This is a genomic window from Streptomyces sp. NPDC091272 (genome assembly GCF_044757485.1).
Taxonomy (GTDB): domain Bacteria; phylum Actinomycetota; class Actinomycetes; order Streptomycetales; family Streptomycetaceae; genus Streptomyces.
Genome location: NZ_JBIVVC010000008.1, coordinates 1 through 56,568 on the forward strand (window position 1 = coordinate 1; position 56,568 = coordinate 56,568).

The 56,568-nt window shown below is 70.7% G+C and carries 53 protein-coding genes and 1 riboswitch (1 of these 54 only partly in view); of the genes, 37 read left to right on the top strand and 16 right to left on the bottom strand.

The window, feature by feature from the left end; genetic code table 11:
* Window positions 1-234: 234 nt before the first annotated feature.
* From ACIQM4_RS22190 to ACIQM4_RS22235, 10 genes are all read left to right on the top strand, one after another.
* Entirely contained in the window at window positions 235-843 is a 609-nt protein-coding gene (locus tag ACIQM4_RS22190) for a CDP-alcohol phosphatidyltransferase family protein (protein WP_401594216.1), read from the top strand.
* Window positions 844-959: 116 nt separating this feature from the next.
* A complete protein-coding gene (locus ACIQM4_RS22195; RefSeq protein WP_401594219.1) occupies window positions 960-3,455 on the top strand; it encodes a sugar phosphate nucleotidyltransferase in 2,496 nt (831 codons plus the stop codon).
* A 97-nt stretch (window positions 3,456-3,552) separates the two neighbouring features.
* On the top strand, window positions 3,553-4,479 hold the full coding sequence (locus tag ACIQM4_RS22200; RefSeq protein WP_401594223.1) for a DUF881 domain-containing protein: 927 nt from the start codon (window positions 3,553-3,555) through the stop codon (window positions 4,477-4,479).
* Complete coding sequence (locus ACIQM4_RS22205; protein ID WP_040019805.1) at window positions 4,476-4,808, top strand: small basic family protein; 333 nt, start codon at window positions 4,476-4,478, stop codon at window positions 4,806-4,808. The genes ACIQM4_RS22200 and ACIQM4_RS22205 overlap by 4 nt, the downstream gene beginning before the upstream one ends.
* Window positions 4,809-4,813: 5 nt before the next feature.
* The gene (locus ACIQM4_RS22210) at window positions 4,814-5,653 is read left to right on the top strand and encodes a DUF881 domain-containing protein (RefSeq protein ID WP_401594226.1); all 840 of its coding nucleotides are present in this window, start codon (window positions 4,814-4,816) and stop codon (window positions 5,651-5,653) included.
* Window positions 5,654-5,801: 148 nt separating this feature from the next.
* Window positions 5,802-6,671, top strand: coding sequence for an FHA domain-containing protein (locus ACIQM4_RS22215; protein WP_401595003.1), 870 nt, complete (start codon window positions 5,802-5,804; stop codon window positions 6,669-6,671).
* An 18-nt stretch (window positions 6,672-6,689) separates the two neighbouring features.
* On the top strand, window positions 6,690-7,433 hold the full coding sequence (locus ACIQM4_RS22220; RefSeq protein WP_401594229.1) for a MerR family transcriptional regulator: 744 nt from the start codon (window positions 6,690-6,692) through the stop codon (window positions 7,431-7,433).
* 65 nt (window positions 7,434-7,498) lie between these two features.
* Window positions 7,499-7,972 (top strand): bifunctional nuclease family protein, encoded by a 474-nt coding sequence (locus ACIQM4_RS22225; RefSeq protein ID WP_185033262.1) that lies wholly within the window; start codon window positions 7,499-7,501, stop codon window positions 7,970-7,972.
* Window positions 7,973-8,189: 217 nt separating this feature from the next.
* Complete coding sequence (locus ACIQM4_RS22230; RefSeq protein WP_401594233.1) at window positions 8,190-8,798, top strand: MerR family transcriptional regulator; 609 nt, start codon at window positions 8,190-8,192, stop codon at window positions 8,796-8,798.
* 43 nt (window positions 8,799-8,841) lie between these two features.
* Window positions 8,842-10,485, top strand: a complete 1,644-nt coding sequence (locus ACIQM4_RS22235; protein WP_401594236.1) for a DNA polymerase IV — start codon at window positions 8,842-8,844, stop codon at window positions 10,483-10,485.
* Window positions 10,486-10,990: 505 nt separating this feature from the next.
* On the opposite strand, the gene ACIQM4_RS22240 is transcribed toward ACIQM4_RS22235, so the two are convergent.
* Window positions 10,991-11,380, bottom strand: a complete 390-nt coding sequence (locus ACIQM4_RS22240; RefSeq protein WP_401594239.1) for a PRC-barrel domain-containing protein — start codon at window positions 11,378-11,380, stop codon at window positions 10,991-10,993.
* A 127-nt stretch (window positions 11,381-11,507) separates the two neighbouring features.
* Window positions 11,508-11,605, top strand: a riboswitch (glycine riboswitch).
* A 198-nt stretch (window positions 11,606-11,803) separates the two neighbouring features.
* Here ACIQM4_RS22240 and gcvP point away from each other — a divergent pair.
* Entirely contained in the window at window positions 11,804-14,692 is a 2,889-nt protein-coding gene (gene gcvP, locus ACIQM4_RS22245; protein WP_401594242.1) for an aminomethyl-transferring glycine dehydrogenase, read from the top strand.
* Between the two features lie 72 nt (window positions 14,693-14,764).
* Here the strand turns inward: gcvP and ACIQM4_RS22250 are convergent, their stop codons facing one another.
* Together ACIQM4_RS22250 and ACIQM4_RS22255 are read right to left on the bottom strand one after the other, a co-directional pair.
* Window positions 14,765-14,962, bottom strand: coding sequence for a DUF5999 family protein (locus ACIQM4_RS22250; RefSeq protein ID WP_401595006.1), 198 nt, complete (start codon window positions 14,960-14,962; stop codon window positions 14,765-14,767).
* Window positions 14,963-15,283: 321 nt separating this feature from the next.
* The gene (locus tag ACIQM4_RS22255; protein WP_401594245.1) at window positions 15,284-15,880 is read right to left on the bottom strand and encodes a hypothetical protein; all 597 of its coding nucleotides are present in this window, start codon (window positions 15,878-15,880) and stop codon (window positions 15,284-15,286) included.
* Between the two features lie 508 nt (window positions 15,881-16,388).
* Here ACIQM4_RS22255 and ACIQM4_RS22260 point away from each other — a divergent pair.
* On the top strand, window positions 16,389-17,897 hold the full coding sequence (locus ACIQM4_RS22260) for a glutamate--cysteine ligase (protein WP_401594248.1): 1,509 nt from the start codon (window positions 16,389-16,391) through the stop codon (window positions 17,895-17,897).
* Window positions 17,898-18,110: 213 nt separating this feature from the next.
* Window positions 18,111-18,911 carry a CPBP family intramembrane glutamic endopeptidase gene (locus ACIQM4_RS22265; RefSeq protein WP_401594250.1) on the top strand — a complete coding sequence of 267 codons (801 nt, stop codon included), beginning with the start codon at window positions 18,111-18,113 and terminating at the stop codon, window positions 18,909-18,911.
* A gap of 21 nt (window positions 18,912-18,932) precedes the next feature.
* On the opposite strand, the gene ACIQM4_RS22270 is transcribed toward ACIQM4_RS22265, so the two are convergent.
* Window positions 18,933-19,769 carry a PhzF family phenazine biosynthesis protein gene (locus ACIQM4_RS22270; protein ID WP_401594252.1) on the bottom strand — a complete coding sequence of 279 codons (837 nt, stop codon included), beginning with the start codon at window positions 19,767-19,769 and terminating at the stop codon, window positions 18,933-18,935.
* A 190-nt stretch (window positions 19,770-19,959) separates the two neighbouring features.
* On the opposite strand from ACIQM4_RS22270, the gene ACIQM4_RS22275 reads away from it, so the two are divergent.
* Entirely contained in the window at window positions 19,960-20,199 is a 240-nt protein-coding gene (locus tag ACIQM4_RS22275) for a hypothetical protein (protein ID WP_401594255.1), read from the top strand.
* 730 nt (window positions 20,200-20,929) lie between these two features.
* A complete protein-coding gene (locus ACIQM4_RS22280; protein WP_401594258.1) occupies window positions 20,930-22,405 on the top strand; it encodes a SulP family inorganic anion transporter in 1,476 nt (491 codons plus the stop codon).
* Between the two features lie 23 nt (window positions 22,406-22,428).
* On the opposite strand, the gene ACIQM4_RS22285 is transcribed toward ACIQM4_RS22280, so the two are convergent.
* Window positions 22,429-22,860, bottom strand: a complete 432-nt coding sequence (locus ACIQM4_RS22285) for an SRPBCC family protein (protein WP_401594260.1) — start codon at window positions 22,858-22,860, stop codon at window positions 22,429-22,431.
* A 259-nt stretch (window positions 22,861-23,119) separates the two neighbouring features.
* Between ACIQM4_RS22285 and ACIQM4_RS22290 the strand changes: the two genes are divergently transcribed.
* The 3 genes from ACIQM4_RS22290 (at window position 23,120) to ACIQM4_RS22300 (ending at window position 26,144) form a co-directional block, all read left to right on the top strand.
* Window positions 23,120-23,719, top strand: a complete 600-nt coding sequence (locus ACIQM4_RS22290) for a Clp protease N-terminal domain-containing protein (protein ID WP_401594263.1) — start codon at window positions 23,120-23,122, stop codon at window positions 23,717-23,719.
* A 173-nt stretch (window positions 23,720-23,892) separates the two neighbouring features.
* Window positions 23,893-24,945: an EamA family transporter gene (locus ACIQM4_RS22295; RefSeq protein WP_401594265.1), complete on the top strand. Its 1,053-nt coding sequence runs from the start codon at window positions 23,893-23,895 to the stop codon at window positions 24,943-24,945.
* 200 nt (window positions 24,946-25,145) lie between these two features.
* Window positions 25,146-26,144 carry a DMT family transporter gene (locus ACIQM4_RS22300; protein WP_401594268.1) on the top strand — a complete coding sequence of 333 codons (999 nt, stop codon included), beginning with the start codon at window positions 25,146-25,148 and terminating at the stop codon, window positions 26,142-26,144.
* A gap of 12 nt (window positions 26,145-26,156) precedes the next feature.
* On the opposite strand, the gene ACIQM4_RS22305 is transcribed toward ACIQM4_RS22300, so the two are convergent.
* Entirely contained in the window at window positions 26,157-26,870 is a 714-nt protein-coding gene (locus ACIQM4_RS22305; RefSeq protein ID WP_401594271.1) for a pyridoxamine 5'-phosphate oxidase family protein, read from the bottom strand.
* A gap of 37 nt (window positions 26,871-26,907) precedes the next feature.
* On the opposite strand from ACIQM4_RS22305, the gene ACIQM4_RS22310 reads away from it, so the two are divergent.
* A complete protein-coding gene (locus tag ACIQM4_RS22310; RefSeq protein ID WP_401594273.1) occupies window positions 26,908-28,245 on the top strand; it encodes an aminotransferase class I/II-fold pyridoxal phosphate-dependent enzyme in 1,338 nt (445 codons plus the stop codon).
* A 275-nt stretch (window positions 28,246-28,520) separates the two neighbouring features.
* Here ACIQM4_RS22310 and ACIQM4_RS22315 read toward each other — a convergent pair whose 3' ends face one another.
* Window positions 28,521-28,997, bottom strand: a complete 477-nt coding sequence (locus tag ACIQM4_RS22315; RefSeq protein WP_401594276.1) for a pyridoxamine 5'-phosphate oxidase family protein — start codon at window positions 28,995-28,997, stop codon at window positions 28,521-28,523.
* Window positions 28,998-29,085: 88 nt separating this feature from the next.
* Between ACIQM4_RS22315 and ACIQM4_RS22320 the strand changes: the two genes are divergently transcribed.
* Entirely contained in the window at window positions 29,086-29,739 is a 654-nt protein-coding gene (locus ACIQM4_RS22320; protein ID WP_401594279.1) for a cysteine hydrolase, read from the top strand.
* A gap of 83 nt (window positions 29,740-29,822) precedes the next feature.
* Here ACIQM4_RS22320 and ACIQM4_RS22325 read toward each other — a convergent pair whose 3' ends face one another.
* On the bottom strand, window positions 29,823-31,415 hold the full coding sequence (locus tag ACIQM4_RS22325; RefSeq protein WP_401594282.1) for a bifunctional phosphatase PAP2/diacylglycerol kinase family protein: 1,593 nt from the start codon (window positions 31,413-31,415) through the stop codon (window positions 29,823-29,825).
* Between the two features lie 347 nt (window positions 31,416-31,762).
* Between ACIQM4_RS22325 and ACIQM4_RS22330 the strand changes: the two genes are divergently transcribed.
* Entirely contained in the window at window positions 31,763-32,476 is a 714-nt protein-coding gene (locus ACIQM4_RS22330) for an HdeD family acid-resistance protein (protein ID WP_401594284.1), read from the top strand.
* A 158-nt stretch (window positions 32,477-32,634) separates the two neighbouring features.
* Here the strand turns inward: ACIQM4_RS22330 and ACIQM4_RS22335 are convergent, their stop codons facing one another.
* Window positions 32,635-34,881 (bottom strand): MMPL family transporter, encoded by a 2,247-nt coding sequence (locus ACIQM4_RS22335; protein WP_401594287.1) that lies wholly within the window; start codon window positions 34,879-34,881, stop codon window positions 32,635-32,637.
* A 218-nt stretch (window positions 34,882-35,099) separates the two neighbouring features.
* Window positions 35,100-35,648, bottom strand: coding sequence for a TetR/AcrR family transcriptional regulator (locus ACIQM4_RS22340; RefSeq protein ID WP_401594290.1), 549 nt, complete (start codon window positions 35,646-35,648; stop codon window positions 35,100-35,102).
* Window positions 35,649-35,793: 145 nt separating this feature from the next.
* Between ACIQM4_RS22340 and ACIQM4_RS22345 the strand changes: the two genes are divergently transcribed.
* Entirely contained in the window at window positions 35,794-36,588 is a 795-nt protein-coding gene (locus ACIQM4_RS22345; protein WP_401595008.1) for an SDR family NAD(P)-dependent oxidoreductase, read from the top strand.
* A 152-nt stretch (window positions 36,589-36,740) separates the two neighbouring features.
* Here the strand turns inward: ACIQM4_RS22345 and ACIQM4_RS22350 are convergent, their stop codons facing one another.
* The gene (locus ACIQM4_RS22350; RefSeq protein WP_401594293.1) at window positions 36,741-37,988 is read right to left on the bottom strand and encodes a glycoside hydrolase family 64 protein; all 1,248 of its coding nucleotides are present in this window, start codon (window positions 37,986-37,988) and stop codon (window positions 36,741-36,743) included.
* 467 nt (window positions 37,989-38,455) lie between these two features.
* Entirely contained in the window at window positions 38,456-39,214 is a 759-nt protein-coding gene (locus ACIQM4_RS22355; RefSeq protein WP_401594296.1) for a GntR family transcriptional regulator, read from the bottom strand.
* Between the two features lie 241 nt (window positions 39,215-39,455).
* On the opposite strand from ACIQM4_RS22355, the gene ACIQM4_RS22360 reads away from it, so the two are divergent.
* The 6 genes from ACIQM4_RS22360 (at window position 39,456) to ACIQM4_RS22385 (ending at window position 45,022) form a co-directional block, all read left to right on the top strand.
* Window positions 39,456-40,853, top strand: a complete 1,398-nt coding sequence (locus ACIQM4_RS22360) for a PTS transporter subunit EIIC (protein WP_401594299.1) — start codon at window positions 39,456-39,458, stop codon at window positions 40,851-40,853.
* A gap of 87 nt (window positions 40,854-40,940) precedes the next feature.
* Complete coding sequence (locus ACIQM4_RS22365) at window positions 40,941-41,996, top strand: SIS domain-containing protein (RefSeq protein ID WP_401594302.1); 1,056 nt, start codon at window positions 40,941-40,943, stop codon at window positions 41,994-41,996.
* A gap of 10 nt (window positions 41,997-42,006) precedes the next feature.
* The gene (locus ACIQM4_RS22370; RefSeq protein ID WP_401595011.1) at window positions 42,007-42,189 is read left to right on the top strand and encodes a hypothetical protein; all 183 of its coding nucleotides are present in this window, start codon (window positions 42,007-42,009) and stop codon (window positions 42,187-42,189) included.
* Window positions 42,190-42,620: 431 nt separating this feature from the next.
* Window positions 42,621-43,430 (top strand): ABC transporter ATP-binding protein, encoded by an 810-nt coding sequence (locus ACIQM4_RS22375; RefSeq protein WP_401595013.1) that lies wholly within the window; start codon window positions 42,621-42,623, stop codon window positions 43,428-43,430.
* On the top strand, window positions 43,427-44,188 hold the full coding sequence (locus ACIQM4_RS22380) for an ABC transporter permease (RefSeq protein WP_401594305.1): 762 nt from the start codon (window positions 43,427-43,429) through the stop codon (window positions 44,186-44,188). The genes ACIQM4_RS22375 and ACIQM4_RS22380 overlap by 4 nt, the downstream gene beginning before the upstream one ends.
* A 15-nt stretch (window positions 44,189-44,203) precedes the next feature.
* Entirely contained in the window at window positions 44,204-45,022 is an 819-nt protein-coding gene (locus ACIQM4_RS22385) for a MerR family transcriptional regulator (protein ID WP_401594308.1), read from the top strand.
* A gap of 271 nt (window positions 45,023-45,293) precedes the next feature.
* Here ACIQM4_RS22385 and ACIQM4_RS22390 read toward each other — a convergent pair whose 3' ends face one another.
* Window positions 45,294-45,935: a class I SAM-dependent methyltransferase gene (locus tag ACIQM4_RS22390; protein WP_401594311.1), complete on the bottom strand. Its 642-nt coding sequence runs from the start codon at window positions 45,933-45,935 to the stop codon at window positions 45,294-45,296.
* Between the two features lie 170 nt (window positions 45,936-46,105).
* Between ACIQM4_RS22390 and ACIQM4_RS22395 the strand changes: the two genes are divergently transcribed.
* From ACIQM4_RS22395 to ACIQM4_RS22425, 7 genes are all read left to right on the top strand, one after another.
* Entirely contained in the window at window positions 46,106-46,972 is an 867-nt protein-coding gene (locus ACIQM4_RS22395; RefSeq protein ID WP_401594314.1) for a HipA family kinase, read from the top strand.
* Between the two features lie 41 nt (window positions 46,973-47,013).
* Window positions 47,014-47,394 carry a DUF3037 domain-containing protein gene (locus ACIQM4_RS22400; protein WP_401595016.1) on the top strand — a complete coding sequence of 127 codons (381 nt, stop codon included), beginning with the start codon at window positions 47,014-47,016 and terminating at the stop codon, window positions 47,392-47,394.
* A gap of 234 nt (window positions 47,395-47,628) precedes the next feature.
* Window positions 47,629-48,390 carry a 3-oxoacyl-ACP reductase FabG gene (fabG, locus tag ACIQM4_RS22405; protein WP_401594317.1) on the top strand — a complete coding sequence of 254 codons (762 nt, stop codon included), beginning with the start codon at window positions 47,629-47,631 and terminating at the stop codon, window positions 48,388-48,390.
* A gap of 37 nt (window positions 48,391-48,427) precedes the next feature.
* Window positions 48,428-49,189 carry an SDR family oxidoreductase gene (locus ACIQM4_RS22410; RefSeq protein WP_401594320.1) on the top strand — a complete coding sequence of 254 codons (762 nt, stop codon included), beginning with the start codon at window positions 48,428-48,430 and terminating at the stop codon, window positions 49,187-49,189.
* Window positions 49,190-49,398: 209 nt separating this feature from the next.
* Window positions 49,399-50,988 carry an ABC transporter substrate-binding protein gene (locus tag ACIQM4_RS22415; protein ID WP_401594323.1) on the top strand — a complete coding sequence of 530 codons (1,590 nt, stop codon included), beginning with the start codon at window positions 49,399-49,401 and terminating at the stop codon, window positions 50,986-50,988.
* 123 nt (window positions 50,989-51,111) lie between these two features.
* Window positions 51,112-51,795 carry a uracil-DNA glycosylase gene (locus tag ACIQM4_RS22420; protein WP_401594326.1) on the top strand — a complete coding sequence of 228 codons (684 nt, stop codon included), beginning with the start codon at window positions 51,112-51,114 and terminating at the stop codon, window positions 51,793-51,795.
* Window positions 51,796-51,887: 92 nt separating this feature from the next.
* Window positions 51,888-52,382, top strand: a complete 495-nt coding sequence (locus tag ACIQM4_RS22425) for a hypothetical protein (protein WP_401594329.1) — start codon at window positions 51,888-51,890, stop codon at window positions 52,380-52,382.
* A 146-nt stretch (window positions 52,383-52,528) separates the two neighbouring features.
* Here the strand turns inward: ACIQM4_RS22425 and ACIQM4_RS22430 are convergent, their stop codons facing one another.
* Complete coding sequence (locus tag ACIQM4_RS22430; RefSeq protein ID WP_401594332.1) at window positions 52,529-53,170, bottom strand: TetR/AcrR family transcriptional regulator; 642 nt, start codon at window positions 53,168-53,170, stop codon at window positions 52,529-52,531.
* 141 nt (window positions 53,171-53,311) lie between these two features.
* Between ACIQM4_RS22430 and ACIQM4_RS22435 the strand changes: the two genes are divergently transcribed.
* Complete coding sequence (locus tag ACIQM4_RS22435; protein ID WP_401594335.1) at window positions 53,312-54,217, top strand: Gfo/Idh/MocA family protein; 906 nt, start codon at window positions 53,312-53,314, stop codon at window positions 54,215-54,217.
* Here ACIQM4_RS22435 and lnt read toward each other — a convergent pair.
* Window positions 54,102-55,730, bottom strand: a complete 1,629-nt coding sequence (gene lnt / locus ACIQM4_RS22440; RefSeq protein ID WP_401594338.1) for an apolipoprotein N-acyltransferase — start codon at window positions 55,728-55,730, stop codon at window positions 54,102-54,104. The two genes, ACIQM4_RS22435 and lnt, sit on opposite strands and share 116 nt — an antisense overlap.
* A 164-nt stretch (window positions 55,731-55,894) precedes the next feature.
* Complete coding sequence (locus ACIQM4_RS22445; RefSeq protein ID WP_401594341.1) at window positions 55,895-56,371, bottom strand: nuclear transport factor 2 family protein; 477 nt, start codon at window positions 56,369-56,371, stop codon at window positions 55,895-55,897.
* A gap of 141 nt (window positions 56,372-56,512) precedes the next feature.
* On the opposite strand from ACIQM4_RS22445, the gene ACIQM4_RS22450 reads away from it, so the two are divergent.
* Window positions 56,513-56,568 carry the start of a S8 family peptidase gene (locus tag ACIQM4_RS22450; protein ID WP_401594344.1) on the top strand. Its footprint extends 910 nt past the window's final position, so the window shows 56 of its 966 coding nt (coding positions 1-56); it begins with the start codon at window positions 56,513-56,515; the stop codon falls past the right edge of the window.

Here is a 56,568-nt window from a genome sequence, read left to right on the forward strand (position 1 = left end):
GCTAAGCCTTTCCGCGCCGATGGTACTGCAGGGGGGACCCTGTGGGAGAGTAGGACGCCGCCGAACAATTATTGTGAGAGTGCCCCGTACCGGGAAACCGGTACGGGGCATTTTTGCGTTTACGAGGCATGTGCACCCCTGTGTGGCCGTGCACCCCCTGTGCGGCCGTCGGGGTTGGCTTGAGGGTAGGGTCAGGTAGCAAATCGTTGGCACGTTCCCACAGGAGGCTCCCGGGTGGAGGTCCAGGAGACTCGCGTTCAGACGGACCGAGTCCTCACCATCCCCAACATTCTGAGCATGGCTCGCCTCGTCGGTGTGCCCTTGTTCCTGTGGCTGATCCTTCGCCCGGTGTTCGGTGGGCCCAACAGCGACGGCTGGGCATTGCTGGTGCTGATGCTCAGCGGCATCAGCGACTACCTCGACGGCAAGCTGGCGCGTAAGTGGAACCAGATCAGCAAGCTCGGTCGGCTGCTCGACCCGGCCGCCGACCGGCTCTACATTCTGTCCACGCTGGTGGGGCTGACCTGGCGGGAGATTCTGCCCTGGTGGGTCACAGCGGCCCTTTTGGCGCGCGAGCTCATGCTCCTGGTGATGGTGGGCATCCTCCGCCGGCACGGCTATCCGCCGCCCCAGGTGAACTTTCTGGGCAAGGCGGCCACGTTCAATCTGATGTACGCCTTCCCGTTGCTGCTGCTCAGCGCTCTGGACGGGTGGCCGGGGACACTCGGTGCTATTTTCGGATGGGCGTTCGCCGGATGGGGTACAACCCTGTATTGGTGGGCAGGGATTCTGTACGTGGTACAGGTCCGTCGGCTCGTCAAGACGGACGCCACAACCGATTGAGTCTGTCGAAGTGGCGCAGTGCGGCGCCGGCCCTTCCGGACCTCTGATGTCCGTGCAAGGGCCTCGGGCGGGCGCAGTCGGCTGAGATTTTCTCTTCAAAGGAGGACGCTTCCGACATGAAGGCCGTCGTGATGGCCGGTGGTGAAGGTACACGCCTTCGCCCCATGACCTCGAGCATGCCCAAGCCGCTCCTGCCGGTGGCCAACCGGCCGATCATGGAGCACGTGCTGCGGTTGCTCAAGCGGCATGGGCTCAATGAGACCGTCGTAACCGTGCAGTTTCTGGCCTCGCTCGTCAAGAACTACTTCGGCGACGGGGAAGAGCTCGGAATGGAGCTCACCTATGCCAACGAGGAGAAGCCACTCGGCACCGCGGGCAGTGTGAAGAACGCCGAAGAGGCGCTGAAGGACGATGCCTTCGTCGTCATCTCGGGTGATGCCCTCACCGACTTCGACCTCACCGATCTCATCCGCTTCCACAAGGAGAAGGGCGCACTGGTCACGGTGTGCCTGACCCGGGTACCGAATCCGCTGGAATTCGGCATCACCATCGTGGACGAGGAAGGGAAGGTCGAGCGGTTCCTGGAGAAGCCCACCTGGGGCCAGGTCTTCTCCGACACCGTGAACACGGGCATCTACGTCATGGAGCCCGAGGTCTTCGACTACGTCGACGCCGACGTGTCCGTCGACTGGTCCGGTGACGTCTTTCCTCAGCTGATGAAGGAAGGGAAGCCCGTCTACGGATACATCGCAGAGGGCTACTGGGAGGATGTCGGCACGCACGAGAGCTATGTGAAGGCTCAGGCGGACGTGCTGGAGGGCAAGGTCGACGTCGAACTCGACGGTTTCGAGATCTCTCCCGGCGTCTGGGTCGCCGAAGGAGCCGAGGTCCACCCGGACGCCGTGCTACGAGGCCCCCTCTACATCGGTGACTACGCCAAGGTCGAGGCCGGGGCGGAGATCCGCGAACACAGCGTCATCGGGTCCAACGTCGTGGTGAAGAGCGGTGCCTTCCTGCACCGGGCCGTCGTCCACGACAACGTCTACATCGGGCAGCACAGCAACCTCCGTGGCTGTGTGATCGGCAAGAACACCGACATCATGCGGGCGGCCCGGATCGAGGACGGGGCGGTCATCGGTGACGAGTGCCTGGTCGGCGAAGAATCGATCATTCAGGGCAATGTGCGGGTCTACCCGTTCAAGACCATCGAGGCCGGTGCCTTCGTCAACACCTCGGTGATCTGGGAGTCCAGGGGCCAGGCGCACCTCTTCGGTGCGCGCGGCGTCTCCGGAATCCTGAACGTGGAGATCACACCGGAGCTCGCGGTACGGCTCGCCGGGGCGTACGCGACGACCCTGAAGAAGGGGTCCACGGTCACCACGGCGCGCGACCACTCCCGTGGCGCGCGAGCCCTCAAGAGGGCGGTCATTTCGGCCCTGCAGGCGAGCGCCATCGACGTACGGGATCTGGAGAACGTTCCACTGCCGGTGGCACGTCAGCAGACCGCGCGGGGCAGCGCCGGCGGGATCATGATCCGTACGTCTCCGGGTGTGCCGGACTCGGTCGACATCATGTTCTTCGACGAGCGCGGCGCGGACCTGTCGCAGGGCGGACAGCGCAAGCTCGACCGGGTGTACGCGCGTCAGGAGTACCGGCGGGCGTTCCCCGGAGAGATCGGCGACCTGCACTTCCCGGCGAGCGTCTTCGACTCGTACACCGGGTCGCTGCTGCGGAACCTGGACACGACAGGGATCGCGGACTCGGGACTGAAGGTCGTCGTCGACGCGTCGAACGGCAGTGCCGGGCTCGTACTGCCCAGCCTGCTGGGCCGGCTCGGGGTCGACGCGCTGACCATCAACCCCGGACTCGACGAGGCGAGGCCCACCGAGACCAGTGACTCGCGACGGGCCGGACTCGTCCGGCTCGGAGAGATCGTCGCTTCCGCGCGGGCGGACTTCGGGGTCAGGTTCGACCCCGTCGGCGAGCGGCTCTCGCTGGTGGACGAGCGGGGACGGATCATCGAGGACGACCGCGCGCTCCTGGTGATGCTCGACCTCGTGGCCGCCGACCGGCGCAGCGGGCGGGTGGCGCTGCCGGTCACGACGACCCGGGTGGCCGAGCAGGTGGCCGCGTACCACGGGACCCAGGTGGAGTGGACGACCACGTCGCCCGACGACCTGACCAGGGTGGGGCGCGAGGACGAGACCATCTTCGGCGGGGACGGGCGCGGCGGATTCATCGTGCCGGAGTTCAGCAGTGTCTTCGACGGCGCGGCGGCCTTCGTACGGTTGATCGGCCTGGTGGCGAGGACGCAGTTGACGCTGAGCCAGATCGACGCGCGGATCCCGCGGGCACACGTGCTGCGGCGTGACCTTGCCACGCCGTGGGCGGTCAAGGGGCTCGTGATGCGCCGGGTCGTCGAGGCGGCGGGCGACCGGTCGGTGGACACCACCGACGGTGTACGGGTCGTCGAGGCGGACGGACGTTGGGTGATGGTGCTGCCCGACCCGGCCGAGGCCGTCACGCACCTGTGGGCCGAAGGGCCGGACGACGACTCCGCCCAGGCGCTCCTGGACGAGTGGGCGGCGATCGTCGACAGCGCGGGTCGCTGAGGTCTGACCGGGGCCCCGGACACCGTCTCGCGACGGAGTCCGGGGCCCCGGTGGGGCCATTCGGTGGTAGGGGCCCCGACATGCGACGATGTGCGGCATGTCGCAGCAGCCCCCCGTTCGGAGTACCCCCTCCCCACCGCGACGTCCCGACGCCTCCATGTCGCTGCTGACGAACGTGATGGAGCACAGCCTCGACGACGGATACGCGGAGGCTGCGGCCCGTCAGAAGGCCGACGGGACCGCGGGAATGCCGCGGACGCTGCGCAGGAAGCTCTCGCTGGCCGCGTGTCTCGTACTGGCTGCCGCCGTGGTGACGCTCGGAGCCGCGAACGCCCGCGTGGCGGCGCCCGTGGTGGCCAAGGAGCGCGAGGAGCTCCTCGGCCGGATCGATTCCGAGACCACCGCCGCGGACAAGCTGGAGAAGGAAGTCGACGCCCTGCGCAGCGATGTGGGGGAGCGTCAGCGCAAGGCGCTGGAGGAGCACGGCGGCGACCAGGGCCAGCTGGTGGCGCTGCTTTCCGGCGCGACCCCCGTTCAGGGGCCGGGCGTCAAACTCGTCGTGGACGACGCCAAGGCGACCGGCGACGGCAGCGACGGCCCTCGGGGTGACAGCGGCTTCTCCGACACCGGACGGGTACGGGACCGGGACATGCAACGGGTCGTCAACGGCCTGTGGCAGTCCGGCGCCGAGGCAGTGGCGATCAACGGGCAGCGCCTGACGCAACTGTCGGCGATCAGGGCGGCGGGGGACGCCATACTGGTCGACAACAGGCCCCTCGCACCGCCCTACACGGTGCTCGCCGTGGGCGGCAAGCACCTCAACACCACCTTCAACGACAGCGCCGACGGCCAGTACCTGCACGTGCTGCAGGAGAGCTACGGCATCCGTACCACCATTTCCGACCAGGAGGAGGTGCGGCTGCCGGCCGCGCCGAGCCTGATCGTTCGTATCGCGCAACCGCAGGCCGCAGACGCCGGGAAGGGCGTGGCCGACGCACAGAAGACAGAGAAGGGCACATCGTGATCGCCGTACTGGGCCTCGTCGTGGGAGTCGTGGTCGGATTGCTGGTCCGGCCCGAAGTGCCGGCGGTGGTCGAGCCCTACCTGCCGATTGCCGTCGTCGCCGCGCTGGACGCGGTCTTCGGCGGCCTGCGGGCCATGCTCGACGGGATCTTCGTCGACAAGGTCTTCGTGGTCTCCTTCCTGTCGAACGTGGTGGTGGCCGCGCTGATCGTCTTCCTGGGCGACAAGCTGGGAGTCGGGGCGCAGCTGTCGACCGGAGTGGTCGTCGTGCTCGGTATCCGCATCTTCTCCAACGCTGCCGCCATCCGGCGTCACATCTTCCGGGCGTGACGCCGATGAGCAGCGAAGAACGGCACGGGGACGACGAGCAGCCCACCAGCGGCAGGCAGCTTCCGCCCGAGGAGCCGCCCACGAACGAGCAGCACCCCCCGCCCGAGCACCACAGCCACCGGGAGGTGACCGGTCGGCAGCGGCTGATCGCGGGGCTGTGGCCGCCACGGCTCACCAGGGCCCAGCTGATCGTCGCGCTCCTGCTGTTCGGGCTCGGGCTCGGGCTGGCCATCCAGGTCAACTCGACCAACGCGGACGGTGCGCTGCGAGGGGCGCGCCAGGAGGACCTCGTACGGATCCTGAACGAGCTGGACGGCCGCACACAGCGGCTCGAGGACGAGAAACAGCGCCTGGAGGCGCAGCGGACGGAACTGGAGAGCAGCTCCGACCAGGCCGAGGAGGCCCGCAAGCAGACCCTGGAGAAGGAACGCCAGCTCGGTGTGCTCGCCGGCACGGTGGGAGCGCAGGGCTCCGGCATCACGCTCACGGTGACCGACCCGAGCTCCGTGGTCGAGCCGGACCGGCTGCTCGACACGATCCAGGAGCTGCGGGCGGCAGGCGCGGAAGCGATCCAGATCAATGACGTACGGGTCGTGGCCAACACCTATTTCTCCGGGGACGCGGGCAGCATCCAGGTGGACGGCAAGGAAGTCAGCGCGCCGTACACCTTCAAGGTGATCGGCAAGCCGCAGGATCTGGAGCCCGCGCTGAACATCCCGGGCGGGGTCGTGCAGACTCTGGAGAAGGAGCAGGCCACCGCCACGGTGCAGCGACTTGAGAAGATCGTCGTGAATGCCTTGCGACCGGCGAAGCGGCCTGACTACGCTCGGTCGTCATCCCGGTGAAGCCGGAGCGAATGAGGGCTGTCGGACACGGGCATGAGGTTGCGGGGGGTCGGCGCATCAAGGACGTGGTGCGTGGTGGAAACTGTCCGAGTGATACGGACGTTGTGAAGATGTCCAAGTCAGCAGATTTGTTGACGCAGGGTTCGTCCTGCCCCACGGGCGGGTCTGTTTCGGTCAAGGGGAATCGCCCGTGAAGTTGTTTGCGAAATTGTTCGGCAAGAGTGCACGTGACGACAGCAGCTCCCACACTGCCCGTCACCGTGCCCCGCGCCCCGGTGACGGGGAGGAGCAGAGCGGAGAGCGCCCGCTCTTCCGCGATCAGGTCGGTGGCACCGGCGCGTCGTCTGTTGACCCGGCAGGTCCCGGCCGCATAGGTTCCCAGGAACCATCAACCTCAAGTACGGGTGGAGAGTTCGCTCCCGACCCGTACGCAACCAGCGCCCACCACGCGGGGCAGCCGCGGCAGGAGGATCCGTCCATGTCGGCCTTGCCGGTTTGTACGAGGTGCGGGCACCGGAACGCCGCGGACAGCCGTTTCTGCTCCAACTGCGGTGCGCCGCTGCGGGGCGGCGCCGCTGCCGAGCGTCCTTCGGAGACCACGTCGACGATCTCCATCTCGGGCCTTGAGGCGTACGAGGCGGAGAAGACCGGGCAGACCGCTCTCCCGTCGCTGTCGCCCGAGGCCCAGGCCGCGGTCGACGCCCTTCCGCTCGGTGCGGCACTGCTGGTGGTGCGCCGCGGTCCGAACTCGGGGAGCCGCTTCCTGCTGGACGGTGAGCTGACCACGGCCGGCCGCCACCCGCAGAGCGACATCTTCCTGGACGACGTGACCGTCTCGCGGCGGCACGTGGAGTTCCGCCGGGGCGCGGACGGTGGTTTCACCGTCTCCGACGTCGGCAGCCTCAACGGCACGTACGTCAACCGGGAGCGCATCGACGCGGTCCTGCTGGCGAACGGCGACGAGGTGCAGATCGGTAAGTACCGGCTGGTCTTCTATGCGAGCCAGCAGGTCGTCTGATCCCTCCAGGGAAGGTCCATGCTGCGAATCCAGACGGGCGGTGCCGTGCGCGGCACCGCCTCCGCCGGCGGCAGGCTGATGAGCATCGGTTCGGTGCTGAGCCTGCTGCGTGAGGAATTTCCCGAAGTCACGATCTCGAAGATCCGCTTTCTGGAGGCGGAGGGTCTGGTCGAACCGCAGCGCACTCCGTCCGGGTACCGGAAGTTCAGCCCGGTGGATGTCGAGCGGCTCGCCCAGGTGCTGCGCATGCAGCGCGACCACTACCTCCCGCTCAAGGTCATCAAGGAGCACCTCGACGCGCTGGAGCGCGGCGAGACGGTCCAGCTGCCCTCACCCGCGGGCCCGCGGGAGCTGCTCGAAGGGGTGCCGGAGACGGCGCCCGAGCGGGCGACGGTGGCCCGGCTGGGCCGCGAGGAGCTGCTCGCCGCCGCCGAGGTGGGCGAGGGCGACCTGGGTGAGTGGGAGTCGTACGGCCTGATCTCGGAACTGCCGGACGGCGGTTACGACGCGGAGGCGGTGACGGTCGCGAAACTGGTGGCCGATCTGGGCAGGTTCGGCCTCGAACCGCGGCACCTGCGGGCCATGAAGGCCGCCGCCGACCGGGAGGCCGGGTTGATCACCAACATCGTCGCGCCCCTGCGCCGGCACCGCAATCCGCAGACCAGGGCGCATGCCGAGGCGACCACCAGGGAGCTCGCGGGGCTGACCGTACGACTGCACGCGGCGCTGGTCCAGACGGCGCTGCGGTCCGGCTCGAACTGAGCCTTAACCGGTGTGAACAGGAGCCCGACTACCCAAACCGGTCGGGCACGTCCTAGGGTTGCTGTGTGAACGAGCTCGACGTCGTAGGTGTCAGGGTGGAAATGCCCAACAACCAGCCGATCGTGCTCCTGCGTGAAGTGGGAGGCGATCGGTACCTTCCCATTTGGATCGGACCGGGTGAGGCCACGGCCATCGCCTTTGCCCAGCAGGGGCTGGCACCCGCCAGGCCGCTGACGCACGACCTCTTCAAGGACGTGCTCGAAGCGGTCGGCCAGGAGCTCACCGAGGTGCGGATCACCGACCTGCGGGACGGGGTGTTCTACGCCGAGCTGGTCTTCGCCAGCGGGGTGGAGGTCAGTGCGCGGCCCTCGGACGCGATAGCGCTGGCGCTGCGCACCGGGACGCCGATCTACGGCAGTGACGGGGTGCTGGACGACGCCGGAATCGCCATCCCGGACGAGCAGGAGGACGAGGTGGAGAAGTTCCGCGAGTTCCTCGACCAGATCTCGCCGGAGGACTTCGGTACCAACAGCCAGTGAGCTGCCGGCCGTGAGCCGCGGTCCCCAGGGCCGTGCCTCTCGGCCGGGCCTGCCATTTCCAGGGGGCACAAGGGCATTCAGCTAGCCTTTCCCCGCATCGGGATACGGCAAACCACTCTCAGGGTGATTATCACCCGGCGTGCCTAGTGTGGCGATCGTTGACGCACCCCGGGTGACTGCCTACCGTCGACAGGGCAGGTCAAGGACGGAGGTCGGCGTGAGAATCAGCGGCGACGGTACGGCGACGGGCGGGCCGTATCCGCTCGGCAGTTCGGCCGACCCCATGAACGGTCAGCACCCCCTCGCCCCGGCTCAGGCCGCCGCGGGGGCAGTCGACACGGTCGGGTACCGGGGGCCCACCGCGTGTGCGGCGGCCGGTATCACCTACCGGCAACTGGACTACTGGGCGCGTACCGGGCTCGTCGAGCCGAGCGTGCGGCCTGCCTACGGATCAGGGACGCAGCGGCTGTACAGCTTCCGTGACGTCGTTGTCCTCAAGATCGTCAAGCGGTTCCTGGACACCGGTGTCGCCCTCCAGAACATCCGCGCGGCCGTCCAGCACCTCAGGGAGCGCGGCTTCCAGGATCTGGAGCGGGTGACGCTGATGAGTGACGGGGCGACCGTCTACGAGTGCGTCTCGCCGGACGAGGTCGTCAGCCTGCTGCAGGGCGGCCAGGGAGTCTTCGGAATCGCCGTGGGCGTGGTGTGGCGGGACGTCGAGACGGCGCTCTCGCAGCTGCACGGGGAACGTGTCGACACCGGCGAGACGCTGGTCGGGAACAACCCGGGTGACGAGCTGGCGCGCAGGCGCAACCGGGCCGGCTGACGCCTCCGGCCGATTGTCAGTGGCGTAGGGCAGCATCGGTGGGGTGAGGACCGCACCGACCATTCTGCATCTGGACATGGATGCCTTCTACGCCTCCGCGGAGCAGGCGGCGAAGCCGAGCCTGCGCGGGAAACCGGTGGTCGTGGGCGGGCTCGGGCCGCGCGGTGTGGTCGCCACCGCTTCGTACGAGGCGAGGCGCTTCGGCGTGCACTCGGCCATGCCGACGGCCCAGGCGCGCAGGCTCGCGCCGAACGCCGCCTACCTGGTCCCGCGCTTCGCGCTCTACCGCACGGTGAGTGAGCAGGTGATGGAGCTGCTGGGACAGCTCTCGCCGCTGGTGGAGCCGCTCAGCCTGGACGAGGCCTTCGTGGACCTGGAGGCGGGCGGGACGGCGGCGGACACCGCGACCGCGCGGGCGGTCGGCGAGCGGCTCAGGGAGCGGATCAGGGCGGTCACCGGGCTGTGCGGTTCGGTGGGGCTCGCAGGTTCCAAGATGCTCGCCAAGATCGCTTCCGAGGAGGCCAAGCCGGACGGCCTGGTGCTGATCGCTCCCGGGACCGAGCGCGAGCTGCTGGCGCCGAGGTCGGTGCGGATCCTGCCGGGCGTGGGGCCCGCGACCGGGGACCACCTGCGGCGGGCCGGGATGACGACGGTGGCTGACCTGGCGGCGGCGGGCGAGGCCGAGCTCGTACGGCTGCTGGGCAAGGCACACGGGGCGTCGCTGTACCGGATGGCGCAGGGTATCGACGACCGGCCCGTGGTGGCCGAGCGGGACGCTAAGTCGGTGTCGGTCGAGGACACCTTCGACGTGGACCTGCACGACCGGGTGCGGGTGCGCTCGGAGGTCGAGCGGCTGGCAGAGCGCTGCGTGCAGCGGCTGCGGGCGGCCGGGCGGTCGGGCCGGACCGTGGTGCTCAAGGTGCGGAGGTTCGACTTCTCGACACTGACCCGCTCGGAGACGCTGCGGGGGCCGACGGACGACGCGGGGGTGGTACGGGAGGCGGCGGCGCGACTGCTGGAGGGCGTCGACACCACGGGTGGGGTGCGACTGCTCGGCGTGGGGGTGACGGGGCTGGCGGACTACACCCAGGAAGACCTCTTCGCGCAGGCGGCCCAGGCGTTCCGAGAAACGCAAGGGGCGGAGGCGGCACAGTCGGGGCGGGCGAACGAGGCCGGGCGGGACACGCGGGCGGACCGGGCACAGGGGGAAGCGCGGGACGCGGTGGTGGCGGGTACGGCCGGGGGGAGTGCCGTGGGGGCCGAGGTCTGGGTTGCTGAGTCTGGGACCGATCGCGAGTCCGGGAGAGGTGCCGGGCCCGGAGCCGTAGCGGGGACCACAGACGTCGCGCCAGGAAGCGTGAGTACGGACGGCGGCGACGCCGAAGCCGGAAGCGGGCCGGGCGCGGCGGCGGGGAACGCGGGAGATGCGGTGGCCGGCGGAGCCCAGCCCGTGGAGCCCGCGGAGGAGCGGCGGTGGCACGCGGGGCACGACGTGCGGCACGCGAAATACGGCGCGGGATGGGTGCAGGGCAGCGGCTTGGGGCGGGTGACCGTGCGCTTCGAAGAACCAGGCTCGCAGGGGCCGGGGCGGGTAAGGACCTTCCGGACGGACGATCCGGAGCTGGAGGCGGCGCAGCCGTTGCCGCTGGTGGGGATACCGGGGGCGGGGACGGAGAGCGGGGACTAGGGATCGGTCGGGGGCCGGGCGATCGCATGGAGACCCGGACGAAGACGAATGGGTGTGCAGGCGCGCAGGGCCTGGAGGGCTGGCCGTGTGGTGCCGGAGGGTCCGAAAGGGAGGGCCGGGCGGGGGCGGGCCGGACGTATGGGGGCCGGAGCGTGGCTGTGCGGGCGGGAGCCCGAGGGGCCGGGCGTGTCGACGCGGGTGCGCGAGGTCCGGAGAGCCGGCCGGTTGGGCATCTGAGGGTCCGGGCGCAAGGCTGGGCGGGCCGCATCTGCGGGCCGGTCAGGGAGCCGTGCGGGCGTCCGAGGGGCCGGGCGGGTATCCGATGAGGCCGGGCGGGGGCCGGGCGGGTATCCGATGAGGGCGGGCGGAAGGCTGGGTGGGCGTCTGCCGGCCGGTCAGGAAGCCGTGCGGGCGTCCGAGGGTCCGGACGGGAGGCCTTGCGGGGGCCCCGAGGTGTGGGATCCGGGGGTCGGGGGCCCGGGATCCGGGGTCCGGGTGGGAGGGGTCAAGGGCTTTCCGGGGGGTTCGGTTGGGTGGTGGTTTCGGGGGCGAGAGTGCCGAAGTCTCGGTCGGCGGTGGGTGGGGAGAAGTGCAGGCCGTAGTGGTGGTAGAGCTGGAGTTCCTGTTCGGGGGAAAGGTGCCGGCCTACGCCGAAGTCCGGGGCGTCCTTGATCAGGGACTTCTCGAACGGGATGCGCAGAGTGTTGCCTTCGAGGCTGCTGGGCTCCAGCGGGACGAAGGCGTCCCGGCTGAAGAGGCCGGTGCGGACGGCCGCCCACTCCGGTACGCCCGTGGCATCGTCCAGGTAGACCTCGTCCACCGTTCCGATCTTGGTGCCGTTGCGGTCGAACGCCTTGCGGCCGATCAGGCTGCGCGGATCGATGTCGGTCTCCACGGTCCCGTCCCTTCAGCTGTCGCAACTGCTGTGTAGCCGCGTAAAACACTACGAAAGAGCAGATTTGAGAGCCTGGCCACTCGAGGGATCTGCACGGGAGTGCGCTGGTAGGCTGGCCGATGGCTGCTGACCCCGCGCGGGAGAGTCCTCCGAGATGGATTTCGGAGGCGCCGAAGGAGCAACTCCTCCCCGGAATCTCTCAGGCCCCTGTACCGCACGGACGAGGTCACTCTGGAAAGCAGGGCGGTTGGCGGGCACGGCGCAGGCCGGTGCGCGATCCTCCCTCACCGACGGTGAAAGTCGGGGCCCGTTCGCGGTGCTCCGGTGAAGCTCTCAGGTTGAGATGACAGAGGGGGAGGCCGTCCGGGTACCCGTGCCGTGGTGCCCCTCGCAGGTCGTGTCAGACCAGGAGGCCTTCCGCAGATGACCGCCAACCGTCGTATCGCACTCGCAGAGCTTGAGCGTGGAATCCCCTTTGAGCAGCGTCACATCGGTCCCGACGGTGAGGCGCAGGCCAAGATGCTCGCGCAGGTCGGGTACGGGTCGCTGGACGAGCTGACCGCCGCCGCGGTGCCGGACGCCATCAAGAACGCCGAGGCGCTGAGCCTGCCCGACGCGCGTACCGAGGCCGAGGTGCTGGCCGAGCTGCGGACGCTCGCCGACCGCAACGAGGTGCTGGCCCCGATGATCGGGCTCGGCTACTACGGGACGTTCACGCCGCCCGTCATCCTGCGGAACGTGATGGAGAACCCCGCCTGGTACACGGCCTACACGCCGTACCAGCCGGAGATCTCGCAGGGCCGGCTCGAAGCCCTGCTCAACTTCCAGACGATGGTCGCCGACCTGACCGGGCTGCCCACCTCGGGCGCCTCGCTGCTCGATGAAAGCACCGCCGCCGCCGAGGCCATGTCGCTCGCACGCCGGGTGGGCAAGGTCAAGAAGGGTGTGTTCCTCGTCGATGCGGAAACGCTTCCGCAGACCGTTGCCGTGATCCGGACGCGGGCCGAGCCGACCGGCGTCGAGGTGGTCGTCGCCGACCTGGCGGACGGCATTCCCGCCGAGATCGCCGAGCGCGGTGTGTTCGGCGTGCTGCTGCAGTATCCGGGTGCCTCCGGAGTCGTACGGGACATCAAGCCGGTGATCGAGCAGGCCCACGAGCTGGGTGCCGTCGTGACCGTCGCCGCGGATCTGCTGGCGCTGACGCTGCTGACGTCGCCGGGTGAGCTCGGCGCGGACATCGCTGTGGGTACGACGCAGCGGTTCGGGGTGCCGATGGGATTCGGCGGCCCGCACGCCGGGTTCATGGCCGTACGGGAGAAGTTCGCGCGCAGCCTGCCCGGACGGCTCGTGGGCGTGTCCGTGGACGCGGACGGGAACAAGGCCTACCGGCTGGCGCTGCAGACCCGCGAGCAGCACATCCGGCGTGAGAAGGCGACCAGCAACATCTGTACCGCGCAGGTGCTGCTGGCCGTCATGGCCGGTATGTACGCGGTTTACCACGGCCCCGAGGGGCTCAAGGGGATCGCGCGCCGGACGCACCGTTACGCGTCGATCCTCGCCGAGGGACTGCGCGCCGGTGGTGTCGAGGTCGTGCACGGTGCGTACTTCGACACGCTGACCGTACGGGTCCCGGGCAGGGCCGCCGAGGTGGTCGCCGCCGCGCGTGAGCACGGGGTGAACCTGCGGCTCGTGGACAACGACCTGGTGTCCGTGGCGTGCGACGAGACGACCGCACGGGCCCAAGTGACCGCCGTCTGGGCCGCGTTCGCGGTGGAGGGTGACATCGAGGCGCTGGACGCGGTCGTCGGTGAGGCGCTTCCCGACGGTCTGCTGCGCGGCGACGATTTCCTGACCCACCCGGTCTTCCAGCAGCACCGCTCCGAGACGGCCATGCTGCGCTACCTGCGCAAGCTCGCCGACCGGGACTACGCCCTGGACCGCGGCATGATCCCGCTCGGCTCGTGCACCATGAAGCTGAACGCGACGACCGAGATGGAGCCGGTGACCTGGCCCGAGTTCGGCCAGATCCACCCCTTCGTACCGGTCGACCAGGCCGCCGGCTACCTGACGCTCATCCGCGAGCTGGAGGAGCGCCTCGCCGAGGTCACCGGGTACGACGCGGTGTCCATCCAGCCCAACGCCGGTTCGCAGGGCGAGCTCGCCGGTCTCCTCGCGGTGCGCGCGTACCACCGGGCCAACGGCGACGAGCAGCGGACCGTCTGCCTGATCCCCTCGTCCGCGCACGGCACGAACGCCGCGAGCGCGGTGATGGCCGGTATGAAGGTGGTCGTCGTGAGGACGGCCGACGACGGCGAGGTCGACGTCGAGGACCTGCGGGCCAAGATCGAGCAGTACCGCGACGAACTGTCGGTGCTCATGATCACCTACCCGTCGACGCACGGCGTCTTCGAGGAGCACGTTGCCGACATCTGCGCGACCGTGCACGACGCGGGCGGGCAGGTCTACGTCGACGGCGCCAACCTGAACGCCCTGGTGGGTCTCGCCAAGCCCGGCAAGTTCGGCGGCGACGTGTCCCACCTGAACCTGCACAAGACCTTCTGCATCCCGCACGGCGGCGGCGGCCCGGGGGTCGGCCCCGTCGGTGTGCGCGCGCACCTCGCGCCGTACCTGCCCAACCACCCGCTCCAGCCGTCGGCGGGACCCGACACGGGCGTCGGGCCGGTCTCGGCGGCGCCGTGGGGCTCCGCGGGCATCCTGCCGATCTCCTGGGCGTACGTGCGGCTGATGGGCGGCGAGGGGCTGAAGCGGGCCACACAGGTGGCGGTGCTGGCGGCGAACTACATCGCCAAGCGGCTGGAGCCGCACTACCCGGTCCTCTACACCGGTCCGAACGGTCTCGTCGCGCACGAGTGCATCGTGGACCTGCGCCCGCTGGCCAAGTCGACGGGGGTGAGCGTGGACGACATCGCCAAGCGGCTCATCGACTACGGCTTCCACGCGCCGACCATGTCGTTCCCGGTGGCGGGGACCCTGATGATCGAGCCGACCGAGAGCGAGAACCTCGTCGAGCTGGACCGGTTCTGCGACACCATGATCGCGATTCGCGGCGAGATCGAGAAGGTCGGGTCGGGCGAGTGGCCCGCCGACGACAACCCGCTCGCGAACGCCCCGCACACCGCTGCCGCGCTGGGCGGCGAGTGGGAGCACGCCTACAGCCGCGAGGAGGCCGTCTTCCCGGCCGGGGTCTCGGCGGCGGACAAGTACTGGCCGCCGGTGCGCCGGATCGACGGCGCGTTCGGCGACCGCAACCTGGTCTGCTCCTGCCCGCCGATGGACGAGTACGACAACTGACGGTTGCCGTCGGGCAGTTGACATAAGTGAGGGGCCGATCCGGAGTGGAAGCTCCGGGCCGGCCCCTCCGTCCTAGGCAGCGGTGGCCACGTCCAACGGGCGGTGCGGCGCGATGATCTGCCCGTTCGGCAGCAGCTCGCCGGTGTCCTCGAAGAGGAGGACCCCGTTGCACAGCAGGCTCCAGCCCTGCTCCGGGTGGTTCGCCGTCGGACGGGCGGCCTCCCGGTCGGCGGAATCGGCGGTCGGGCAGGACGGCTGGTGCTGGCACATGGATGGGTTCTTTCGCTGCGTGGTGGTGAACGTGTTCCTGCGGCTCGAATCGGTGTTCATGGCCGCCCCCCGTATCAGTTGGTCCGGTCCCAGTGTTGCCCCACGGGCGTCGATCCGCAGGGATTTCACGTCAGCGCTTCTCACTGATTGAGGACGCGTCACCCGTGCGGACGGTTCAGCTCAACTTGCCCCCCTCTTCGGGTGGTTCGGGGTGGCCCCAGCGGGCTAGTCCGGATGGGTCAGTCGGACACGACGGTGCCCCGCGCCTCCGATCCAGGAGGGGCGGGGCACTCCGGTGCGGACCGTCGGCCGGTCGGCGGCTCAGGCGAGCTGGCCGAGGAGCGGGGACGGGGCGGCCGGCTTCAGACGCAGGGTGAGGACGGGCAGCAGGTCGGCGACCTTGCAGGGGTGGTGCGAGGCGATGCCGGGCGGCGCAGGGGCCAGCGGTACCAGGACGTCGGAGGGGGCGGGAACGCCGGTGGACGCGTCGGCGGTGGCGTCGCCGTGCAGCCACAGGGTCAGCATGTACAGGGCGGGGATGGACAGCAGCCGCGGCTGGTGGACGCCGGCCATGACCTCGGCCTGGCGCAGCGCGCGCTCGGTCGAGCTCAGATAGGGGCCCTCGAAGAAGTGGGAGAAGGTCCAGCCGTCGGCGGTGAGCACGGTGTCGGCGGCTGCCACCGCGCGTCCGCCGTCGCGGATCAGGAACCGCCAGCCGGTGAGGCGGGTACGGGGCGGCAGGCCGCCGTCGGAGATCTGGTCCAGGACATGGAGGGGGAGCGGGAGCTCGGGCGTGAGCGGCCCCTGGGCGCCGCGGAGGGCCGGGGTGCGGGCCGCGGCGACGGCAGTGGGGGAACCGAGTGCCGCGAGAACGCTGCGCAGGGCGGGCGCGGGAGCCGGGGGTACGTGCAGCGGCATGATGGATCGCCTCTCGCTCTGGGAGACACGGTGGAGCCTGGGCGGTGCGGACGGCGCTGTCAGCGGTTGCGGGGCCGGAGGGGGCCGGGACGACGGCCTGGCGTCAGCTCTCCGCCTCTGTCTGCGGAGTTTATACGACACGTGTTCACACGGTGTTTCGGCTAGTCGACGCGGATATTTCCCGCAAGGCGGGATCCGGCCGCACGGATCCGGCATTCGGCGCGGTAAAGGTCCCGGTTCAGGGGCCGGAATACAGGACTTTTCCCAGGATTCCCACGTCGGTGCGGTCGGCCGGAACTCGTCGGCGTTTGTGACCACAACCGTCGAGCTGGTAACTGCGTCCTGCGCCATGCCTGCGGAATGTGCCCGCCGGAATTTGCACCGAGCGTACTGCGTACCGGCCGCGCGCGGGGCGTTACGGATCAGTCCGTCGGGGCATCATCGACCGTGAACCACAGGACACAGCGGTCGCTGCCGCGGGCTGCCCCGGCTGAGGAAGGACACTCCGATGGGTGAGAAGGTCGTGGCAGACGGGTTCGCCCTGGCGGACCGGCAGAAGTACCGGCACAAGCTGCACGAGTGTCTGGAGGGGCTCGACAGGCTCCTGAAGGAGAAGAAGTTCGACCGGCCGAAGAATCTCATGGGGCTGGAGATCGAGCTGAATCTCGCGGGGGCGGACGGGCTGCCGAAAATGATGAATGCCGAGGTGCTGGACCGCATTGCGAGCCGGGATTTCCAGACCGAGTTGGGGATGTTCAACCTTGAGGTGAACATCGTTCCGCACCGGCTGGGGGGACGCGTTCTCGACCAATTGGCGGAGGAACTGCGCACCGGACTCGGCTATGCGCACCGCAAGGCGGCGGAGGTGGACGCGGGGATCGTGATGATCGGCATTCTGCCCACGCTCGGGCGGGACGACCTGGTGCACGCGAATCTCTCGGACGTCGACCGGTACGAGCTGCTGAACCAACAGATCGTGGCGGCCAGGGGTGAGCCCTTCCAACTCGACATCGAGGGCGTCGAGCACCTGGTCTGCAGCTCCGACTCGATCGTGCCCGAATCGGCGTGCACGTCCGTCCAGTTGCACCTCCAGGTGACGCCGGGGCGCTTCGCCGACGTGTGGAACGCGGCGCAGGCGGTCGCAGGCGTGCAGATCGCGGTGGGGGCCAACGCGCCCTTCCTGTTCGGACAGGAACTGTGGCGGGAGTCGAGGCCCCCGCTGTTCACCCAGGCGACGGACACCAGGCCGCCGGAGCTGATCGCGCAGGGGGTGCGGCCGCGGACCTGGTTCGGCGAGAGGTGGGTGGACTCCGCGTACGAACTCTTCGAGGAGAACCTCCGCTACTTCCCCGCGCTGCTGCCCATCTGCGACGAGGAGGACCCGCTGCGGGTGCTGGACGAGGGCGGCGTGCCGCAGCTCAAGGAGCTGGTGCTGCACAACGGGACCGTCTACCGGTGGAACAGGCCGGTGTACGGGATCGCCGACGGCGTGCCGCACCTGAGGGTGGAGAACCGGGTGCTGCCGGCGGGGCCGACCGTGACCGACGTGATCGCGAACGCCGCCTTCTACTACGGGCTGGTGCGCGCCCTCGCCGAGGACACGAAGCCGGTGTGGCGGCGAATGGCGTTCGAGGAGGCCGAGGCGAACTTCGACACGGCCTGCCGGTACGGCATCGACGCGGAGCTGACGTGGCCGCGCGCCGGGCGGGGAGCCGGGACGCACAGGGTGCCCGCCGTGCAGCTCGTACAGGACGAACTGCTGCCCCTGGCGGCGGCGGGGCTGGACGCGTGGGGCGTGGAGGCGGCGGACCGGGACCGCTATCTCGGCGTGATCGAGGAGCGGTGCCGCAAGCGGATGAACGGGGCTTCCTGGCAGGTGGACACCTACCACCGGGCGCTGGACGCGGGGCTGGGCCGGGAGGCGGCGCTGGCGGCGATGACCCGCAGGTACGGGGAACTGATGCATTCGGGGGAACCGGTGCACACGTGGGCAGTGGGTTTTCCGGGGCATTCCTGAGGGCTCGGCCGATCGGGGCGTTCCACGGGCGGGCTTGCGCCGCGAGGCCGGCGGCGCGGCGCTCGGCGGCCCCTGCGCGCACGGCAGATGGCGCAAGCCGTGGCTACCCGGACCAGTGCTGTCCGGACCTGCATTCGTGACCCTGCCGCTGTGGAGGCAGGATGAGGCGGGAGCACACGAGTGGAGGTCCGAGTGCAAGGGGATACGGGGCAGATGGCCGACATGACGCCCGAGAAGCCGGTGGTGGCGCGTGAACAGCCGCTGACGCGCAGGGTGTTGGGCACCGAGTTGCTGCTGGTGCTGGCCCTTTCGCTGGGGGCCAGTGGGGTTTCCGCCCTGATCAGCTTCGTCGGGGCGGTGACGAGGCCGGGCGGCCTGAAGGACCAGGCGGCCAACCTCAACAGTTCCGCCGCGCCTGGGCGGCCGTGGCTGGACCTCGTCTGGCAGCTGTTCTCCATCTCGACGGCGCTGGTTCCGGTGGCCCTCGTCGCGCATCTGCTGATGCGGGAGGGCAGCGGGCTGCGCGCGCTGGGCTTCGACCGGCTGCGGCCGTGGCCGGACCTGGGGCGCGGGACACTGGTCGCGGCCGGCATCGGCAGTGCGGGACTGGCCTTCTACCTGCTGGCCAACGCGACGGGTTTCAACCTCACGGTGGTGCCCGAGTCGCTGCCCGAGGTGTGGTGGAAGTACCCGGTGCTGATCCTCTCCGCGATCCAGAACTCGGTGCTCGAAGAGGTCGTCGTGGTCGGGTATCTGCTGCGCAGGCTCGGGCAGTTGGGCTGGACCCCGATGGCCGCGCTGGTGGCGAGCTCGGTACTGAGGGGGTCGTACCACCTGTACCAGGGGGTGGGCGGCTTCATCGGGAACATGGTGATGGGCGTCGTGTTCGTGCTGCTCTACCGGAAGTGGGGGCGGGTGGGGCCGCTGGTGGCGGCCCACGCGCTGCTCGACATCGGGGCGTTCGTGGGGTACGCGGTGCTGGCGGGGAAGGTGGACTGGCTGCCCACCCTGTGACCTCGCCGCCGCGCCGCGGGCTTACGGAGTGCTGAGGAGTTCGCCGTCGAGGACGGTGACAGCGTGGCCGGTGAGCAGGGTGCGGTCGCCGCGCAGGGCGGTGCGGACCAGGCCCCTGCGGGCGCCGCCCTGCAGACCGGTCAGTTCGGTGCGGCCGAGGCGGGCCGACCAGAACGGGGCGAGCGCGGTGTGGGCGCTGCCCGTCACCGGGTCCTCGTCGATCCCGATGCCAGGGAAGAAGCAGCGGGAGACGAAGTCGTACTCCGCCGAGGGACCCTCGGCCTGGGCGGTCGCGATGACACCACGGCGGGAGAGGGCGGCCAGGGCCTTCAGGTCCGGCGCGAGCGCGTGGACCTCGCTCTCCGAGCGGCACTCGACCAGGAGGTCGCCGACCTGGTCGCCGGTGTGGAGGACCGTGCGGGGCTCGACGCCGAGGGCCTCGGCGAGTCCGTCGGGCGTCGCGGTGGGCAGCAGGGGCGCGGTGGGGAAGTCCAGCGTGAGGGAGCCGTCGGGGTGGGCGGTGGAGGTGAGGATGCCGCTGCGGGTGCTGAAGCGGACCGTGCCGGTGGCGGTTCCCGTGGTGTGGAGGATGTGCGCCGTGGCCAGGGTGGCGTGACCGCACATGTCGACCTCGGTGGCGGGGGTGAACCACCGGAGGGCCCAGTCGGCGGGGCCGGGGGCGGGGTTGGCCGGTGGGAGGGGGTGGGCGAAGGCCGTCTCGGAGAGGTTGAGCTCGGCAGCCACGTGCTGGAGCCACTGGTCGTGCGGGAAGGAGGTGGCGTCCTCCAGGAGGAGGACCGCGGCGGGGTTTCCCGCGAAGGGCGTTGAGGTGAAGGCGTCGACCGTTCGGATGCGCATGTCAGGAGCGTAGAGAAGGGGCGGTCGGCGGGGGTACGGCCAATTCGTGGTGGGTGGACCGGGACCCGTGCCCCGGAGGGCTGGGGGAGTGGACGTGTGTCGGGATGGGCTCAATGGGTGGTTGTGGGAAGGGTGTTGGGATTTGCGGGGTTAGGGTGCTTCGGTTCGTTGTTGGGGCTGAGGAGGCGTTGTGGCCGTATTTATGTTGCAGTTGGCCGAGGGTGTCGATGATGTCGTCGAGGCTCAGGCGGCCGGCCGGACGAAGTCCGGGGAAATCGTGCTGGAGTCCGCAGACGAGCGGGGAAACCCCGTGCGCATCAGGACCTACCGGCCGGACACGGTGACCGCGGTGTTCCGGCGCGGGCCGGGGGACTCGGGGAGCTACGGGTGGATTCCGCAGCCGGCGAGCGGCACTTGGTGGTGCTACTGAGGGGTGTGGCGGGGCCGGGAGCGTGAGGAGCGACCGTGCACGGGTGGCGGGACCGTCCTTCTGTGGGGCGCGGGTGCGCTCCGGTGTGTCAGTGCGGCTGCCGCGCACCTCGCCGGGCCGGTACGACAGGAGGCCGGGCACCGTCGGGTCGTCGTGCGCCGTGACGGGGCGGGTGGCCGGGCCGCGTCGTGGGCGGCCGGGCGTCCTCGGCCGTTGTTCGTCGCGGTGCCGCGGTAGGACGCCGCGCACCCGCCCTGGGGCTTCGGCGGTGGCGGCAGGGCCGAGCTGTGGTCGTGACCGGGCTGAGCTGCGGTCGAGGCCGGCACGTGCCGAGGCCGGTGCTTCGGTGGTGGCGGCAGGGCGGAGCCGCGGTGGCACTCGGGCTGAGCCGCGGCCGTGGCCGATACGTGACGAGGGTGCTTCGCTGCCGAGTCGCGGTGGCACCCGGGCTGAGTTGCGGTCGTGGCCGGCACGTGCCGAGGCCGGTGCTTCGGTGGTGGCGGCAGGGTGGAGCCGTGGTGGCACTCGGGCTGAGCCGCGGTGGCACCTGGGCTGAGCTGCGCAGAGGCCGACATGTGCCGAGGGTGCTTCGGTGGTGGCGGCCGGGCCGGGTCGCGGTGGCAGCCGGTAGGTGCTGAGGCGGCAACTAAGATGGAGCTCTTTGCTCTGTGCCCACGGCCCGCACGGCCCCCGCGGCGCTGTCCCACGGTGACCCTACGGAAACGGCTCCATGTCCTCGCTGCACGTCCCCCGTCTGTCCCGGCCCGACTGGCTGGCCTCCCCGAAAGTGTTCCGGACCGAGGTGCTGGGCGGCCTGGTGGTCGGCCTGGCCCTGATTCCCGAGGCGATCTCGTTCTCGGTGATCGCGGGCGTCTCGCCCAGTGTGGGGCTGTTCTCCGCGGTGACGATGGCGGTCGTGATCTCGGTCGTCGGCGGACGCAAGGCGATGATCTCGGCGGCGACGGGCGCCGTCGCCCTCGTCGTGGCGCCGCTCAACAAGGAGCACGGGCTCGGCTACCTGATCGCCGCCGTGATCCTGGGCGGGTCGATGCAGGTGGTGCTCGGGGCGCTCGGGGTGGCCCGGTTGATGCGGTTCGTGCCGCGCAGCGTGATGGTCGGTTTCGTCAACGCGCTGGCGATCCTGGTGTTCATGGGGCAGTTCCCCGAACTGACGGGCGTGCCCTGGGCGGTGTACCCGCTGGTCATCGGCGGGGTGGTGCTCACCGTGCTGATTCCAAGGATCACCACCGTGGTGCCCGCCCCGCTCGTCTCCATCGTCGTACTGACACTGATCACGGTCGGTGCGGGCATCGCCGTACCGACGGTGGGGGACCGGGGGGAGCTGCCGTCCTCGTTGCCGGTGCCGGGTCTGCCGGACGTGCCGTTCACCATGGACACGCTGACCACCGTCGCGCCGTACGCCTTCGCACTCGCTCTCGTCGGGCTCCTTGAGTCACTGATGACTGCGAAGCTCGTCGACGACATCACGGACACGCACTCCAACAAGACCCGCGAGTCCATGGGCCAGGGCGTCGCCAACATCGTCACCGGGCTCTTCGGCGGCATGGGCGGCTGCGCCATGATCGGTCAGACGATGATCAACGTGAAGGTCTCCGGCGCCAGGACCCGGCTCTCGACCTTCCTCGCGGGCGCGTTCCTGCTGGTGCTGTGTCTGCTGCTCGGACCGGTCGTCTCAAGGATCCCGATGGCGGCGCTGGTGGCGATCATGGTGCTGGTGTCGGCCGCGACCTTCGACTGGCACTCCGTACTGCCGAAGACCCTGCGGCGGTTGCCGCTCGGCGAGACGCTCGTCATGGTCATCACGGTGGTGTGCGTGGTCGTCACGCACAATCTGGCCGTCGGTGTGGTCATCGGCTCGGTCAGCGCGATGGTGATCTTCGCGAAGCGGGTGGCGCACCTGGCTGACGTGGTGCGGGAGGTGGACGGCGGAACGGTCGTCTACACCGTCGTCGGCGAGCTGTTCTTCGCCTCGTCGAACGATCTGGTCTTCCGGTTCCGGTACAAGGACGACCCGGACGACGTGGTGGTCGACCTGTCCCGGGCGCACGTCTGGGACGCCTCGTCGGTGGCGGCGCTCGACGCGATCGAGACCAAGTACGCCCGGTACGGGAAGAGCGTCACCATCACCGGCCTCAACGAGCCGAGCGCGCGGATGCACGAGAAGCTGGCCGGGCAGCTGGGGTGAGTGGCCCGCGCGGGAGGTGGGGTTCAGGAGACCAGGCCGGCGAGTTTCCGGAGCGACTCCTGCAGGGCCGTCGTCGCGGAATCTTTGAGTTTGACCCCCATCAAGGACACCGCTGCACCCGTGAACTCGCCGTCGATACGGGCCAGGGTGCCGCCCGAGTCCGCCGGGGCCAGCGAGTACCGCATCACCAGGTTCACACCCATCGGGCCCTTGCCGCGGACGCTGAACAGGCGGTCCTCGGTCAGTTCCGCCACGGTCCAGTTCACCTCGGCGGGGAAGCCCATCAGCTTCATGTTCTCCTGATAGGTCGCGCCGACCGCGAGGGTGTCGGGACCGCCGTGCGGGAAGCTCGTGTGCGTCGCGTTCCACCGGCCGTACGACGAGAAGTCCGTCAGCGCGGACCACAGTTTGTCCGCCGGTGCCTCGATGCGTGCCTCTGCGCCGACCTCGGCCATGTGAGCGTCCCTTCCGCGCGGGTACCTGCTGGGTGTCGCGGAACGTAGCCGTGCAGCCGTCAACATTCAATACTGATGAACCGTCAGTTTTTGGCCGCGTGGCGCGCGTCCGGACGCCTCTCCTGCGCGTTTCACGAAAGATTCATGCGATCTCCTTCGCAGGGAGGAGAAGCCGGGCGCCGGGCCCAACTCCCGTGGGATGCGCGAATGCTCCCCCGCGCGGATGACCGGACGGCCCCCGGCCTGATGGGGTGAGGGGGTGCACGATCCTGTCCGACGGGTCTCCGGCAACGGAGAGGCCGTCCCTCCCCCCGCCGGTGTCGAGACCGGACTCACCGCCGAGATGGCCACGGTCGTCGTCGGTGCGCGCCGACGGGCGCAGCGCGACGGTGACCCGCAGATCGACACCGCCCATCTGCTGCACGCCCTGATGGAGAGTGACCCCGACGTACGGGCCGCCTTCGAGAGCGGGGCGCAGGTCGCGCGGGTGCTCGGCTATCTCGTGCAGCGCAGTATCGGGTACGGACTGCGCTGGCAGGCGCGCGTGGAGGGAGCGCCGGGGACGACACCGGTGGCGGGCTGGTCGCCGGCCGCCGTCGCCGCGATGGAGGCAGCGAGCGCACGCGCGGCGGAGCGTGGCAGTCCGGGGGCGCCCGGCGGTGCGGACGCACTCGGCGGTGTGGACGTACTCCGCAGTCCGGGCGCGCCCGGCGGTGCGCACCCCGCTCTCGGTACCGATCTGCTGGCCGCGCTCGCCGGGAATCCGGAGTGCCGGGCCGTCGAGGTCCTGCGCCGCGCGGGCGTCGAACCCGCACGGCTGACCGGGCAGCCGCAGGCCGTCGCGGTCCGGGAGACCTGAGGAGAGGGCCCTCGGCGAAGACCTGAGGAGAGGGCCCCGGCGGAGAGCTGCGAGGGGGCTGCAAGGGGGCGCGAGGGGGCCGCAATCTGGGGGTTTGCGGCGGTATGCCGAGGCTCCGTCTCGACAGGCGTAACGACTGTGACGGTGCTGACCGCAGCTGACATGATGTGCCGATGCACGCTCAGGGGAGAAGCGTCGGCCTGGGTCTTGCCCTGGTCTCGGCGCTCGCATTCGGTGGATCAGGTGTCGCGGCGAAGCCGCTGATCGAAGCAGGTCTCGACCCGCTGCACGTGGTGTGGCTGCGGGTGGCGGGGGCCGCGCTGGTGATGCTGCCGGTCGCCTGGCGCCACCGTGCGCTGGTGCGCCGCAAGCCCGCGCTCCTCGCCGGTTTCGGACTGCTTGCCGTCGCCGGGGTGCAGGCCTTCTACTTCGCCTCGCTGTCCCGGATACCGGTCGGGGTCGCCCTGCTCGTCGAGTACCTGGCACCCGCGCTGGTCCTCGGCTGGGTGCGTTTCGTCCAGCGGCGGCCGGTGACCAGGGCAGCCGCCCTGGGCGTGGTGCTCGCGGTGGGCGGCCTCGCCTGCGTGGTCGAGATCTGGGCCGGGCTCTCCTTCGACCTGCTGGGCCTCCTGCTCGCACTGGGCGCGGCCTGCTGCCAGGTCGGGTACTTCGTGATGTCCGGCCAGAGCGGCGAGGGCGAGGACGCGGTGGCTCCGCTGGGCGTCATCGCGTACGGACTGCTGGTCGGCGCCGTCGTCCTCACGGTGGTGGCCCGGCCCTGGGGCATGGACTGGGCCCTGCTCGGCGGGGCCGTCGACATGGGCGGCAGCCGGATCCAGGCATGGGTGCTGCTCGGCTGGATCGTCCTGATCGCGACGGTGCTGGCGTACGTCACCGGGGTGGTGTCCGTACGCCGGCTGTCGCCGCAGGTGGCAGGGGTGGTGGCGTGCCTGGAAGCGGTCATCGCGACCGTGGCGGCCTGGGTGCTGCTGCGCGAGCACCTCTCGCTGCCGCAGATCGTGGGCGGGGCCGTGGTCCTCGCGGGCGCGTTCATCGCACAGTCGTCGACGCCGAGGCCGGCGGGCGAGGAGCCGGTGGCGAGCGGCTCGGGCAGCGCCGGTGCGTTCGAGGGGGCCGGGACCGCCGACGGCGTCGCCGGGCGCGGGGCTCCTTCCGAGGTCCAGGATGCGGAAGGGTCGTTGTCCGCCGGCCGGACCACGCCGTAGGGTGACGATCATGCCGAACACACTCGTACTTCCCCCTCCCGCCGCTTCCTAGCGCGCGGACGCCCCGCGCCGGTCGTCGTCGACGGCTCGCGGAGGCCCACCAGGACGAGGACCGGACCCGGGCAGTCCCCGGGTGGTTCGTCGCTGCCCGCGCGCAGCCGAGCGACCCAATCCGTCTTCGTGTTCCGTGGGGAAGTCACGTGTCGAGTTCTGCCGTTTCCCGTTCCGCAGTCGTACGTTCCACCGGCCTGCCCACCGGGCGTGGCCTGCTGTACCTGATCGTCGCCGGGGTCGCCTGGGGGACCGCCGGGGCGGCGGCCTCGCTGGTCTACGGGGTCAGTGACCTCGGGCCGCTCGCCCTGTCCTTCTGGCGGTGCGCGGGAGGCCTCCTGCTGCTGCTCGCCGCCCGGCTGTGCCTGGGCGCGGGGCGTGCTCGCAAACCCGTCGCCGTCGGAGTACGGGGCAGCCGACCGGTCAGGGTGGCCCGGGTGCTGTCCACCGGGCTCGCGTTCACCGTCTTCCAGAGTGCGTACTTCGCGGCCGTCCGGTCGACCGGCCTCACCGTCGCCACGGTGATCACACTGGGGGCGGGGCCGGTGTTCATCGCGCTCGGCGCCCGTTTGCTGCTCGGTGAGCGGCTCGGGCTCGGCGGTCTCGGCGCCGTGGCGGGAGCGCTGGCCGGTCTCGGCGTGCTGACACTCGGCGGTGACGAGGCCTCGGTGCGACCCGGAGGCGTGTTGATGGCGCTGCTGTCGGCCGCCGCGTACACAGTGATGACGCTGCTGACGCGTTGGCTGGGCAGGGACGGCGGCGGGAGCGACCCGGTGCTGACCAGCGCCTGGTCCTTCGTGGTCGGCTCGGTGTGTCTGCTGCCGCTCGCCCTGGCCGAGGGGATCCTGCCGCACACCGTCGAACTGGCCAGGGTGCTCTGGCTGTTGGTGTACGTCGCGGCCGTGCCGACGGCGCTCGCGTACGCGCTCTACTTCGCCGGGGCCGCCGTCGTGCGGTCCGCGACGGTCTCCGTGATCATGCTCCTCGAACCGGTATCCGCCGCCGCCATCGCCGTCGTCCTGCTCGACGAGCGGCTGACGGTGACCACCGCCGCGGGCACCCTGCTGCTGCTCACCGCCGTGACGGGGCTCGCGTACGGCGAGGCGCGGGCAGCCGCCCGGGTGCGCCGGGCGGCTCTCGTGGCGTAGGCGGCGGACCCGTCAGAGGGCGGCGAGGTAGTCGGGGAGCTCGACCGCCGGGTCCAGGTCGTCTGCCGGGACCGGTGTGCCGTGGCCCCGGGTGAGCGGAACGACGCCGGTCCAGTACGGGAGGTCCGCGTCCTCTGCGTCGTCGTTCGGCGGGCCGGTGCGGACCTTGGCGGACACCTCGTCGAGATCCAGGCGCAGTACCGCGGTCGCCGCCAGCTCCTTGGCGTTCGCGGGACGGGAGTCCGCCGAGCGGCCGGGGACGACGTGGTCGACGAGGGCGTCCAGCGCGGTGCGCCGCTCCTCCTCGTCGACCACCGGGCGGGCCGTGCCGTGCACGACGACGGAGCGGTAGTTGAGCGAGTGGTGGAAGGCGGAGCGGGCCAGCACCAGGCCGTCGACGTGGGTGACGGTCAGACAGACCGCGATGCCGGGGGACTCCTCGGTGCGCCCGGCGGCGCGCAGCGGACGCGAACCGGTCGACCCGTGCACGTACAGGCTCTCGCCGACCCGGCCGTACAGCGTCGGCAGCACGACCGGTGCGCCGTCCCGGACGAAGCCCAGATGGCAGACGTAGCCCTCGTCGAGTATCGAGTGCACCAGCGCGCGGTCCCAGGAGGCGCGGTCAGGGGAGCGGGTGGGGACGGTCCGGTCGGTGGGGGTGTACGGGTCCGGGGAGGTGCCCTTGGCCGCGGCGAGGGCGGTGCTGTCCTGTGGGGCGTCCTGCATTTTGCGCTCTCCATTGCACTAGTGCATACTGTGTTTTGTGCTAGGAGAGTATCGGATCAGCGGCAGGCGTGCATCGGAGATTTCCGCCAGCGTGGAGCGAGGAGTGGGTGACGGCGGCCTGGAGCCCGGCCAACTCCTCCCTCCCATGCGGGAGTTGGCCCGGCAGCTGGAGGTGAATCCCAACACCGTCGCGGCCGCTTACCGGACGCTGCGTGAGCGTGGAGTCATCGAGACGGCGGGCCGCAGGGGCAGCCGCATCCGTGCGCGGCCCGCCAGTACCGCGCGTGAGTCGATCAGGGCCGATATCCCCGAGGGGGCCAGGGACCTCTCGAAGGGCAACCCCGACACCGCGCTCCTGCCGGCCCTGCGGGACGCGCTGCTGTACGCGGCGGCGCGGGCGGACGAGACGCCGGGTCTGTACGGGGAGGAGGCGCTCGATCCCGAGCTGGCGCGGCTGGCGAGATCGGACTTCGACGCGGCGGGGGTGCCGGGCGGGCCGGTCGCCGCCACCTCCGGCTCGCTGGACGCGATCGAGCGGGTGCTGGCCGTGCACCTGAAACCCGGGGACACGGTCGCGGTGGAGGACCCCGGGTGGGGCTCCCTGCTCGATCTGGTGCCGGCCCTCGGGCTGCGGGCGGTACCGGTGGCGGTGGACGACGAGGGGCCACTGCCCGACGAGGTGGGGCGGGCGCTGCGGGCCGGGGCGCGGGCGGTGGTGGTGACGGCGCGGGCACAGAATCCTACGGGGGCCGCGGTGAGCGCCGGGCGGGCCGCGGCACTGCGGGAGGTGTTGGCGGAGCACCCGTCGGTGCTGCTGGTCGAGGACGACCACGGGCACGGGATCGTGGACCTGCCGGTGCACGTGCTGGCGGGGGCGGGCGGCGGGCCCTGGGTCTTCGTACGGTCGGTTTCGAAGGCGTACGGGCCGGACCTGCGGGTCGCCGTGCTGACCGGCGACCCGGAGACGGTCGACCGGGTGCGCGGCCGGCAGCGGCTGGGGCCCGGGTGGGTGAGCCTGCTGCTCCAGCGGGCCGTCGTGCGGCTGTGGACGTCGGGAGCGGTGGACGCGGGTGAGGTGGCCCGGTCCTACGCCGGGCGGCGGGACGCACTGGTGGCGGCACTGGCGGAGCGGGGCGTGGTGGCGCACGGGCGCACCGGCATGAACGTGTGGGTGCCGGTGGCGGACGAGACCGGGGCGGTGGCCCGGATGCTGTACGCGGGCTGGGGCGTGGCGCCGGGGGCCAGGTTCCGGATGGCCGCGGGACCGGGAATCCGCCTCACCGTCTCCACGCTGGGCGTCGAGGAGATCAACACGGTGGCCGACGCGGTGACGGCGGCGACCGGGCGGGGCGTGGAGGGGCGACGGTACGGGTGAGGAACGCGGAGGGGTGGGGGTGCGGTTCGGGTGAGGAGCGCGGTGGTGTGGGGGTGTGGTGCGGTGGGCCCCGCTCCCAGGCACTCGCCACGTCGGCGCGCGGCGTGTGCGTCGTCCCCGTACGCCGAGCGATGTGGCGGCATGTGTACGTATTGCGGCGTGCCGATGCCGACCGGCGCCCCTTTCGGACAGGGCGACGGTGGACGCGTCGGCGGCGGGGGAGCGGGGAGGCGAGCCGGCCGCGCGGGAACGGCCGCCGGGTCTGCCGGGCCGCTCTACAGGTCGGCCAGTTTGCGGAAGTCCCAGGAGGCGATCGCGTCCGGGGTCAGCCGTAGCCAGGCGTGCCTGCCGTCGTGCGGCATCTCGGCCAGGCCGAAGTACTTGCGGGCGAACAACCCCTCAGGGGAGGTCAGTTCGGGGCACGGCTCTCCGGTGCGGGGCGCTTCCCCGACGAACTCCGCGGCGCCGGAAAGCTCCACGCCGCGCAGTTCCCCGTACTCGACGCCGTCGTCCACGACCACCGCGAGCCTGGGGTCCTTGCCCAACTGTGCCCAGCGGCGGCTGCGGGTGATCGAGTAGAGCCAGACCGAGGCGCCGTCCCAGACGAACCACAGCGCGCCGACGTGCGGGGCGCCGTCCGCCGAGACGGTGGCCACCCGGCAGACGCGCTGCCCGGTGAGGTACGCGTCCCGCTCGGTGTCCGTCATCATGATCCGGCGGCCCCGGCGCTGGGTGGGTTCGTTGATGGCCATCTGCTCTCCCCTGCACGGTTTCTGATGTGGCGTCAGAAATCATGGGCGCTCTTCCTTCGGTGCGCAATGGCGGCTACTCTCGCGCGCCATGTCGGCATACGAACGGCTCGCGGCACAACTCGAACCCGCCAGCACCGCACTGCTCACCGTGGAGTGCCAGGAAGGCGTGGTCGGTGCGGACAGCGCACTGCCCGAACTGGCGGCCGAGGCAAGGAAATCGGGCGCGCTGCGGCAGGTCGCACGACTGGTCGACGCGGCGCACCACGCGGGCGTGCAGGTGGTGCACGCCATCGCCGAACGGCGTCCTGACGGGCGCGGCGCCAACCACAACGCCCGCCTCTTCCGGGCGGCGGAGCGGCTGCCCGTGCAACAGGTGTCCGGCACCCGGGCCGTACGGGTGGCCGATCCCGTCGAGGTGGCGGACTCGGACTTCGTGGTCCGCCGGCTGCACGGCCTCTCCCCGGTCTCCGGCACCGACGTGGACGCGCTGCTGCGCAACCTCGGCTGCCGGAACGTGGTCGTGACGGGCGTCTCCGCGAACGTGGCGATCCCCAACGCGGTGTTCGACCTGGTGAACCTCGGTTACCAGGTGGTGGTGCCCGCCGACGCGATCGCGGGCGTACCGGCGGACTACACGCAGGCCATGGTGCAGCACACGCTCGCCCTCGTCTCGACGGTGACGCGGTCCGACGAGGTGCGGGGGCTGTGGCTGCGGGGGCGTCAGGCCGGGGGCGGGTCGTAAGCGGCCATCCCCGGCGGGGGGGGGGGCGGGTCGTAAGAGGCCGTCCCCCGGGCGGATCCGGGCCGGACCGCCTGGGGCGCCGCCTAGTGAACCGGCGGCGGTCCCGGTGCCAGCCGTGTCCAGCGGGCCCTGCGCGGGCGCTGTCCGGCGCGTACGTTTGCCGCTGCCGTCGCCGTGCGCAGCTGCTGGCGGATCTCGCCGAGGTGCTCGGACGGGCTGTACACCGTGAGTGCCCCGCGCGAGGGGGACAGCAGCAGGGCGCCGGGCGCCGGGGCCGTCTCGCCGTCGTACGCGAGGAGTTCGACGTCGTCGAGGGCGCCCACCGTCAGCCGGCTGACGCGTTCGGCGTGAAAGACCCGGGAGCGGTTCAGCGCGCCGCCGAGCGCGGAGATCACCAGGCGGGTGCGGGCCAGCCGCGCCGACGCGTCGACGGTACGTACGTCCAGCACGCCCTCATCCAGGTGCGGGCGGTGCGAAGGCGCCAGGCCGTCCGGCACGTAATGGCCGTTGCCCACGAACAACAGCCACAGGGAGCGGGGTTCGCCGTCGAGAGTGATCTCCATGGGTGAGGCGTCGCGCAACACACCCACCAGGGACACCGCTGCGGCGGGCCACTTGCCGATGCGGCCCTCCCAGCGCTCGCGGCGCCGCACCAGTTCGGGGTAGAAGCCGATGCTGAAGGTGTTCACGAAGTCGGTGACGTGACCGCCGGCGCCGTCGGTGACCCTGGCCAGGTCCGCCCGTACCGCCTCGCCCTGCTGCACCGCGTGCGCGGTGTCCTCGAAGGTGGCGGTGTCCGCGTCCAGGGCGAAGTGGTTGAGGGTGCCGCCGGGGAACACGGCGAGTGCGAGCCCCTCTTCGGCGGCGCGTGCCGCGGCAGCGCTCACCGTGCCGTCGCCGCCGCAGACACCCAGGACACCGGCCAGTTCCTTGGCCCGCACCACCGCTTCGTCCAGGACGCCCTCCAGGTCGGCGCCCGTGTCGCGCACCAGGACCTCGGCCTTGGGCAGGAGCAGCCGCAGGTGCTCCTCGGCGGGAAGGCGGCCGGGAACGCCCTTGCCGGAACCGGAGTTGACGACCACGACCAGGCCCTCGCCGTGCGGCAGGGCGGGCGCCTCGACGCGGGTGCGTGCGTCGCGCACGGACGCGGGACGCGGCGGCCACCAGTGGCAGGTGACGGCGGCGGCGGCCACGCCCAGGGCGCACCCGGCGAGTACGTCTCCGGGGTAATGGACGCCGACGTACACCCGGGAGAAGGCGACGCCGGCCGCAACGGGGGCGAGGAGGGCGCCGTAGCGCGGGGCTTCCAGCGCTACCCCGGCGACGAAGGCGGCGGCGGAGGCGGAGTGCCCGGACGGGAAGGACGGGGTCCAGGGGATCTTGACGGGGCGCCGGACGAAGGGCACGGAGTGGGACGAGGGCCTGCGCCGGCGGATCGCGTACTTGGCGACGGCGTTGGTGGTGACCGAGGCGAGGAGGAGCGAACCGGTGCCTCGGCGGGCGGCGCGCCGGGCGGCGGGCCCGCCGGCCACGGCCAGGGCCGCCGCCGTGCCGAACCAGAGGCGGCCGTGGTTGGCGGAGGCGGAGAGCACCGGCAGGAGGCGGTCGGCGCCGGGGATGTGGGCGGCGGCGACCTTGTCGAACCAGCGGTGGTCGAGCTTGCTGAGGCGGGTCATGGGGCGCCGTCCGGATCGGGGGTGGGGTGCGCGGGCTGCCGCACTGCCGGTCCTGCCGGAGCACGCAAGCGGCCGGCAGGAGAAACGTCCGGCGAGAAAGGAGCCCGACAAAAGATGAGCTGTCGCACAAGGTAGCAATGCGATGAATGCCCGGCACGTTCGGGGGAGCGGCCGTCGGCTCGCGGTGCGCGTCCGGCGACTGTTTGTTCTAGTGAAGGCGAACGGTGGTTCATCGGCGCACGCCCGTGAACGGTGGTTCATCGGCGCACGCCCGTGAACGGTGGTTCACCGGCGCGCGCGCCCACGGGCCGGTTTCCGGACACCCCAGCAGGCAGAGGAGTCACCTCATGAGCACGGACCAGAGCCCGACGCCTCCGCCGACGGGCGCGACCCCGGGCCCGACATCTCCGCCGCCGGGTGCGACCCCGGGCCCGACGCCTCCGCCGCCGGGCGCTGCCCCGGGCCCCGGCCAGGCGCCGCAGTGGGGGCCGCGCCCCGAGGAAGGGCCGCTGCACCGGCTCGGCAGAGGGGCCTGGCAGGCGGTGCTCGCGGCCGGGCTCGCCGCGGTCGTCCTGGGCGTCCTCGTGCTCGCCTGGCCGGGGCGCACCCTGGTCGTCGTGGCCGTGCTCTTCGGTCTGTACCTGCTGGTCAGTGGTGTGATGCAGCTGGTCGGCGCCTTCGGTACCCACGTTTCGACGCCGCTGCGGGTGATGGCCTTCATCAGCGGTGCGCTGTCCGTCCTGCTGGGCCTGTTCTGCTTCCGGGGTGCGATGCAGTCGCTGCTGCTGCTCGCCCTGTGGATCGGCATCGGCTGGCTGTTCCGCGGCATCACCCAGACGGTCGCTGCGATCTCCGACCCGGCGATGCCGGCCAGGGGCTGGCAGGTCCTGCTGGGCCTCGTCAGCGTGCTCGGCGGAATCGTCCTGATCGTCTCGCCGCTGGACTCGATCGCGGTGCTCACCGTCATCGGCGGCTGCTGGCTGCTCGCGGTCGGCCTGGTGGAGATCGTCGTCGCCTTCCGCATCCGCCACCGGGCGCACCGGGTGCCGCGCGACGCCTGAGCGCGACGGTCGCACGCACGGCGCCCCGGCCACCGGTCTCTCGACCGGTGACCGGGGCGCCATGGCGATCCGTAGCTCACCCCGTACGGTCCGGGTAGCTCACCCCGTACGGTCCGGGCTGCGTCGTACACGGCCCGGGAGGGAACGCGCTGTCCGGGTCAGACGCGCACGGAGTCCCGCTCGCTGTCGTCCCGGTCCTGCTGGTCCCGCTCCTTGCCCGCGGTGTGCTTGGCGTCCAGGGCGGCCCCCTCGATGTCGAGGTCGGGCAGGGCCCGCTGGAGCGGACGCGGCAGCCACCAGGCGGCGCGGCCCAGCAGGCTCATCACCGCGGGCACCAGTGTCATGCGGACGACGAACGCGTCGATGACGACGCCCACCGCCAGGGCGAATCCGATCGACTTGATGATCGGGTCGTCCAGCAGGACGAACCCGCCGAACACCGCGGTCATGATCAGCGCGGCCGCGGTCACCACCCGGGCGTTGTGGCCGACGCCGCCCACCACCGCCTCCTTGGCGGGCGCGCCGTGCACGAAGTCCTCACGCATCCGCGAGACCAGGAAGACCTCGTAGTCCATGGCGAGACCGAAGAGGATGCCGATCAGCAGGATCGGCAGGAAGCTGACGAGCGGCCCGGGGGTGTCGATCCCGACGAACTGTGCGAGGTGGCCCTCCTGGAAGATGCCGACCGTGATGCCGAACGTCGCGCCGACGGTCAGCAGGAAGCCCAGCGCCGCCTTCAGCGGTACCAGCACCGAGCGGAACACCAGCATCAGCAGGAGCACCGACAGGCCCACGACCAGCGCCAGGTAGACCGGCATCGCGTCGGCCAGCTTCTCCGAGACGTCGATGCCGAGCGCGGTGACGCCGGTCAGGGCGATGTCGGCGCCCGAGACCTGGCCGACCCTGTCGCGGATGTCGTGCACCGCGTTCTCGGTGGCCTCCGTGGTCGGGCCGTCCTTGGGGATGACCGCCAGCAGGGCGGTGGTGCGGTCCTTGTTGAACTGCGCGGGTGCCACGGCGAAGACGCCGTCCGCCTGCTGGATGAGACGGGAGGCCTGGGCCGTCGCTTCCTTGGTCTGCGTCGGGTCGTCGGAGCTGACCACGGCGATCAGGCGCCCGTTGAAACCGGGGCCGAATCCCTCGCTGGTCAGGTCGTACGCCTTACGGGCCGGGGAGTCCACGGCGGCGGTACCCGCGTCGGGCAGCGCGAGCCGCATGTCCTGGACCGGCAGGGCGAGCACGCCGAGGCCCGCGATCCCGACGACCAGCAGGGGGACGCGCAGCTTGGCGACCAGCCGGCCCCAGCGGAAGCCGAACGGCTCCTTGGCCGGCTGCCCCTGCGCCGGGCTGTCCGGGGAAGGACCTGTCCCGTCCTGCGTCCCGGCGCGGTCGGCCCGCTGCTTCTTGTTCTTGCGCAGCCGGCGCGGCAGCACGCGTTCGCCCGCGAAACCGAGGGCGGCGGGCAGCAGGGTGAGGGCGACGAGGACGGCGACCAGCACGGTGCCGGCCGCGGCCACGCCCATGACGCTCAGGAACGGGATGCCGACGACGGAGAGGCCGACCAGTGCGATGACGACGGTGGCGCCTGCGAAGACGACCGCCGAGCCCGCGGTGCCGGTGGCCCGGCCGACGGCTTCCTCGCCCTCCATGCCCTCGGCGAGGTACTGCCGGTAGCGCGAGGTGATGAAGAGGGAGTAGTCGATGCCGACGGCCAGGCCGAGCATCAGCGCCAGGATGGGCGCGGTACTCGTCAGCTCGACGGTGCTGCTGAGCGCGAAGAGGCCCGCCATGCCGGCCGCGACGCCGATCAGGGCGTTGAGCAGCGTCATCCCGGCCGCGACCAGGGAACCGAAGGTGACGACGAGGACGACCGCGGCGACCGCGACGCCGATCGCCTCGGTGGAACCCACCTCGACCTTCGCCGTCATCACCTCGCCGCCGTGCTCGACGGTGAGGCCCTTCGCGGCGTCACCGGTCTTCTCGAAGGCGGTCCGCTGGGCGTCGGTGACATCCTCGGCCGACTTGTCGAACTGCACCTGGATCAGCGCGTGGCGGGCGTCGGGGGAGACCGACTTCGCCTGGAAGGGGTCGACCGCGCCACTGACACCGGGCACGGCCGCAGCGTCACGCACGATCGGCGCGACACGGGCGGGAGTCAGCCGTTCCCCCTCGGGGGCCGCCACCACGACGGTGCCTGTGGTGCCACTGGCCTCGGGGAACTCCTCCTTGAGTGCGGTCAGGGCACGCTGCGACTCGGTGCCGGGCATGGTGAACTTGTCGGTCGTCGGGCCCTGGAAGACCAGGGCCAGCGTGCCGAGCAGGGCGAGCAGGAGCAGCCAGCCGGCGGCTATGCGGCCGCGACGGCGGAACGAGAACCGGCCGAGCCGGTAGAGCAGGGATGCCATGCGGAGGGTATGTCTCCTCGGTCGGTACGGACGCGGGCGGCCCGTCGGGCGAGGGGCGGGGCATCGACCGGATCGAGTGGTCGATCCGGATCGCCCCCGCCGCGGGCCCGGGTGGCGCGGGTCACGGGACAGGCGGTGCGGGGTGCTGCGGGGGTAGGGGGCCGGGACGGTCCGGGGTGCGGGTGGCGGGCCCGCGGTCGGACCCGAGGGCGGGCAGGTCAGCCGGTGCGCCGGCCGAGGGTGCGCAGGGCGCCCTGGACGAGTTCGTCGCGCAGGACGTCGTCCGGCACGTCCACCTCACTGGCGCAGGTCACGAACACCGCACCGAGCACCATGTGCGCGCCGACGATCCCTCTCGGGTCGCCGGAGCCGCCGCTCATGGCCACGACAAGGCGCTCCGCCAGCTCGGTGATGCCGCCCAGAGCCGGGTTGCAGATCATCGTCGGGGTGTCCTCGAAGAGGATCTTCACCTCGCGCCGGTAGCGCAGGGCGAGATCCACGTAGCCGGTCACCGCCGCCTCCACCCGCCGGTCGTCGGGCAGGGCGGACAACCGGCCGTCGAGAGCGGCGAGCCCTTCGCCCGCGGGCGTGAGCAACTCGGTGAGGATCGCTTCCTTGGTACTGAAGTGATAGATCAACGAGGCCTTGGAACAGCCCGCGTCGGCCGCGATGGCGTGCAGGGACGTCCCGTTGAAGCCTCCCGTGGCGAAAAGACGGAGAGCGGAGTCGAGGATGTGTCCGCGCATCGCGGATGCAGGTCGCACCATGCCCCTACCGTAACTGTCCGATCGGTCAGAACTGACCGATCGGACAGGGAATCGGTGTGAAGTGCGCCATCGTGTGGAGCGCCCGATGCTGGGTACGGCGGAGGCGGAAGACGCCTACCGATGTAACGACGTGACGGAGACCGCGGTGAAGCTCGATCTGACAGGACGCACGGCACTGGTGACCGGATCCACCCAGGGAATCGGAGCGGCGATCGCCACCGGCCTCGCACGGGCCGGTGCGCGGGTGGGTGTCAACGGCCGTGACGAGAAGCGCGTGAGGGAGGCGATGAGCCGGATCGCCGACCAGGTGCCGGGCGCCGACCTCGTCGCGGTGCCCGCGGACGTGACGACCCCCGAGGGGGTCGAGGAGGTGGCGCGGGCCCTGCCGGACCTCGACGTCCTGGTCAACAACCTCGGAATCTTCGGCGCCACGCCCGCGATGGAGATCACCGACGAGGACTGGCGGCGCTACTTCGAGATCAACGTGCTCTCCGCGATCCGCCTCACCCGGCGCTTCCTGCCGGGGATGAAGGAGCGCGGCTGGGGCCGGGTGCAGTACATCGCGAGCGACTCCGCCGTGGTGATCCCCGCCGAGATGATCCACTACGGGGTGTCGAAGACGGCGCTCCTCGCGGTCGGCCGGGGCTTCGCCAAGGAGGCGGCGGGCAGCGGTGTCACGGTGAACACGGTCATGGCGGGCCCCACCCACACCGAGGGTGTGGAGTCCTTCGTGTACGAACTGGTCGACGAGCAGCTTCCGTGGGAGGAGGCGCAGCGCGAGTTCATGCGCGTGCACAGGCCGCAGTCGCTCATCCAACGGCTCATCGAGCCCGAGGAGATCGCGAACATGGTCGTCTACCTCGCCTCGCCCCTGGCGTCGGCGACGACGGGCGGAGCGCTGCGTGTCGACGGTGGATACGTGGACTCGATCTTGCCGTAGCTGATGGCAGGTGGCAGGTGGCAGGTGGCAGGTGGCAGGTGGCAGGTGGCAGGTGGCAGCCGGGTAGCCGGTGGCCGCTGGCCGGTGGCCCAACAGTGCGGTGGGTACGCCCTGTTGGGCCGTCCGTGCGTGAGTGATCCAGCCCCGACGGCCTAGTTGAACGGGTCCAGCGTGATGTACGCCTGCCGCGGGTCCCCGTCGTGGACCAGGGACTCGTGCGCGCCGACGTCGTCGAACGCGAAGCCGTACGCCTTGCCGTCGGCCATCTGCGCGTGGATGTGCCGGGAGTAGTGGTTGGTCACCGCGTCCTTGTAGAAGTTCGCGTTCGAGGTGTCGGGCTGGTTGGGGTTGGTGAGGAGGGTCGAGCGGTTGTATCCCGCGCACAGCGTGCGGGAGATGGGGCCCCGCACCAGGTCGTTGGGGGCGTCGAGGAGCTTGTAGCAGCCGAAGATGCTGTCGGAGTCGGGCTTCTGGAAGCTCGTGACGACCGCGCCCGAGGTGTTGGTGAAGTTCATCGTGTTGCCGGAGACCCGGCCGACGTACTTGATGGACGGTTGGTCGGCGAACGGGGTCACGGTGAGCGGCTCCGCCGCGTACTTGGCCCATACGCGGTTGACGTAGTCGTTCATCACCGAGGCGGGCAGCGCGCCCGCCTCGATGCCGTGGCCGGGCGCCAGTGCCCGCAGGACGGTCCCGTCGGCCCGGGTCCTGATCAGGCCGGCCCAGCCGCCGGGCTGGTTGCGCAGGGAGTTGAAGAAGGCGTTGTAGCCGCCGGGCTTGAGATGCCCGGTGGTCTTGGTGGTGCCGTTCGGGAGCTTCACGCCGACCGCGTAGGGCGCGGAGAACATGTCGACCTGGGTGCTGTTGATCCACAGTCCCGAGTCGTTGAGCGTGTACTCGGTCCAGTTGAACAGGATGTTGGCGTTCGGGTCGCTCGGGTTCTGCACGGCGGGCTGCACCAGGCCGCCGGTGGTGAGCTTGAAGACGAGCTTCTGGCCGTAGCTGAAGTAGACGCGGCCCGAGAACTTGGGCAGTTGGATCGTCTTGGCCTGGCCGTTGGCTGGGCCGGGGATGGACGCGTCGGGAGCGGGCGTGGGCGGGTTGCCGCCGGCCGGCCACGGGTGGAAGGCACCGCTCGCGTCGGCCCAGCCCTGCCGGCCGGAGGAGAGCTCGGTGCCGATGACGTAGACGTGGACCTGGTCGCCGCGACCGGAGTTGTTGGTGAGGGTGAGCGGGATGGTCGCGGGAACCGCCTTGACCGCGGCAGGGGCCGCGGCGTCGGCGGACTGCGCGGTCGTCGAGGTGACGACCAGTCCGGCGGCGAGCGCGAGTGCGGCGACGAGTGCGGTCGGCCTCGGACGGGAACGGGGGACGCGGTGAGCGGACAAGTCTTCCTCCATGGGGGGAGCGCTGTGGGGAGCGGAGAGCGCGGGAAGGAAGCTGAGAGCGCTCTCAGAACACGTCTTGGACGCTAGCGAGCGGCCGTGTACGCGTCAATGGCCTGAACCAGAGCTCCGTGGAGGGGCTTTAACGCGCCGTCGGACGGCGGTGGCTTGCGTGTGCCTTCGGGGAGCGGCTGGCACTGTGCCTCCGCGGCGCGTGGCGTGCACGTGCCTTCGTGCAGTGGCTGGCACTGTGACTTCGCGGCGCGTGGCGTGCACGTGCCTTCGGGGAGCGGCTTGCACTGTGACTCCGTGGAGCGCGGCGGGCATGTACCGTCGTGCAGCGGCGTGCACTGTGACTCCGCAGAGCGGCGTGAACGTGCCTCGGGGAGCGGCTCGTAGTGCGGCGGCCTGCGCCGCCGGCGCGCCGCCGCCCCCGGTCGCTCCTGTGCGGCAGCGTGCGACCCGGCCGGTCGGCGTTGCCCTCAGCGGGGAGGGAAGGTGGTGCGCAGTCGGTAGCGCTCGCCGCTGTACTCGACCGCGGACAGCAGTACGGGCCGCTGTTCCCGCGTGTAGATCGTCTGATCCAGCGCCAGGACGGGCGAGCCCTGCGGGATCTGCAGCTGCCGGGCCAGTTCGGGTTCGGCGCTGCGTGCCTCGATGGTGGCCTCCGAGCGGTCCAACTCCACGCCCCGGGCCCTGAGTTCGTCGAAGAGGGAGGACGAGGTGAAATCGGCCTCTTCGATGCCCGGCGCGTGGCGGGTGACGACGAGAGTGCGGTCGACCGCGATACGGACGTCGTCCAGGAGCCTGACCCGGTCGAGCCGGAAGAGCGGGGTTCCTGCCGGGACGTCGAGACGCTCGGCCTCGTTCAGTGACGCGACGGCAGGCTCCTGGCGCAGTACGAGGGAGCCCGGCGTCAGATTCTTGCGACGGGCGGTCGCGCTGAAGGACTCCAGGTCGTTCGGCCACTCCCTGGCCGCCACCGGCGCTGCGACGAACCAGCCCCTGCCGTGCGATGCGGTGAGCAGTTGCTGGTCCACGAGGTGCAGCAGCGCCTTGCGCAGGGTGACCCGGGAGATGTCGTACCGGGTGGAGAGTTCCCGCTCGGACGACAGCCGGGCACCGGGAGCGAGGCCGCGGCTGACGATGTCCTCGCGAATGAGGTCGGCGGCCTGCGACCACAGCGGGGCGGCGCCACTCGCGCGCTGGGGGGCGCGCGCCGAGCTGACGTGACCGGGCATGCGTGAACCTCCGACTGCGGCAGAGCCCGAACCATACCACTGCTGACCACTTGTGCCTACGGGTGGGCAGGTCTTGTCTCGACGCAGGCGACCTCCGGCAATTCTCATTCAATACCAGTGTTGACCAGTTGCATACCTCTGCTTACCTTGTAGGTGCGGCGGCCGGGACTCTGCCCGCGCCGGCCTCGGTGTGCCCGCCTCTCGGCGGCACCGGTCCCCTTTGGTCGATGGAGGAAGACGGATGACCTCGGTCACGGCGAAGAAGCGCGCCGGCAGCGGCGTGATGGCGGTCATGCAACGCATCGGCCGCAGCCTGATGCTGCCGGTGGCGGTGCTGCCCGCAGCGGCCATCCTGCTGCGCCTGGGCAAGGAGGACCTGCTGGGCCGCGAGGCCTTCCCGGAGATCGTGCAGAAGTTCGGGATGATCCTCTCGGCCGGCGGCCAGACGGTCTTCGACAATCTGCCGCTGCTCTTCGCCATCGGCGTGGCCATCGGCTTCGCCAAGAAGGCGGACGGCTCCACCGCCCTCGCCGCCGCCGTCGGCTACCTCGTGTTCAAGAACGTCCTGGCCAGCCCCGCCTTCCCGAAGGGCGTCGACGGTGACCCGCTGGACGCCAAGGTGCTCGGCGGGATCGTCATGGGCCTGGTGTGCGCCCTGCTCTACCAGCGCTTCAGCCGGACCAAACTGCCCGACTGGCTCGGCTTCTTCGGTGGGCGCCGGCTCGTACCGATCCTCAGCGCGTTCGCCGGTGTGGTCATGGGTACAGCCTTCGGTGTCGTCTGGCCGACCGTCGGCGGCTGGTTCTTCCACTTCGGGGAGTGGCTGGTGGGCACCGGTGCCTGGGGAGCCGGGCTGTTCGGCCTGGTCATACGCGCCCTGATCCCGATCGGCATGCACCACTTCTTCCAGTTCTTCCCCTGGTTCGAAGCGGGTTCCTTCGTCAACCCGCAGACGGGCGCGGAGGTGCACGGTGACATCGCGCGCTTCCTGGCGGGCGACCCCAGTGCCGGGCAGTTCATGACCGGCGGCTTCCCGATCTACATGTTCGCGCTGCCCGCCGCCGCGCTCGCCATCGCGCACACCGCACACCCGCAGCACCGTACGGCGGTCAAGGGCATGATGATCTCCGTCGCGCTGACCTCGTTCGTCACGGGCGTGACCGAGCCGATCGAGTTCAGCTTCATGTTCGTGGCACCGGTTCTGTACGCGATCCACGCGGTGCTCTTCGGAGTCTCCATGGCCGTCTGCTACGCGCTGGGAATCCGGGACGGTTTCGGCTTCTCGTCGGGTGCCATCGACTACATCGTGAACTACGGGATCGCCACCAAGCCCTGGATGCTCATCCCCATCGGCCTGGTGTTCGCGGCGCTCTACTACGTGATCTTCCGGTTCGCCATCGTCAAGTTCAACCTGCCCACCCCGGGCCGGGAACCGGCCGAGAGCCCGGCCGACGACGGGGACACCGCAGTGGTAACTGCCGCCCCCGACGCCGCCGACGGTACGGACACGAGCGCAGCTGCCAGCCGTACGCACACGGACGCAGCCGCCGACGGTACGCACGCGAGCACAGCAGCCGATCCTGCGCAGCCGCCCTCGGGCACGGCGCAGGCGCCCGACCAGGCGCCCCCCGCTCCCTGACACCCCGCGCCCCGGCGCACTCGCGCCCACCCCCCCCTGCGCCCCGCCCGTACCCGAGTACCTGAACGAGCCCTGGAAAGGAACCCCATGTCCGGCTCCCGCATCACCTTCCACGTAGGCCAGGACGGCCAGCCCGAGGCCCTGGAACGCGTCGCCGCCCATGTGCGCGCCCAGCTCGCGCGCACCAGCCACGAGGAGCTGCGCTCCGCCAGGCGGCCCGTGTTCGCGGGGATCGGAGCCTCGTTCGCGGCCCTCGCGGCGCCCGTCGAGGTCCTGCGCGCCCACGGGGTCGCCGCGCAGCGCGTGCTCTCCAGCGAGGTCGAGAGCGGACTGTCCGGCTTCGACACGGACCTGCTGCTCGGCGTCTCACAGTCGGGCCGGAGCTCGGAAACCCTCGCGGCGTTCACTGCTGCCGAGGGGGCCCGTACGGTCGCGGTCCTGAACGTCAGCCCCTCGCCGCTCGGGGACCTCGCCGACCTCACCGTGGACCTCGGCAACGAACCCGACTCCTTCGCGTCCACCATCGGCTTCACCGGCACGATCGTCGCCCTCGACCTGATCGCCGGCGCCATGGCGGGCCGGGCCGGCGACCCGTGGCAAGGCATCGGCGCGCGCGTCAGGTCCGTGCGCGAGCTCGCCGCCGCCGCGATCGCCCCGCTGCTTCCCCGGGCCGCCGCGTGCGTCGCCGCCGACTGCGTCGCCTCCGGCGGCTCCCGTACGAGCGCGGAGGAGGCCGCATTGCTCCTGCGGGAGGTCCCGCGCATGCCGGCGGCGGCGTCGGCCACCCGCAACTACCTGCACGGCGAGATGGAGTCGGCGGGCAACACCCTGCACGTCGTCTTCGGCGACGGCCGCGAGATCGACCTGGCCCACACTCTGTCCGGTGCCGGACACCTCACGCTCCTCGTCACCACCCAGGACGTCGACCCCGGTGAGCACCTCGGAGTGGTCCGCATCCCCGAGGTGGCGGTGGGCCCGCGCGCGGTCCTGGAGACCGTGGTCGTCCAGGAGTTGGTCCAGGCCCTGAGCATCGAGCGGGACGTGCCCATCGAGTCCTTCGTGTTCGCCAACCACGACACCAAGCAGGGGGGCCTGAACCCCGAGGACTTCGCCGTCGCCGCCCTCACGTCCCACTCCTCCTGACGCGCCGTCGCTGCCGTTACGTCGCGCGCCATACGGGAACGTCGGCAGGGGAATTGCCGAGCGCGCGAAGGGTTTCGGAGCCGTGGTGGCCGTCACCGAGACAGATCCGCTGCGCGCGATGGACTCCCCGTGGCGGTCATCAGGATGTCGGTATCGGTGTGTTGGCCGCCGCACACCCGGCCGGCCTCCGTAACAGCGTGATCCTGGCCAACGCCGGGCCACGGCACCGTCGAAATAGGTGTGGCGGCCCTCCCACCGGCCTCCATGGACACCATGGACATCAGCTTCGCCGCCCAGGCCCTCGCGGTCGTCCAGTTGGCCACGACGGACGCACTCGCGAAGGGCACCGCTGAGGAGGTGAGCGTCAGGGGGAGGAGAGAGAGGGCCTCGGTCCCTTCGTGGACGCGGAGAGTGACGGAGCCCTTGGCTGCGTGAACGTCCTCCGCGCGGGGGCGGCAAAGCGGGCGAAGCCGTGGGAGAGCGTCTTCCACCTCTGCCCATTTGGCGGGTCTGAGAGCCGTGGTCGGAACGGGCTTGACCTTGACGCTGGGTCAACCCTCCATCCTTCCGGGTGGAGCTTCCGTGCAGTCGCCCGGAACAGCTCCGCGAAGGAGGCAGATGACCATGACAGCCCAATCGATCGCCGGCCCGGCGATTCGCGTGCAAGGTCTCAAGAAGTCGTACGGGCAGCTCGAAGTGCTGCGCGGTGTGGACCTCGACGTCACGCCGGGCAGCATCTTCGCCCTGCTCGGTTCCAACGGTGCGGGCAAGACCACAACCGTGAGGATTCTCACCACGCTCCTGAAAGCCGACGCGGGGGCGGCGAACGTCAATGGCTTCGACGTCGCGACGCAAGCGGCGAACGTGCGGGAATCCATCAGTCTCACCGGACAGTTCGCGGCCGTGGACGAGATCCTCAGCGGTCGGGAGAACCTCGCCCTGGTCGCCAGGCTGCGCCACATCAAGGACCCTGGCGCGACTGCGGACGACCTGCTGAGGCGATTCTCGCTGAGCGAGGCGGGCGCGCGGAGAGTGTCCACGTATTCGGGTGGGATGCGCCGCCGGCTGGACATCGCGATGAGCCTCATCGGGAATTCCCCAGTGATTTTCCTGGACGAGCCGACAGCCGGACTTGACCCCGAGGCCCGCATCGAGGTGTGGGAGGCGGTCAAGGAACTCGCCGGCCACGGAACGACGGTGCTGCTCACCACGCAGTATCTGCACGAGGCCGAGCAACTGGCCGACCGGATCGCGATCCTCCACCAGGGTCGGATCCTCGTGAACGGCACCCTCGCCGAGCTCAAGCAGCTCTTCCCGCCCGCCAAGGTCGAGTACATCGAGAAGCAGCCGACTCTCGAGGAAATCTTCCTCGCAGTCATCGGCGGCAGCGAAAAGAGCGACGTCACTGGCACGACGTCTGGGGGACGAGGATGACCACGTATTTCTTCAACGACACTGTCGCGCTCACGGGGCGGACCCTGCGCCATGTCACACGCAGCATGGACACCATCATCACGACCGCCATCACACCGGTGGCCATGATGCTTATGTTCGTCTATGTGTTCGGCGGTGCCATCGACACCGGGTCGGTTTCGTACGTGAACTACATGCTGCCCGGCATCCTGCTCATGACCATCGCATCGGGCATCTCCTACACCGCGTACCGGCTGTTCACCGATGTGAAGAGCGGGATCTTCGAGCGATTCCAGTCCATGCCGATCGCGCGGTCGGGCGTGCTGTGGGCCCACGTCGTCACCTCTTTGGTCGCCAACCTGATCGCGCTCGTACTCGTCGTGGGCGTCGCTGTGCTCATGGGCTTCCGCTCAGGCGCAGGAGTGTCGGCATGGCTCGCGATCACCGGCATCCTGCTCCTGTTCACCCTGGCGCTGACCTGGCTCGCCGTGGTCCCCGGGCTTTCTGCGTCGTCGGTCGAGGGCGCCGGCGCGTTCGCCTACCCCCTCATCTTCCTGCCGTTCGTCAGCTCGGCGTTCGTGCCCACACAGACGATGCCCGGCCCGGTGCGCTGGTTCGCCGAACATCAACCGGTGACGTCGATCGTCAACACGATCCGCAACCTGTTCGCCCAGCAGCCGGTCGGTGACGACATCTGGACCGCCCTCGCGTGGTGTGTCGGCATCCTCGTCGTGGCGTACATCTTCGCGATGGCCGCCTACCGCCGGAAGATCGCCTGAGGCAGGCTGAGACCCATGCTCACCATCAGCCAACTCGCGTCGTACGCCGGGGTGACGGTGCGGGCGGTGCGCCACTACCACCGGATCGAATTGCTGCCGGAGCCCGAGCGCGACCGGTCCGGATACCGGACCTACGACGCTGCCGCGATCGTGCGGCTGATCCGGATCCGTACCCTCGCAGACGCCGGCGTGCCGCTGGCCCGGGTACAGGAACTCCTCGCCGCCGGCCCGGAGGAGTTCGCCGGTGGCGTCCAGGAGATCGACAAGGCCCTGCGTGCCGAGATCCGGCGGCTGCAGGACACTCGCAGCCGACTCGCCAGGCTCGCCGCCGGAGAGCACCTGGCGCTTCCGCAGAGCGTTGTGGACTACCTCGACCGGCTGCGCGGTCTCGGCGTTGAGGAGCGGTACATCGAGATGGAGCGGGACGCCTGGATCATGATAGCCGCCCAGGTGCCGGACTCGATCGACTCCGTGATCGCCAAGAAGCACGAGGAGCTGGACGACCCCGACATGGTGAGGCTCTACAGCCTTCTCAGCGGGGCACTCGACTGGCCGGCCGAGGATCCGCGGGTAGTCGAGGTCGCCGACATCATGGAGCGCTTGATGGTTCGCGCTGTGGAGGTCGGCGAGGTGGGTGCCGATGACGGCATCGACGATCAGTTTGTCGACCTGCTGGACTCAACCATGGTCGAGTCCTCACCGCACGCCGCGCGGCTGATGGCGATCCTGGAGGAGCGAGGCTGGCGGGGCTGGACCCGCATCGAGCGAGTTCCAGCCGACAGACTCAACAATGAGCTGCCGCCATCCTTACGGCAGGCCAGCGCCCTGGAGTGACGCCAGCTGGGCGCACGTGCTTCGCGGGGGCGACCGTCTGCCTCAGTGCGGAACAGGGGCCGAGGCGGTGGGGGTGGGCAGCGTGTATGTACTTCATGGCAGGGGTGATGGAGATTCCGAAGACACGGACGAGGTGGACGGAATCTTCGGTCGTGCGGGCCTTCCCATCGCTCGGGGGAGCGTCGACGAGTAATGAGCACGTGTCCCATGTCGTTGAATGCGACGCACGTCGCGCGAGGGGACTGAGAGGCCTCCTGCTCCTGGTGGTTCGTCACTTTGCTGCTGTGTCCTGGTCGTTGTGGCAGACCAGAAGATACCTCCAGAAAAGGAGCCGTCGAATGCGGCTCTGCGGGAGGTGAGCGCCGGTGTATGCCTTGATCTCGGCGAGGGTCATGGCGGGGGGCGTCACGGGGGTCGAAGGGGTCTGCGGATGGGCTCGGGTCCGCAGCCGCTTCTCCCGGAGGAACACCACGGTGCGCCAGGATGTGTTCACCGGGACTGCCAGCAGACTGAGAGCGTGGTCCCAGAGTGTTGCTTCTCGATAGCAGCCGAGGATTACCAGGACCCCGTTCGGGGTCAGCGATTCGCGGAGTTTCTCGACGGTCTCGATGGGACCGTGGTGAATGCTGGCCAGGCAGGAAATGTAGTCGTACGTCTGGGGCGGGAGTGGCATACGGCTGATGTCCGCCTGTTCGAAGCGGATCCGCCCGGGGAGATCCAGCGCAGAAGCCTGCGCCCGCGCGGCGGCGATGACCTCGCGATCCGCGTCAACGGCATCCACCGCAATTCCTCGGAGCGCCAGTTTCTGAGCGAACTCTCCTGCGCCACAGCCCACATCAAGGGCCCTTCGGCAAGGCACGGGAAGCGTGCGAAGCAGGAGGTCGTGATAATGCTCGTTGTGGTTGAACGGCACGGCGTCATCATGGCACGGGCTCATCTGCGGTGCTGGACATCCCCTGGGGGTGCTTCGTGATGAGATCGACGGGGTCATTGCCGCGCTTCTGCTGCACCGCCAGTCCGGATCGAGGCCGCCTGCCGGCGTCCCGTGGATGTGCAGGCGGAGGCGCCGGATAGCCTGGCGAAATGCTGACCGAAGTCATCGCGACCCGCTACGTCACGCCCCTGCGTGAGGGCGGCTCGCTCCCGGGAATCGTCGAGGCCGACGACCTGGGTACGTACGTCATGAAGTTCACCGGCGCGGGGCAGGGGCGCAAGACCCTGGTGGCCGAGGTCGTGTGCGGGGAGCTCGGCCGGCGGCTCGGGCTGCGCGTGCCGCGGCTGGTCGCCATGGAGCTCGACCCGGTCATCGGGCTCGGCGAGCCCGACCAGGAGGTGCAGGAGCTGCTGAAGGCGAGCGGCGGGCTGAACCTCGGCATGGACTTCCTGCCGGGCTCCATCGGCTTCGATCCGCTCGCGTACGAGGTGGGCCCGGCCGAGGCGGGGCGGGTGGTCTGGTTCGACGCGCTGATCAACAACGTCGACAGGTCCTGGCGCAATCCGAACATGATGGTCTGGCACGGCGACCTGTGGCTCATCGACCACGGCGCGACCATGATCTGGCAGCACAACTGGCCCACCGCGCAGACCGCGTCCGCCAAGCCGTACAACGCCTCCGACCACGCGCTGGCCCGCTTCGAGCCGGACGTGCGGGCCGCCGCGCGCGAGCTGGCGCCACTGGTCACCGAGGAACTGCTCACCGAGGTCACCGCCCAGGTGCCCGACGTGTGGCTGGCCGGCGAGCCCGGCTTCGAGAGCCCGGACGCGTTGCGCCGCGCCTATGTGGACGCCCTGCTGCCGCGGGCCGCCACCATCCACGAGCGGATCACCCTCGAAGCACCCACCCAGGACCGGCCCTCGCAGGCCCCCGGCTGGCTGACCGAGCACGTCAAGCCGTGGCCGCACCCGACCAAGGCACAGCAGCAGGCGCAGCAGGACGGTGGCGGCAAGTGAGCGAACAGCAGCAGCGGCCCGGCGCGGCGGGCGAGGGCCCCGTGCAGCGGCATGTCTTCGAGTACGCACTGGTGCGCGTCGTGCCACGGGTGGAGCGCGGCGAGATGTTCAACGCGGGGGTGATGGTCTACTGCCGGGCCAAGTCGTTCGCGGCCGCCCTCACCCACCTGGACGAGGGCAAGCTCCTCGCCCTCGACCCCCGGGCGGACGTGGTCGGGGTACGGGCCGCGCTGCGCGCGGTCGAGGGCCTCTGCGGGGGCGGCGACGCGGCGGGCCAGGCGGCGGGGGACGACCCCGGTCGGCGGTTCAGGTGGCTGAGCGCACCGCGTTCGGCCGTCGTGCAGCCGGGCCCCGTGCACACCGGGCTGACGGCCGACCCACGGGCGGAACTGGCGCGTCTGCTCGATGTGCTGGTGCACTGAGGCTGGTGTGACGGCGTACCGGCGCACCACGAGCGCTGGTGTGACGGCCTATCGGCGTACCAGGAGCGGGTGAGCCGGTGCGCGGAGTGTGGGGCGGGCCGCGAGGTGTGATCTTCGTCGGGGTCCGGGGCGGCCGTTGACACCGGGTGCCGTGGCTTCTAGCGTCTCGTCTGCTGGGCCTACTAAGCGGTTGCTCAGCGGTCGAGCGGTCCCCAATCGCGAGGAGAACCCAGGATGTCCACCACCGAGCAGCGTGTAGCGATCGTGACCGGCGCGGCGCGCGGCATTGGCGCCGCCACCGCACTGCGGCTCGCGGCCGAGGGCCGTGCCGTCGCCGTGCTCGACCTCGACGAGGCGGCCTGCAAGGACACCGTCGAGAAGATCACCGCGGCCGGCGGCCGGGCACTCGCCGTCGGCTGCGACGTGTCGGACGAGGCGCAGGTGGCCGTGGCCGTCGAGCGCGTCGTCACCGAGCTGGGCGCGCCCACGATCCTCGTCAACAACGCGGGCGTGCTGCGCGACAACCTGCTGTTCAAGATGAGCGAACTGGACTGGGACACCGTGATGGGCGTCCACCTCAAGGGCGCCTTCCTGATGTCGCGTGCCTGCCAGGCGCACATGGTGGAGGCCAAGTTCGGCCGTATCGTCAACCTCTCGTCCAGCTCGGCGCTCGGCAACCGCGGCCAGGCCAACTACGCCACCGCCAAGGCGGGGCTGCAGGGCTTCACCAAGACCCTGGCCAAGGAGCTCGGCAAGTTCGGCGTGACCGCCAACGCGGTGGCCCCCGGCTTCATCGTCACCGAGATGACCGCGCAGACGGCCGCGCGCGTCGGCATGGGCTTCGAGGAATTCCAGGCCGCCGCCGCCACCCAGATCCCGGTCCAGCGCGTCGGCCACCCCGAGGACATCGCCAACGCCATCGCCTTCTTCACCGGCGACGCCGCGGGCTTCGTCTCCGGTCAGGTCATGTACGTCGCCGGCGGCCCGCTCAACTGACGCCCGTACCTCGCACGTATCCAAGGGGATCACGCTCATGACGCAAGAAGTGCAGGACAGCGGCAAGGTCGCGCTGATCACCGGCGCCAGCCGGGGTATCGGTTACGGCATCGCCGAGGCGCTCGTGGCACGCGGTGACCGGGTGTGCATTACCGGCCGCGGCGAGGAAGCGCTCAAGGAAGCGGTCGAGAAGCTCGGCACGGACCGGGTGATCGGTGTCGCGGGCAAGGCGCACGACGAGGCCCACCAGGCCGTCGCCGTCGAGCGGACGATGGAGGCCTTCGGCCGGGTCGACTTCCTCGTCAACAACGCCGGTACGAACCCGGTGTTCGGCCCGATGGCCGAGATGGACCTGAACGTCGCCCGCAAGGTCTTCGAGACCAACGTCATCTCGGCGCTCGGTTTCGCCCAGCAGACCTGGAAGGCCTGGCAGGGCGTCAACGGGGGCGCGATCGTCAACATCGCGTCGGTGGCCGGGGTCTCGGCCTCGCCCTTCATCGGGGCGTACGGCATGAGCAAGGCCGCGATGGTGAACCTGACGCTCCAGCTGGCGCACGAGTTCGCCCCCAAGGTGCGCGTCAACGCGATCGCGCCCGCCGTCGTGAAGACCAAGTTCGCCCAGGCGCTGTACGAGGGCCGCGAGGCCGAGGCGGCGGCCGCGTACCCGCTCGGCCGGCTCGGCGTGCCGTCCGACATCGGCGGCGCCGCCGCGTTCCTCACCTCCGAGCAGTCGGACTGGATCACCGGTCAGACGCTCGTCGTGGACGGCGGCATCTTCCTCAACGCAGGGGTGCACTGACGCAGGAGTGCTCACCGGGGTGCGCGGGACCGAGCGTGCGGGTGCGTCGGTCGTGGCTTGCGGGTGCGCGTCGGCCCGCGCACGGGCCCACCGCCCGCCCCGTGAACCAATTGTTTTGAAACGGTGATCGGCCCGCTGGACAACTCCGTTGTTCCGGCGGGCCGTTGCGGTATGGTCTGCCGACCCACGGTTGATCGAGGAGCGTGCACGTGTTTGACCGGGCCAGGAGTTCGAGGGCCGCTGCCGCCCTCACGGCCATATCCCTGCTGGCGGGTTGCGGGGTGTTGTCCGAGGACAGTTCCGACATGGAGAGCAAGATAACCGTCGGAACGACCAGCAAGCCGAGCACACTTGACCCGGCAGGCGCGTGGGACGGTTCCTGGGAGCTGTACCGCAACGTCTTCCAGACCCTGCTGAGCTACCCGACCGGCAGCGTCGAGCCCACCGAGGACGCGGCGAAGGCATGCGGCTTCGACGACGCCGGCCACCGCGTCTACACCTGCACCCTCAAGCCGGGACTGACCTTCTCCGACGGTACGAAGCTCGACGCCGCCGCGGTCCGGCACTCGATCGAACGGATCCGCAAGATCGGTGCGGACGGTGGCCCCGACGGACTGCTGAGCAGCCTCCAGCAGGTCCAGGTGCAGGGGGCGGACAAGGTCGTCTTCCGCCTCAACAAGCCCGACGCGACCTTCCCGTTCGTCCTCGCCACCCCCGGCATGTCGCTGGTGAGCCCGGCCGCCTATCCGGCGGACCGGCTGCGCACCGGCAACTCCCTGACCGGCTCCGGCCCCTACAACCTCCAGGCCTACCGGCCCGAGGGCGCGGACTCCGGGGCGGACCTGGTGCGCAACCCGTCGTACAAGGGATTCGCCGACCGGAAGAACGACGCCGTCACCATCCGGTACTTCGACGACTCGCGGAAGATGGTCGAGGCGCTCAAGGCCAAGCAGATCGACGCGACCTTCCGAGGACTGACCGCGGAGCAGGTGGTCGGCCTCCAGCACCAGCAGTCGGACGGCCCGGTCAAGGTCACCGAGTCGCCCGGTTCGGAGATCCACTACCTGGTCTTCAACCCGAAGGACCCGAACGCGGCCAACCCGGCGGTCCGGCGCTCGATCGCCCAGCTCGTGGACCGGACGGCCCTCGTCGAGAAGGTCTTCAAGGGCACGTCGGAGCCCCTGTACTCGATGGTGCCGAGCGGCATCGCCGGACACACCACCGACTTCTTCGACACGTACGGCGAACCCGACGCTGCCAAGGCCAGGAGCATTCTGCGGACGGCGGGCATCACCCGGCCGGTTCCGCTGACTTTCTGGTACTCCACCGACCGCTACGGTTCGGCGACCGCCCTGGAGTTCGCCGAGCTCAAGCGTCAGCTCGACGCGTCGGGACTGTTCAGGATCACGGTCAAGGGCCTGCCCTGGAACGACTTCCGCAAGGGTGTGCAGAAGGGGGACTACCCGGTCTTCGGCCGTGGCTGGGCACCGGACTATCCCGACCCCGACAGCTTCGTGTCCCCCTTCGTCGGTGAGCGCAACGCGATCTCCACGCCCTACGTGGTGCCGGAGATCACCGAGGACCTGCTGCCGAAGTCGCGCCGCGAGAACGACCGGGCACGGGCGGCCGACCACTTCGTGAAGGCCCAGGAGATCCTGATGCGTGACGTCCGGCTGCTGCCGCTGTGGCAGGGCAAGATGTACGTCGCCGCGTCCGAGGACATCGGGGGCACCGAGCGGGCGCTGGACCCGCAGACCGTGATGCAGGTGTGGGAGCTGTTCCGCAAGACGAGCTGGTAGCGGCCCCGGGCGGGCGAGGGGAGAGGCAGTCCGGACAGCGGTGGTCGCGGACGGTCGGGCGTTGTCAGTGGTGGCCGGTAGGTTCTTGCGACGAGAACGGATCTTTCACCGGAGGTTGTTGACGTGACCGACATCCAGATGCTGCCCGAGTCCTGGCGCGGTGTCCTCGGCGAGGAACTGGAGAAGCCCTACTTCAAGGAGCTGGTCGAGTTCGTCGAGGACGAGCGGGCGAGGGGACCGGTCTACCCGCCGCGGGACGAGGTCTTCGCCGCCCTCGCCGCCACCCCGTACGACCGGGTGAAGGTCCTGGTCCTCGGCCAGGACCCGTACCACGGCGAGGGCCAGGGGCACGGACTGTGCTTCTCGGTGCGGCCCGGCGTGCGGACCCCGCCCTCCCTGCGCAACATCTACAAGGAGATGCACGCCGAGCTGGGCACCCCGATCCCGGACAACGGCTATCTGATGCCGTGGGCCGAGCAGGGCGTGCTGCTGCTCAACGCGGTCCTCACGGTGCGCAAGGCCGAGGCCAACTCGCACAAGGGCAAGGGCTGGGAGAAGTTCACCGACGCGGTGATCCGCGCGGTCGCCGCCCGCCCCGATCCCGCGGTCTTCGTCCTGTGGGGGAACTACGCACAGAAGAAGCTCCCCCTGATCGACACCGAGCGGCACGCCGTGGTGAAGGGCGCGCACCCCTCGCCGCTGTCCGCGAAGAAGTGGTTCGGCTCGCAGCCCTTCACGCAGATAAACGCGGCGGTCGCCGAGCAGGGTCACGAGGCGATCGACTGGACCGTGCCGAACCTGGGCTGAGCCTGACCGCGATCGCGGTCTGCTGCGGCTAGCGTCACCGGTACCAGTGAGTGCGGGCGCAGGTGCGCGTACGGGGTTCAGCGGAGGCCGCGGTGGTGGAGCAGCAGGGGGACGGCGAGGGTGCGCCCGGGGACACGGTGACGACCAGGATCGGGCAGACCGCGATGCTGCTCCACGCCGGCGACCGGCAGGAGGCGCGCAGCAGGTTCGGCGCCCTCTGGGAGGAGCTCGACGCCTTCGCCGACGCGCGACACCGGTGCATGGTGGCGCACTACATGGCGGACGCCCAGGACGACCCACGGGACGAACTGCTGTGGGACCTGCGGGCGTTGGCCGCGGCCGACGGGCGGGACGGCGGCGCGCCGGGGCAGACCGGGGGGAGCTCGGCGGAACTCCTCGGGTTCCACCCCTCGCTCCACCTCAACCTTGCCGCCGACTACGTGAAGCTCGGCCGCGAGGAGGCGGCCCGCATCCATCTGCGCCGGGCGAGGAGCCTCTGCGACTCCCTGGCCGACGACGTGTACGGCACGGGGGTCCGGGCGGCGGTCGGCAGGCTTGAGGCGTGGCTCGCGCCGGACGGCCCGTAGGGCGCGTGGACCGGCCGGCGGGGAAGTGGGCCGGCCGGCGGGGGAGTGGGCTCGTCCTGCACCCGCGCCACTCCGCCGATCGCGCACACCCGGGGGAAGATCGGAGCCCGATGTTGCCCCGCACGAGTGAGGCGCGCACACCCCGCCTACGCGGTCGGCCCGAGCATCCCGCGGAGCAACTCCCCGAACCCGGTGCGCAGTTCCTCCTCGCTGGGCACCGACGAGTGGTAGGAGCCCGCGGCGCACGAGTACATCAGCCCCTCCACCCATGCCACCAGGGACAGCGCGTGCCGCTCCGGGGTGCTCGATCCGGCCGCCGTCATCATCGCCTCCAGCGGTTCCCGGAACCCGGCCCGCCCCGTGGCGTCGTAGAACTCCCGCAGTTCGGGCCTGCGGGTGGCCTCCAGGCTCAGTTCGTAGCGGGCGACGAGCAGATCGCGGTGACCGGTGAGATAGCCGTGGAGCACGCGCGCGAGCAGGTCGAGCAGTGCCTCGGTGTCTCGGGCCGGGTCCCTGTCCGTGCCCGCGGGCGCGTTCGTGGCGGGGCCGGGCAGCTCCGCCATGCCCAGTGCGTGCGCCTCGCGGACCGCCAGGCGGCGCACCGCCGCCTCCAGCAGCGCCTGCCGGGTGCGTGCGTAGTTCGAGGTCGAGCCCTGGGGCAGGCCCGCGACCTCGTCGACGGCCCGGTGGGTGAGTCCGCGCATGCCCCGACCGACCAGCAGCGACAGGGCCGCGTCGGCGATCAGTTCGGAGCGTGGGGCGGCGGGAGAGGAGGTGTGCGCGGTCATGGGAGCAATCTACCCGGCCCACTACTTCTGTAGTGGTGGCGGTGGGTATCGGCGTCCGGCGGTCGCCGCGGCGCACGTATGCTGCCCGAGAAGCCCCGTCCACCAGGCACAACAGGCACAGCGCTACAGAGGGAGACCCCCGTGAAGGTCGGCGTCATCGGGCTCGGAGACATCGCGCAGAAGGCCTACCTGCCGGTCTTCGCCACCCTGCCGGAGACCGAGCTGCACCTGCAGACCCGCACCCCCGCCAACCTGGCCCGGGTCGCGCGGACCCACCGGGTGCCGGCCGGGCAGACCCACACCACGCTCGACGGCCTGCTCGCGCAGGGTCTGGACGCCGCGTTCGTGCACGCGTCGACAGCCGCCCACCCCGAGATCGTCAGCCGGCTGATCGAGGCGGGCGTCCCCACGTACGTGGACAAGCCCCTCGCGTACGAACTGGCCGACTCGGTACGGCTGGTGGAGCTCGCCGAGGAGCGTGGTGTCAGCCTCGCGGTCGGCTTCAACCGGCGCCTCGCGCCGGCCTACGCCCAGTGTGCCGAGCACCCGCGCGAACTGATCCTGATGCAGAAGAACCGGGTCGGCCTGCCCGAGGACCCGCGCACCTTCGTCCTCGACGACTTCATCCACGTCGTCGACACGCTGCGCTTCCTGGCACCGGGCGAGATCGACCACGTCGACGTGCGGGCGAGGATCGTCGACGGGCTGCTGCACCACGTCGTCCTCCAGCTCTCCGGTGACGGCTTCACCGCCATCGGCACCATGAACCGCCTCTCCGGCTCCACCGAGGAGGTCCTCGAAGTGTCCGGGCAGGACACCAAGCGGCAGGTGTTCAACCTGGCCGAGGTCGTCGACCACAAGGGGCAGCCGAGCGTCAGGCGCCGCGGCGACTGGGTTCCGGTGGCCCGCCAGCGCGGCATCGAGCAGGCCGTCACCGGCTTCCTCGACGCCGTACGGGCACAGCGGTCCATCGGCGCACGGGACGCACTGGCGACCCACCAGCTGTGTGAGCAGGTGGTACGGAGGGCTCTGGAGCAGGCTTCCTGAAGCTGCGCACCGCCTCGGCCGCGAACAGCAGGGCCAGCACGCCCATCGCCAGGCAGAGCGCCCAGTCGCCGTACCTCGCGTACGGGGAGAGACCTCGCGCCAGCGGTACGTCGTAGACGGCGGCGGTGCTCTCGTCGGTGCCCAGCGGGGCGCCGAGCCGAGCACCGTCAGGGCCGTAGACGCTGCTCACCCCGGTGAGGGTGGCGTGCACGACGGGCCGCCCGGTCTCGGCGGCCCGCAGCGCGGCGAGCGAGGCGTGCTGGGCGGGCGCCCAGCTCTCCTGGAAGGTCGAGGTCGCGGACTGCGCGATCAGCAACTGGGCCCCGTCCCTGGCCAGCCGTCGGCTCATGTCGGGGAACGCGGACTCGAAGCAGACCAGCGGCCCGAGCCGCAGCCCGTTCGGCAGCGGCATCACCACGGGTGCGCTGCCGCGCATCCGGTCCTCACCCGCTGCCTTGCCGACCGAGGTCGCCCACCCGAGCAGGCTGCGGGCGGGCACGTACTCGCCGAACGGCACCAGCCGCATCTTGTCGTAACGCGCACCTGTCGGGCCCCGCGGCCCCACCAGCACGGAGGACTTGAAGATGCCGGGCCGGTCGGAGCGCCTCGCATCCACATTGACGAGGACGTCCGCGCCGACGAGGCGGGACAGGGCGGCGATCCGCGCCGCCACGTCCGGGCGGGCCGGCAGGTCCACGCCGACGCTGCTCTCGCCCCACACCACCAGGTCGACGCGCTGCCCGGCCAGCCTCCTGGTCAGCTCCTCGCCGCGGGCGAGCCGCTGCTCGGCGCTCCCGACGCCGTCGAAGACCCCCGGCTGCACGACGGCGACGCGGGCGGTGTGCGCGTGCTCGGGGCGCGGCGCCCACAGCCAGGCGGCCCCGGCCGTCAGCGCGCAGCCGAGGAGCGCCGCCGCGGCGGCCACCCGTACGTACGGCAGTGACACGAGCAGCACGACGGCGGTGTTCACCGCGACGACCAGCAGACTTACCAGCCACACCCCGCCCAGCGACGCCAGCCGGAGTGCGGCCGTGACGTCCCACTGGGAGGAGCCGAGCAGGCCCCACGGGCCGCCGAGACCTTCCCAGGACCGGGCGAGTTCGATCATCAGCCAGCCGGAGGGCAGCACGGCGACGGCGGCCAGTGCCCGCGGCACGGTCGGTCGGCCGCCGAGCAGGTTGCGCACCAGCCACCCCCACGGCAGCCACAGCAGACCCAGCAGCGCCGCCAGAACCACGGTGAACACGTGCAGACTCGGCACCAGCCAGTGGTGCACGGCCAGGACGAACCCGGTACCGCCCAGCCACCCGTCCAGCGCGGCCCGCCGCCCGGTGGGCGCGGAGCGGACCAGCAGCATCCACGGCACCAGGGCGAGATAGGCGAACCACCACAGGCCCGGCGCGGGAAAGACGAGCACGGGCAGTGCCCCGGCGAGAACCGCCGCGGCCCCGCGCCCCCACGCCGACCCGAGCGGGCGGCCCGGCCCGGCGGGCGACACCCAGTGCTTCGGCATCCCGCGCGCCTCCTCGCCACCGGAGTGATTGCCCCCAGTGTGGGGGAGCGGCGGGCGGGGGGACAGTGGGCGCCCGCCGGACCGCCGCTACGGGCGCCGGTACGCCCACAGCGGGCGCCCGCCGGACCGCGCCCACGCCCACGGTGGGCGTCCGCCGGCCGCTGCTACGGGGCGCCGGTACGCCGCCACTTCTCGTGCACGGTCACCCGGCGCACCCGCCACGCGCCGTCGTCGCGGCGCACCAGCCCGAAGGTGTAGCGCCCGCCGGTGACGAAGTTGGGCGCGCCTGCGTCGCCGTTCGTCCCGCCCGGCCGGTCCAGTCGCATCGGATTGAGGTAGTCCGCCTGGAGCACGGCGCTGTCCCCGGTGTACCCGTCGAGGTCCTCCAGCTCCAGGCGCCGGTTCACGATCAGGTGCTGGCGCACCGGGAACATCGACAGCATCTCGGCAAGCCATCCGGCGACCTCGCGCGCGGGGCCCTCGATGCCGCCGGCCGAGCGGTAGTCGGCGCGCCCGTCCGGGGTGAAGAGTGCCTGGTACGCCGTCCAGTCGCCGTCGTCGACGGCCACGGCGTAACCGGTGATCACCGCGTCGACGGCCAGCCGGTCCATTACGGTCGCGAGCTCCACACGCTGGGTCATCGGGTCAGTCTCGGGCAGCGGGGGCGCGGCGCCAAGGGCCCGTGGGGCACGAGTGCTCGCCGTGCGCCGGGACGCGGGCACTTCTACGATCGGCCGATACGTGCCATTCCATAATCAACCGGTCATTCGTGAGGTGCTGCTGTGGGTGTGCGTCGAACGGCCTCCGTCCTGCTGGCGACCGCGGTCACCTCGGCCGC

Bases quoted from the DNA above. Each gene is read 5' to 3' on its own strand.
- ACIQM4_RS22380 (WP_401594305.1), top strand. From the start codon at position 43,427: ATGACCACGTATTTCTTCAACGACACTGTCGCGCTCACGGGGCGGACC.
- ACIQM4_RS22210 (WP_401594226.1), top strand. From the start codon at position 4,814: ATGAGCAGCGAAGAACGGCACGGGGACGACGAGCAGCCCACCAGCGGC.
- lnt (WP_401594338.1), bottom strand. From the start codon at position 55,730: ATGCCGAAGCACTGGGTGTCGCCCGCCGGGCCGGGCCGCCCGCTCGGG.
- ACIQM4_RS22250 (WP_401595006.1), bottom strand. From the start codon at position 14,962: ATGTGCCAGCACCAGCCGTCCTGCCCGACCGCCGATTCCGCCGACCGG.
- ACIQM4_RS22195 (WP_401594219.1), top strand. From the start codon at position 960: ATGAAGGCCGTCGTGATGGCCGGTGGTGAAGGTACACGCCTTCGCCCC.
- ACIQM4_RS22285 (WP_401594260.1), bottom strand. From the start codon at position 22,860: ATGGCCGAGGTCGGCGCAGAGGCACGCATCGAGGCACCGGCGGACAAA.
- ACIQM4_RS22360 (WP_401594299.1), top strand. From the start codon at position 39,456: ATGACCTCGGTCACGGCGAAGAAGCGCGCCGGCAGCGGCGTGATGGCG.
- ACIQM4_RS22335 (WP_401594287.1), bottom strand. From the start codon at position 34,881: ATGGCATCCCTGCTCTACCGGCTCGGCCGGTTCTCGTTCCGCCGTCGC.
- ACIQM4_RS22200 (WP_401594223.1), top strand. From the start codon at position 3,553: ATGTCGCAGCAGCCCCCCGTTCGGAGTACCCCCTCCCCACCGCGACGT.
- ACIQM4_RS22430 (WP_401594332.1), bottom strand. From the start codon at position 53,170: ATGACCGCGCACACCTCCTCTCCCGCCGCCCCACGCTCCGAACTGATC.
- ACIQM4_RS22355 (WP_401594296.1), bottom strand. From the start codon at position 39,214: ATGCCCGGTCACGTCAGCTCGGCGCGCGCCCCCCAGCGCGCGAGTGGC.
- ACIQM4_RS22315 (WP_401594276.1), bottom strand. From the start codon at position 28,997: ATGGCCATCAACGAACCCACCCAGCGCCGGGGCCGCCGGATCATGATG.
- fabG (WP_401594317.1), top strand. From the start codon at position 47,629: ATGTCCACCACCGAGCAGCGTGTAGCGATCGTGACCGGCGCGGCGCGC.
- ACIQM4_RS22325 (WP_401594282.1), bottom strand. From the start codon at position 31,415: ATGACCCGCCTCAGCAAGCTCGACCACCGCTGGTTCGACAAGGTCGCC.
- ACIQM4_RS22260 (WP_401594248.1), top strand. From the start codon at position 16,389: ATGGGTGAGAAGGTCGTGGCAGACGGGTTCGCCCTGGCGGACCGGCAG.
- ACIQM4_RS22330 (WP_401594284.1), top strand. From the start codon at position 31,763: ATGAGCACGGACCAGAGCCCGACGCCTCCGCCGACGGGCGCGACCCCG.
- ACIQM4_RS22280 (WP_401594258.1), top strand. From the start codon at position 20,930: ATGTCCTCGCTGCACGTCCCCCGTCTGTCCCGGCCCGACTGGCTGGCC.
- ACIQM4_RS22270 (WP_401594252.1), bottom strand. From the start codon at position 19,769: ATGCGCATCCGAACGGTCGACGCCTTCACCTCAACGCCCTTCGCGGGA.
- ACIQM4_RS22445 (WP_401594341.1), bottom strand. From the start codon at position 56,371: ATGACCCAGCGTGTGGAGCTCGCGACCGTAATGGACCGGCTGGCCGTC.
- ACIQM4_RS22295 (WP_401594265.1), top strand. From the start codon at position 23,893: ATGCACGCTCAGGGGAGAAGCGTCGGCCTGGGTCTTGCCCTGGTCTCG.
- gcvP (WP_401594242.1), top strand. From the start codon at position 11,804: ATGACCGCCAACCGTCGTATCGCACTCGCAGAGCTTGAGCGTGGAATC.
- ACIQM4_RS22265 (WP_401594250.1), top strand. From the start codon at position 18,111: ATGGCCGACATGACGCCCGAGAAGCCGGTGGTGGCGCGTGAACAGCCG.
- ACIQM4_RS22220 (WP_401594229.1), top strand. From the start codon at position 6,690: ATGCTGCGAATCCAGACGGGCGGTGCCGTGCGCGGCACCGCCTCCGCC.
- ACIQM4_RS22410 (WP_401594320.1), top strand. From the start codon at position 48,428: ATGACGCAAGAAGTGCAGGACAGCGGCAAGGTCGCGCTGATCACCGGC.
- ACIQM4_RS22385 (WP_401594308.1), top strand. From the start codon at position 44,204: ATGCTCACCATCAGCCAACTCGCGTCGTACGCCGGGGTGACGGTGCGG.
- ACIQM4_RS22375 (WP_401595013.1), top strand. From the start codon at position 42,621: ATGACAGCCCAATCGATCGCCGGCCCGGCGATTCGCGTGCAAGGTCTC.
- ACIQM4_RS22395 (WP_401594314.1), top strand. From the start codon at position 46,106: ATGCTGACCGAAGTCATCGCGACCCGCTACGTCACGCCCCTGCGTGAG.
- ACIQM4_RS22255 (WP_401594245.1), bottom strand. From the start codon at position 15,880: ATGCCGCTGCACGTACCCCCGGCTCCCGCGCCCGCCCTGCGCAGCGTT.
- ACIQM4_RS22350 (WP_401594293.1), bottom strand. From the start codon at position 37,988: ATGGAGGAAGACTTGTCCGCTCACCGCGTCCCCCGTTCCCGTCCGAGG.
- ACIQM4_RS22305 (WP_401594271.1), bottom strand. From the start codon at position 26,870: ATGCAGGACGCCCCACAGGACAGCACCGCCCTCGCCGCGGCCAAGGGC.
- ACIQM4_RS22340 (WP_401594290.1), bottom strand. From the start codon at position 35,648: ATGGTGCGACCTGCATCCGCGATGCGCGGACACATCCTCGACTCCGCT.
- ACIQM4_RS22320 (WP_401594279.1), top strand. From the start codon at position 29,086: ATGTCGGCATACGAACGGCTCGCGGCACAACTCGAACCCGCCAGCACC.
- ACIQM4_RS22365 (WP_401594302.1), top strand. From the start codon at position 40,941: ATGTCCGGCTCCCGCATCACCTTCCACGTAGGCCAGGACGGCCAGCCC.